Raw genomic sequence first — 56,449 nt, 5'->3', positions numbered from 1 at the left:
GCACATTTCGCCCAACGTGGTAAACAAGGCGTTAACCAAGCTTAAGAAGTCGCGCATAAATCGTGAGCCGCCTGACAAGCTGGTATCCGGGTGCGGCATAAAGGTCCGTTTCGACAACGCCCTTGCGTCACCCTGCTGCTGTCGATATAGAATTGACGTAAACGTAAAAGGTGCGAAGCCGTGCCTCTTGCGATTGACTTGTTGCAACCACGATTGGAAGCACGCCCCCGCTTCCATTCAGGCGACGCTTGGTCCGCGACCGCGACGCCACCAGGGGAAAGCCAGTGACCATGAAACTTGTTTCGCCCGGCGAGGCCGCGGCCAATACCAATGACATACCGGTCGAAGCCGGCGAGGAATTCGTCCGCATCGGCGAGATGGCCAAGAAATACGGCGTGACGTTGCGCACGCTGCGTTTCTATGAAGACAAGGGCCTGCTCAATCCGCATCGCGATGGCTCGACCCGTCTCTATACACGCCGCGACAAGGCCCGGCTGAAGCTGATCCTGCTCGGCCGCAAGGTCGGGTTCTCGCTGCGCGACGTCAAGCAGATGATGGACCTTTACGATCCGAGCGGCACCAACACCAAGCAGTTGCGGCTGGCGCTCGACAAGTCGGAGAAGCAGCTCGCCCGCCTGCAGAAGCAGCGGGCGCTGATCGACGATGCTATCGGCGAGCTGAGCAACTCGATGTCGGTCGTGCGTCAGATGCTCGTCGAGCGCGCCGCGCCGGCGCAGGCCAGCGCCGCCGGCTGATCGCCCGCTCTCCGGAAACACCCCGGACGTAGAAGCCGCGTGGCCATAGCCGCGCGGCTTTTTTGTCGCCACAATGCCTGACCGCTCACATAAATTTTTGGCTGCGACGAAGTTGACGTTTACGCAAACGTCAATATTTGCTATCGGGGCATCGACATTGGCCCGGTCTCCTGTCCAGGACAGGCAACTTGCCGGCCGGCACTATAAGGGTGGAGGAAGGCATGACGATCTACAGGGCGCCGATCCAGGATACGCTGTTCGTTCTCAACGACGTGCTGGGCTATCAGCGCTATTCCAACCTTCCGGGCTTCTCGGACGCGACGCCCGACGTGCTCGAGGCGATCCTCGCGGAGGGCGCCAAGCTTGCCGAAAACGTCATGCATCCGCTGAACCGCGTCGGCGACATGGAAGGCTGCGTGCGCCATGACGACGGCTCGGTGACGACTCCCAAGGGCTTCAAGGACGCTTACGACCAGTATCGCGAAGGCGGCTGGATGGGGCTTGCGGCACCTGCCGAGTTCGGCGGCCAGGGCCTGCCTTATGCCGTCCACACCGCCGTCTCCGAATACATGATCTCCGCCAACATGGCGCTGATGATGTATCCCGGCCTGACGCAAGGCGCGATCGCGGCCATCGTCACCCACGGCACGGACGAACAGAAGGCCACATGGCTGCCCAGGCTGATCGGAGGCACCTGGACCGGCACCATGAACCTGACCGAGCCGCATTGCGGCACCGATCTCGGCCTGTTGCGCACCAAGGCCGCTCCCAATGGTGACGGCACCTACAGGATTTCCGGCCAGAAGATCTTCATCTCCGCCGGCGAGCACGACATGTCGGACAACATCGTCCACCTGGTGCTGGCCCGCGCCGAGGGCGCGCCGGAAGGCGTGAAGGGCATTTCGCTGTTCATCGTGCCGAAGTTCAAGCTCGATGCCTCGGGAAATCCCGGCGAGCGCAACACGCTCTCCTGCGGTTCGATCGAGGAGAAGATGGGCATTCACGGCAACTCGACCTGCGTCATGAACTATGACGAGGCCGAGGGCACGCTGCTCGGCGAATTGAATGGCGGCCTGAAGGCCATGTTCACGATGATGAACGAGGCCCGCCTCGGTGTCGGCCTGCAGGGGCTTTCGGTCTCCGAGATCGCCTATCAGAATGCCGTTTCCTACGCCAGGGACCGCCTGCAGGGCCGTTCGCTGTCGGGTGCCAAGGCGCCGGACAAGAAAGCCGACCCGATCATCGTCCATCCCGACATCCGCCGCTCGCTGATGACCATGAAGGCCTTCAACGAGGCCGGCCGCGCGCTGGCGCTGTGGACGGCTATCAAGTCCGACGTCGCGCATCGCTCCGGTGACGACAAGGACCGCCAGGCGGCCGACGATTACACCGGCCTCATGACGCCGGTGGTCAAGGGCGTGCTCACCGACAAGGGTTTCGATCACGCGGTGATGGCGCAGCAGGTGTTCGGCGGCCACGGCTACATCGAAGAGCACGGCATGAGCCAGTTCGTGCGCGATGCCCGCATCGCCATGATCTATGAAGGCGCCAACGGCATCCAGGCGCTCGACCTCGTCGGCCGCAAGCTGGCGCAGAATGGCGGCCGCGCGGTGCAGGCCTTCTTCAAGGAAGTCGGCGAGTTCTGCGAGGAAAACCGCGCCGACGAGAAGATGGCGCCCTTCACCAAGTCGCTGAAGAAGGGCCTCAACGACCTGCAGGCGGCCACCATGTGGCTGGTGCAGAACGCGATGGCCAAGCCCGACAATGCCGGTGCCGCCTCCACCGACTACATGCATCTCTTCGGCCTGGTGGCGCTGGGCTACATGTGGGCGCAGATGGCGAAATCCGCACAGGCGAAGTTGGCGGATGGGGCCAACGGGGGCTCGCCCTTCTACGACACCAAGCTGGTGACCGCGCGCTTCTTCATGGAGCGCGTCATGCCGGAAACGGCAACGCGGCTTGCCCGCATTTCCAGTGGCGCGGACACGCTGATGGCGCTGCCGGCGGAAGCGTTCTAGGTTTGGCGGGCCGGCACCGCCGGCCCACAATTGTCGGAACGCGGAGGAAATCGTGGCGACAAATCCAGCCGAAATTCTTGGCCTGCCGAAGCCCGCATGGGCGGCGGACGAGGTCGGCATGCTCTACGACATGGCGTCCCGCTTCATGGCGGAGGAGATCGCGCCGCGCTACGACGAGTTCGAGAAGAACGAGATGTTTGATCGCGAGAGCTGGCTGAAGGCCGGAGCCGCTGGTCTGCTCTGCGCCTCGATGCCGGAGAAATACGGCGGCTCGGGCGGCACTTTCGCCCATGAGAGCGCCATCATCGAGGCGATCGGCCATGTCGGCGTCGACGGCTTCGGCATCGGCCTGCACAATTCGATCGTAGCACCCTACATCCTGCATTACGGCTCCGAGGAGCAGAAACAGAAATGGCTGCGCAAGCTTGCGACCGGTGAGCTGATCGGCGCCATCGCCATGACGGAGCCCGGCGCCGGCTCCGACCTGCAGGGCGTGAAGACGCGCGCCGAGAAGGACGGCAATCATTACAAGATCAGCGGCTCGAAAACCTTCATCACCAACGGCCAGCTCGCCAACCTGATCATCGTCGTCACCAAGACCGATCCGGAAAAGGGCGCCAAGGGCACCTCGCTGATCGTCGTCGAGACCGACGAGGTCGAGGGCTTCGAGCGCGGCCGCAACCTCGACAAGATAGGGCTGAAGTCGAACGACACGTCCGAGCTGTTCTTCAACGATGTGCGCGTGCCGACCTCGAACCTGCTCGGCCACGAGGAAGGCAAGGGCTTCGTCCAGCTGATGCAGCAACTGCCGCAGGAGCGGTTGCAGATCGGTACCGGGGCGATCGCCATGATCGAGCGGGCGCTGGCGCTCACGATCGACTACGTCAAGGAACGCAAGGCCTTCGGCAAGGCCGTCATCGATTTCCAGAACACCCAGTTCAAGCTGGCCGAATTGAAGACCGAGGCCACGATCGGCCGCGTCTTCTACAATGACTGCGTCGCCCGCCATATCGATGGCGGCCTCGATCCGGTCACCGCCTCGATGGCCAAATACTGGCTTTCCGACCTGCAGGGCAAAGTCGTCGACGAATGCCTTCAACTGCACGGTGGCTATGGCTACATGAATGAATATCCGATCGCCCGCATGTACCGCGACGCCCGCGTCCAGCGCATCTACGGCGGCACCAACGAAATCATGAAATTGCTGATCGGGCGCTCTCTCTAAGCGTGGCGGCCGGCAAAGCCAAGGAGCACGAAAATGACTGAGGCTTACGTCTATGACGCCGTGCGCACGCCGCGCGGCAAGGGCAAGAAGGATGGCTCGCTGCACGAGGTGCCGGCGGTCAGGCTCGCCGCCAGGACGCTCGAGGCACTGCGCGATCGCAACGGGCTCGACACCGGCACTGTCGACGACATCATCTTCGGCTGCGTCGATCCGGTCGGCGAGGCGGGCTCCGTCATTCCGCGCGCCGCGGCCTTCGAGGCCGGCTACGCGACCTCGGCGCCCGGCATGCAGATCTCGCGCTTCTGCGCCTCGGGTCTCGACGCCATCAATTTCGGCGCCGCCAAGATCGCGCAAGGGGCGGACGAGATCGTTATTGCCGGCGGCGTCGAATCCATGTCGCGCGTCGGCATGGGCATGTCCGGCGGCGCCTGGTTCATGGACCCCTCCGTCGGCCTGCCCGGCTGGTTCGTGCCGCAGGGTATCTCGGCCGATCTGATCGCCACCAAATACGGCTTTTCCCGCGACGATGTCGACGCCTATGCGGTCGAGAGCCAGAAGCGCGCCGCGAAATCCTGGGCCGATGGCCGCTTCAAGAAGTCGGTGATCCCGATCAAGGACCAGAACGGGCTCACCATTCTCGACCATGACGAGCACATGCGGCCCTCGACCGACATGCAGTCGCTGGCTTCGCTCAACCCGTCCTTCGTCATGCCCGGCGAGATGGGCGGCTTCGACGCGGTCGCCGTGCAGAAGCATCCGGAGGTCGAGGAGGTCAACCACGTCCACCACGCCGGCAATTCCTCCGGTATCGTCGATGGCGCCGCCGCCGTGCTGCTCGGCTCGAAGAAGGCCGGGAAAACCATGGGTATCAAACCCCGCGCGCGCATCCGCGCCTTCGCCAATATCGGCTCGGAACCGGTGCTGATGCTGACCGGTCCGGTCGACGTCACCGAGAAGCTGTTGAAGCGCGCCAAGATGAAGCTGTCGGACATCGACCTGTTCGAGCTCAACGAGGCCTTCGCTTCCGTCGTGCTGCGCTACATGCAGGCTTTCGAGATCCCGCACGACAAGATCAACGTCAATGGCGGCGCGATCGCCATGGGCCATCCGCTCGGCGCTACCGGCGCCATGATCCTGGGCACGGTGCTGGATGAGCTGGAACGCCGCGACCTGAACACCGCGCTGGTCACGCTCTGCATCGGCGCCGGCATGGGCACCGCCACCATCATCGAACGCGTCTGACGGGGAGAGAAGAGATGAGCTACACCAATTTCACCCTCGACATCGACGCCGGCGGCATCGCGCTGATCACCTGGAACATGCCGGACCGCTCGATGAACGTGTTCACCGAGGAGGTGATGCGCGAGTTGAACGCCATCGTCGATCATGTGGCCGGCGATGCCGCCATCAAGGGCGCGGTCATCACGTCGGGCAAGGACTCTTTCTCCGGCGGCGCCGACATCACGATGCTGCAGAAGATGCTGGCCACCTTTGCCGTCGACAAGGAGAAAGACCTCGAGAAGGCGACCAAGGCGCTGTTCGAGAATGCCGGCTACATGACCGGCCTTTTCCGCAAGATCGAGACCTGCGGCAAGCCGTTTGTCTCGGCGATCAACGGCACCTGCATGGGCGGCGCCTTCGAGATGTCGCTCGCCTGCCACGGCCGCGTCGCCGCTGATTCCGACAAGGTGAAAATGGCGCTTCCCGAGGTGAAGATCGGCATCTTCCCGGGCGCCGGCGGCACCCAGCGCGTGCCGCGGCTGACCGACCAGCAGCAGGCGCTGCAGATGCTGACCACCGGACAGAACCTGACGCCGCAGAAGGCGAAGGCGATGGGCCTGATCCACGAGATCGCCGAGCCTTCGAAACTCGTCGAGACCGCCAAGGCGATGATCAGGAACGGCCTGAAGCCGGTGGCGCCCTGGGACGAGAAGGGTTTCAAGCTGCCGGGCGGTCCGATCTATTCGGCGGCCGGCGCCAATCTCTGGCCGCCGGCGATCGCCATCCTGCGCCGCGAAACCTACGGCAATTATCCGGCCGCGGCCGCGATCCTGAAATGCGTCTATGAAGGCCTGCTGGTGCCGTTCGATACCGCGCTCAGGATCGAGCAGCGCTATTTCACCGAGATCATGCAGTCCAAGGAAGCGGCGGCGATGATCCGCTCGCTGTTCCTGTCGCTGCAGGAGTTGAACAAGGGCGCACGCCGCCCCACCGGCGTGCCGGACACCAAGTTCAAGAAGATCGGCATAATCGGCGCCGGCTTCATGGGCGCGGGTATCGCCTATGTCACCGCGCGAGCCGGGATTCCGGTGGTGCTGCTCGACCGCGATCTGCCGTCGGCCGAGAAGGGGAAGGCGCATTCCGACAGCCTGATGGCCGACCAGGTCAAGAAGGGCCGCGCCAAACCCGAAGACAAGGACAAGCTCCTGTCGCTGATCACGCCGACGGCGGACTATGCCGACCTTGCCGGCTGCGATCTCGTCGTCGAGGCGGTCTTCGAGGATTCGAACGTCAAGAAGGAAGCCACCGAGAAGGCGGAAGCGGTGCTGAAATCGTCGGCGATCTTCGCTTCCAACACCTCGACGATTCCCATCACCGCTCTGGCGAAGAACTCGTCGCGGCCGAAGAACTTCATTGGCATCCATTTCTTCTCGCCGGTCGACAAGATGATGCTGGTCGAGATCATTCTCGGCAAGAAGACCGGCGACAAGGCCTTGGCCGTCGCCTTCGACTTCGTGCGCGCCATCAAGAAGACGCCGATCGTCGTCAACGACACGCGCGGCTTCTACGTCAACCGCTGCGTGCTGCGCTACATGTCGGAAGCCTACAAGATGCTGATTGAGGGTGTGCCGGCGCCGATGATCGAGAATGCCGCCAAGGCCGCCGGCATGCCGGTCGGCCCGCTGGCGCTGACCGACGAGACGGCGGTCGACCTTGCCCAGAAGATCATGAAGCAGACCATCAGGGATCTCGGCGAGAAGGCCGTCGATCCCAGGCAGATGGCGCTGATCAACACCATGGTCGACACGCATGGCCGCTTCGGCCGCAAGAATGGCAAGGGTTTCTACGACTATCCGGCCAAGCCGGCGAAGAAGAAGCTGTGGCCGGGCCTGAAGGATCTCTATCCGCAGCTCAACCCCGACAAGGTCGACTATGAGGAGCTGAAGCAGCGCCTCTTGGTCACCATCGCGCTGGAAGCGGCGCGTGTGATGGAGGAAGGCATCGTCACGGATCCGCGCGAGGCGGATGTCGGCTCGATCCTCGCCTTCGGCTTCGCGCCCTTCACCGGCGGCGCGCTGTCCTACATCGACGGCATCGGCGCCAAGCGTTTCGTCAAGATCGCCAAGGGCCTGCAGAAGAAGTATGGCGCCGAGTTCAAGGCGTCGAAGCTTCTGCTCGACATGGCCGAGAAGGGCGAGACCTTCTACCAGCGCTTCGACCCTTACCAGAAGGGCGAGGTAAAGCAGGCGGCCTGATCAACCAGCATGTATGTCTGGGGGCGAATGGCCCGCACCATGGCCACGGCATCGAGCCGTGGCCCTTACCGGGTCGGCGATGAAAGCCGGCTGGCCTTTCGCTGCCTGCCGATCGACATCGACTTCAACCTGCATCTCAACAACGCCCGCTACATGATGTTGGCCGATCTTGCGCATGACCCCGAAATCGGAATCGATTTCGGAAAGGATCATGCGCCACTCAAAGTGCTACAGCGTCCTTTGCGCATCCAATAGGACGCGCGGCGCTGTAGGCGCATCGACATCTTCCTGCGCGTCGGCCTCATCGCGCTTGCGCGCAAGAACGGCTGGGCGCCGATGATCGGCGGGCTGCAGGTGGGCTATGTGCGCGAGATCAAGCTGCGGCGCCGCTTCGAGGTGGTCTCGTCGATCGAGACCTGGGAAGGCACGTCGGTGATCGGCAGGCATCGTTTCGTGCTCGATGGCGGCGAGACGGCGGCGCTGATCCTGACGACGGGCGGCGTCTATGACCGCGGCGGTCGCCGCTTCCTCGACATCGACGAGGTCGTCGCGGCGCTTGGCCACGCCGCCAGCCCACGCCCGCCGACCGAACCCGAGCGGGCCTTCATGCTTTCGCACCGGAATTTGCGCGAACAGGCCAAGGCGGCCTGATCACGTTTCGAAGCGAGTGAGGCTGATTTGCCGAGCCGGCGGATCACTTTCTAGCCCGGCCCGCCGCTACCGGTGGACAATGGTGCGGTCGCACGCTAGACAGGCTGAGGCATTTTTTCCTGTTTTGAGGGAGAGCGCGCGTGCTCTCACACGACCGCGTATGGGCCGCAATAGACGCTCTCGCCGAGCGCTATTCGCTGTCGGCTTCCGGCCTTGCCCGGCGCGCCGGCCTCGATTCGACGGCCTTCAACAAATCGAAGCGCCTGTCTTCCGACGGCCGGCCGCGCTGGCCCTCGACGGAATCGCTGGCCAAGATCATCGAGGCCACCGGCGCGTCGCTGGAGGAATTCACCGGACTGGTCGAAGGACGCGGCGCCGCAGCCATTGCCCAGCATCGCAGCGCGGTGCCGTTGCTCGGTTTCGCCCAGGCCGGCGCGGGGGGCTTCTTCGACGATGCCGGCTATCCGGCGGGGCAGGGCTGGGATCTGGTCGAGCTTCCGGCGCGGGCGACCGAGACGTCCTACGCGCTGCAGGTGCAAGGCGATTCCATGCTGCCGCTTTACCGCAATGGCGACGTGCTGATCGTCGAGCCCGGGGCGCCGACCCGCAAGGGCGACCGTGTCGTCGTCAAGACTACCGCCGGCGAAGTGATGGCCAAGGTGCTCGACCGGCAGACGGTGAAATCGATCGTGCTGGTCTCGCTCAATCCGGCTCACCCGGACCGCGACATCCCGACGCGCGATATCGAATGGGTGGCGCGCATCGTCTGGGCGAGCCAGTAGGTCCGGACCGGTGCGGCTTCTTCAAGCAGCTTTTGCCGTTCTGGCAATACCGGTGATGGCGGCGCTTGTCGTGACCGGCGGGCGCGCAATCAAAGGCCATGACAGCACGATCGCGGTGGATCGGATCGATCCGGACGCGCTTGCAGATCCAGGCGCTGAGACGCCGCCGGAAGAACCGGCGACCTCGGCCATTCCGGCGCCTGCCGCTCCGCAGCCAGCCGTTCATTCGAGGGCCATCGATCCCGAAACCGTGGCGCCGCCGGAACTGTCGGACCAGGAACTCGAACGGGTGGAACCGCGTGCGCCGCTCAGCGATCTGGCGCTGGCCGGGCCGCCCAAGCCGCCCAAGACGAAGATGCCAGGCGACTGGAACGGCACGAAATTGTTCCAGCCGGTCGCCACCGCCGCCGGGCTGATCGAGTCGAAGGGCTATGCCGTCGCCGTCTCCGGCGTGGATGTCGTCACGGCGGACGAAATCTGCGGCGACGAGGGCAAGAGTTGGGCCTGCGGCGCCCGTGCCAGGACGGCCTTCCGCGCTTTCCTGCGCGGCCGGGCGGTCGCCTGCACGGTGCCGCCGGAGGGCGATCGCGACACCATTTCCGCCGAATGCCATATCGGCAATCAGGATATCGGCCAGTGGCTGGTGGAAAATGGCTGGGCGCGCGCCGCGCAAGGCGGTCCCTATGTCGAGGCCGAGAACAAGGCCCGCGCCGCCAGGAAGGGTATTTTCGGCCCGGCGCCGAAGCTTGACGGCCTGCCGGCGCTGCCGGCCGCGTCAAGACCGGCGCCGGAGGCCCCGGATTCCATCCTGCCGGCGGAAGGCGGCGACCTTACGCCGCCAACTGACCAGCCAGCGCCCGCTCAATAAGCGCGCGCGTCTCGGCAATGCCATAGAGTGCTGCGAACGACCCGAAGCGCGGGCCGCGCTCCTGGCCGATCAGCACCTGGTAGATCATCTGGAAGAAGGCCACCGACACGCCGGGCCCCCCTTCCGGGCTCTGCTTGGAATGGTCCTGATAGCGCTCGATCTTGCGCGCCACGTTGAGCGCGGCATTCTGGATCGCCTCGCCGTCGGCGCCCTGCGGCAGCGCGCCGAGCGCGTCGGAGAGCTTCGCCAGCGCCTCGCGCTCCACCTCGTCGGCGGCGCGGTAGACCTTGGTCGGCTTCACGAAGTCGTCGAAATAGCGGATCGCATAGCCGGTCAGCCGGTCGAGCTCCGGATGCGTCTTCGGCGTCACGCCCGGCGCATGCCGCGAGATGAAGCCCCACAGCACCGCCTTGTCATGCGCGTTGGAGGCGCTGACCAGGTTGAGCAGCAGCGCGAACGGCACCGGCAGGTCGATGGCCGGCGGGTTGCCGTCATGCATATGCCAGACCGGGTTGCCGAGCCGTTCCTTCCAGTCCTGGCGCGGATAGGCGCCAAGGAAAGCGTAATACTCGTCCACCGCCTTCGGGATGACGTCGAAATAGAGCTTCTTCGCCTGCCGTGGCCGCTGGTACATGTAGAGGCCGAGGCTCTCCGTCGGCGCATAGGTCAGCCATTCGTCGATGGTCAGGCCATTGCCCTTCGACTTCGAGATCTTCTGGCCTTCCTCGTCGAGGAACAGTTCGTAGACGAAATGCTCCGGCGCGCGTCCGCCCAGGATGTTGCAGATGCGATCATAGATCCCGGCATTGGTCTGGTGGTCCTTGCCGAACATCTCGAAATCGACACCGAGCGCTGCCCAGCGCATGCCGAAATCCGGCTTCCACTGCAGCTTCACATGGCCGCCGGTGACAGGCAGCGTCGTCTCGGTGCCTTCGTCGTCGAAGGTGATGGTGCCGGCCTTGGCGTCGACATTTATCATCGGCACGTAGAGCACTCTGCCGCTCTTCGGCGAGATCGGCAGGAACGGGCTGTAGGTCGCCTGGCGCTCCGGCCCCAGCGTCGGCAGCATCACCGCCATGATCTCGTCATAGCGCTCCGCGGCGCGCAGCAGCACCTCGTCGAAGCGACCGGCCTTGTAATACCGCGTCGCGCTGGCGAATTCGTAGTCGAAGCCGAACGTGTCGAGGAAACGGCACAGCATCGCGTTGTTGTGGTCGGCGAAGCTCGCATAGTCGCCGCCGAACGGATTGGGCACCGCCGTCAGCGGCATATGCAAATAGGGTTCCAGCGCCGCGCGGTCCGGCACGTTCTCCGGGATCTTGCGCATGCCGTCCATGTCGTCGGAGAAGCACAAAAGCTTTGTCTTGACCTTGTCTTGCGTCAGCACCCGGAAGGCATGCCGCACCATGGTCGTGCGCGCCACTTCACCGAAGGTGCCGATATGCGGCAGGCCCGAGGGGCCGTAGCCGGTCTCGAACAGGACGGTCTCGGGAAAGTCCTTGCCCTTGTAGCGGGCGATGATTTTCTTGGCTTCCTCGAACGGCCAGGCCTTGCTCTCGGCGGCCGCGGCAAGCATCTCGGGCGTGAGATCGATGATGTTTGATCCCGTCATGTTATTGTCTTCCAGGTCAGACGCCGGCTTTGCGGCGGATAGAGTTTCAACCGGTCTCTAGGCGGGAGAGACCTGAGCGTCAACGATTTGCGGTGGTTTTCCTTGCGGCGCCATAATGGCGCTCCTACGTTCGAGCCTCACTTTCAAGTGCATGTCACCCCAAAGCGTGTCGCGGTTTTGGGGAAATGACATGCACGCTACTAGGAGTTTTGAATGCCTTTGCTGAGCCCGCACGAAGCGCTGATCCACCTGATGGTCATCACATCGGCCTCCGACCGCGACATGACCGATGTCGAGCTGGCGCGGATCGGCGACGTCGTCCGCTCCTGGCCGGTGTTCGTCGATTTCAACCAGGACAGGCTGGTTGCGGTGGCGCAGGCCTGCCAGAAGGCGCTGCATGACAAGGACGGGCTGGAAGGGGTGCTGGCGCGTGTTGCCGAGGCGCTGCCGGAGCGGTTGCGCGACACTGCCTATGCCGCTGCCTTCGAGGTTGCCGCCGTCGATCTCGAAATGCGCATGGAGGAGGTGCGCGTGCTGCAGCTCGTCCGCCTCAAGCTCGACCTCGACACGCTGACCGTCGCCGCGATTGCCCGCGCGGCGAAGGCGCGCCTGCGCACGCTCACCTGACATTGCACGGACCGAGGCCGCTGAGATTCAGGTCAGGCCGGCATCACCTGAGTCTCAGTAGCCTCAGAAGAAGCTGACGGGAAAATAGCGCAGATAGAACTCGGCGAAGGTGCCCTTGATCGAGATCTCCTGCAGCGCGTAGTCGAAGGCGGCGGCAAGCGCGGTGTCGCTCTTGCGGGTGGCGATCGCCATGCCCGAGCCCAGATATTCCGGCGCCAGATACGGACCGCCGGCGAAGCGGCAGCAGCCGGCGGCGTCCGAGCCGCCCAGCCAGAAGGAAAAGCGCATGCCGTCGCCGAAGGCGGCGTCGACCTTGCCGGCCTTGAGGTCGGCATAGAGGCCTTGCGGTGTGTCGAAGGTCACCACCTGCACGGCCTTGAAATAATCGCGCAGCATTTTCTCATGCGCCGAGCCGGCGGCGACGCCGACCCGCTTGCTGCGCAATTTGTCGAGAATCGGCTCGGCAAAGGCCTTTGCCTTCGGCATGATGAAGCGCGCCGGAAACTGCATATAGGAGCGCGAGAAGGTGTATTTCTCCCGGCTTTCCGGCGTCGCGGCGATGCCGGCGATGATCGCCTCGCCTTCGCCCTTCTGGAGCGCGTCCTCCAGCTCGTTCCACGGCAATGCCTGGACCTGGCATTTCTCGACGACGCCCAGTTCCGCGCAGATCGCCCGCGCCAGATCGATGTGGAAACCCGACAGGCGGCCCGCGCCGTCAAGGAAGTTGAAGGGCGGAAAATCGGTGGTGGTGAGGAATCTGAGTCGCGGCAGCGCCGAGAGGTCGGGCTTCGGCAGCCGCTCCTTGGCATCCCACAGCACCGGCACCTGCGGCTCCGCCGCTTGAGTCGCGCTGGCAGGCGGCAGCGCGCCGCCCACCACCGCCATCAGGGCCAGAAATATCCACCGCAAGATCACGATATGGCTCCGCGCCTGTCCGCGTTCCTTGGCTTTTCGTATGAAAATGCGGCAGGCACAACGGTTTTTGATTTCAAGCGGCCAAATTAAGCGTATGGTTTAGCGCGTTTGCAAATGACCTGCGCGCCGGAAGGGGGGAAGCTGCCGGCATAGCTGAGGAGATTGCAAAGTGGGGGGTTGATGGCGAAGGGGTGTTCGTCCATCTATCGTCGGTAAAGAAAAAGCGGAAGCAACATGGGGTAGATGTTGCGATGGGCCTGTTCGACAGAACTCTGGAATACATAGACCAGTTGCAGCAAGCTGGCACCGCGGCCGCGGTTTGCGAGAGGCTGCTCGGCGTCACCTCGAACTTCGGCCTGACCGCATTGATGGCGGGAACCGTGCCGCAGCCTGGCACGCCGCGCGGCCAGCAGAAACAGCATGTGATGCTTTGCGATTGGCCCGGCGATTGGCTGGAGCGCTATGTGGCGCGCAACTATGTCGACCACGATCCGGTCGTCAGTCACATGAAGCAGCTTCAGGCGCCGTTCCAATGGCGCGACGCTTCCAAGAACGCCGTGATCGACAAGAGCAGCGACGAAGTCATGGGCGATGCCCGCGAGTTCAAGCTGCGCGATGGCCTGGCGTTTCCGCTGGTCACGCTCGACGGCCAGATCGTCATGGTCTCGCTGGGCGGCGAATCCGTCGAACTGTCGGATGCGGAATTCGGAATGGTCTCGCTCGCGTCGACCTATGCGATCGGCCGCGCCATGCAGCTGCACACCAAGGCCGAAAGCATCATCGATCACATAGAATTGACGCCGCGTGAGCGGGAGTGCCTGCAATGGGCCGCTGTCGGCAAGTCCGAATGGGAGATATCTCAAATTTTAGGCATCTCGGAACACACTTCCGAGAAACATCTTCTTAACGCCAAGAGCAAACTGGGCGCAGCCAACCGGGTGCAGGCAGTCGCGGAGGCGATTAGGCGCGGCTATATTAGCTAGGTCGGCCGTGCCGACCTGGAAATTCTTGCCTGCGCGATCGCGCAATATTTTAAGGGACATCACGGCCGTATCTTCCTCTAAGCCCAGGAGACGGCTAATGCTTTTTGCCCTTACCACTCAGGAACTGATGGAACGTCCCGACCTGTGGGAGGCGGTCCATCGCTTGCGCTACAAGATCTTCGTCGAGGAGATGGGATGGACCGATCTTGATCGCCCGGACCACCTCGAGATCGACCAGTTCGATCATGACGAGGCCGAGCACCACCTCGTCATCCGCAATGGCGAACTGGCTGGCTACCAGCGAATGCTGCCGACCACACGGCCGCATCTTCTGACCGACGTGCTGTCGGACCTCTGCGAGGGGGCCTCCCCCTCGGGACCGAATGTCTGGGAACTGACCCGCTACGCGGTGGCTCCGGGCTTTCGCGACGGCAAACGCGGCGTCTCGACGGTCGGCACCGAATTGATCGCCGGCTTCGTCGAATGGGGCCTCAAGCGCAACGTCAACCAGGTCATCATCGAGTTCGAGCCGATGTGGGTGCTCAGAGCGCTGCAGCTGCACTTCCTGGCCAAGCCGCTCGGCTACCAGCGCACCTATGGCAACCAGCAGGTCGTGGCGACGCTGCTTACCTTCACCGAGCATACGCTCGATGTCGTGCGGGCGCGCCGCAACCACCACCTGCCGGTGCTGAACCGGGGCTATCCTGGTCTGCTGGGCCTCAAGCAGGCTTCGTGATGGAGGCGGTCATGAGTTTCCATCCCGAACCGGAACTGCGCGGCCATACGCTGGTCGTCACCGTGTCCTCGCATGACGGCCGGCCGGTGCTCGACAGGCATGCCTATGCGAGCCTTGCCAGGACCTTGCACGAGGCGGCGGTCGATGACGAGGTCCGCGTCGTCATGCTGCGCGGTCTTGCCGGATGCTTCTGCCTTGGCGGCGACTTCTCGGAGTTCCTCGACGCCACCAAGCACCGAGAGCTGATCGCCGCCGTCACTGACATGTTCCGCATGTTGGCGACCTTCCCCAAGCCGGTCCTTGCCTGTGTCGACGGCGATGCCGTCGGTGTCGGCTGCACCATCCTGTTCCACTGCGACATGGTGATCGCGTCCCGGGGCAGCACCTTCAGGGTGCCGTTTGTGGATTTCGGCCTGGTGCCGGACGCGGCGACCAGCATTCTGGCGCCCCAGAAGCTCGGCTACGCCGGCGCCTTCCGCTTCTTCTGCCTGGGCGATACGCTGGGCGTCGAGGACGCCAAGGCGCTCGGCCTTGTCGGCGAGATCGTGACGCAAGGCAGCGCCGAGGAGGCAACGCTGGCCAGGGCGAAACAGCTGGCCAAGAAGCCTGTGGCGGCACTGCTGCAGACGCGCAGCCTGCTCAAGGGCGATACGGACGTCTTGTGCGACCGCATCGACCACGAGATCACGCTGTTCCAGCAGGCGCTTCAGGATGACACCACGCTGAAGCGGCTGCAGCGCATCGCTCGCCTGGCCGCCTGAGCGCCTGGCTTAAACCTCAGCGCCGCGCAAGCCGAAAGGCGCGCGGCGCTGCAATTGATCCGGAACTGCATTACGGCACAGGTTGCGCAGGCCAGCGCTTCCTGGTGCAGGGCAACACAAGAGCAATTCCAGGAAAAGTGTGAGCGGTTTTCCGTCCGGAATTGCGTAAAAACAAAGAGATAGGGCGTTTCGCCGGTCCCGTGAAACGGTGAAACGCACTAGTCCTTCAGGAATTCCGGTCCCTCGCCGATGATCTTCTTGTCGGGCTTGCCGACAGCGTCGAGGTCGCGGCCGTCATAGGGCAGGGAGAGCAGGATACGCTGGATCACCGCGAGCCGGGCGCGGCGCTTGTCGTTGGCCCGCACGACGATCCAGGGCGAGAACTCCTTGTGCGTGCGCTCGATCATCTGGTCGCGTGCCTTGGTGTAGTCGTCCCACTTGCCGACGCCGGCGATGTCGATCGGCGAGAACTTCCAATTCTTCAACGGTGACCAGCGGCGGTCGTGGAACCGTTCGAGCTGCGTCTCGCGGCCGATGTTCAGCCAGAATTTGAAGAAATGGATGTTCTCGTTGCAGATCATCCGTTCGAAATGCGGTGTCTCATCGAGGAATTTCTCGTGCTGCTCCGGGGTGCAGAACCCCATGACCGGCTCGACGCCGGCACGGTTGTACCAGGAGCGGTCGAAGGTGACGAACTCGCCCGAAGTCGGGAAATGGTCGACATAGCGCTGGTAATACCATTGCCCCGCCTCGGTCGGCGTCGGCTTGGTCAGGGCGACGTTGCGCGCCGTGCGCGGGTTCATATATTGCCGCAGCACGAAGATCGTACCGCCCTTGCCGGCCGCGTCTCTGCCCTCGAAAAGCGCCATCACCCGCTTGCCTGTGGCCTGCAGCCAGGCCTGCGCCTTGACCAGTTCGATCTGCAGCCCCTCGAGCTCCTTTTCGTACTCCTCGCCTTTCATCTTCTTATCGTAAGGATAGCCGCCGGCGGTGAGCTTGTTGTCCTCGATCCAGTCCGGCAGCACCGGATCGTCGATGTCGAACTCGCGCTCCTTGCCGCCGATCTTGATCTTGATCGGTGCCGTGGCCGGCACCGCTTCAGCCGTTTCCTTGGCCTTTTTCATCCAGACGAACCTTCCCAGTTTGCGGACTCATGCTATGGAGCCTGTGTGCAGCGCAACGCGCATTCGGACGCAAAAACGCTGTAGCATTTTGATTTTGCGCATGAACCTTCGCGAAAATCGATCCTGATTTTCAGGGTCCCATGCGTCAGGCCGGTCCAGCGAGTTGCTGGCCGTTCGAACGGGATGCGCGGTGGCGCGGGCCTATGGCAGAGACGGGCGCGGGACAAGACAACAAGAGGCAAGCCTTGGCGGCGCGGCTGTCACGCAACCGCTGGCTGCTTGGCGCGGGTGTTCTCGCGGTCCTTGCCGTTTATTTCTTCGCCGGCGCCTCCTTCTATGTGCTGGTGCTGGCCCTGGCCGCGCTGGCGACCGCGGCGATGTTGCCCGCGGATGCCGAACGCCAGCCGGCCGATACGGGAGCAGCGATCGAGGCAAGCGGGCTGCAGCGGCTCTCCGGCGAGTATCTGGCGGCCGCGGTCGCCGATCCGCTCATCATCTTCGATCATTCAGCGGCCATGGTTCACGCCAATGCCGCCGCCTTCGCCGCCTTCGGCGGGCTGGCGCCCGGGATGTCGCTGGCTTTGAAGTTTCGCGCGCCGGAAATGCAGGCGCTGCTCGACGGCATCCTGTCAGGGCAGGTCGCCGCCGATGCGGTCGACTATACCGAGAAGCTGCCTGTGGAACGGACATATCGGGTCAGCGCATCCACGGTCGGCCATGCCACTGGCCTTTACGTGCTGGTGTTCAAGGACCAGAGCGAGACGCGGCGCATCGATCGCATGCGGGCCGATTTCATCGCCAATGCCAGCCATGAGCTGCGCACGCCGCTCGCCTCGATCGCCGGCTTCATCGAGACGCTGCGCGGGCCGGCCCGCAACGATCCGGCGGCGCGCGACCAGTTCCTGCAGATCATGCAGAACCAGACCGGCCGCATGGCCCGCCTGATCGACGATCTGCTTTCGCTGTCGCGGTTGGAGATGAAACCCTATCTGAGGCCGGGCACGGAGGTCGATCTTCGCCAGACGATCGACAGCGTCATCGATTCCCTCGCGCCGCTGGCCCGCGAGAACGGCATCGTCATCGAGCGGGAGTTCGCCGATGGGCCGCTCGTCGTTCCCGGCGACCGCGACGAACTGTTCCAGGTTTTCGAGAATCTCCTCGAGAACGCCTGCAAATACGGCCAGTCAGGCGGGCACGTCACCGTATCGATTGCCGGCGCTGAGGACGAGGAGCAGCCGGGCTTCGACGTCACGATAAGGGACTATGGTCCAGGCATTGCCGAAGAACACATCCCGCGCATCACCGAGCGCTTCTACCGCGTCGATGTCGAAAACAGCCGCACCCAGAAAGGCACCGGGCTTGGCCTTTCGATCGTCAAGCATATATTGACCCGTCATAACGCAAGATTGTCCATCAAGTCGGAAGTCGGCAAGGGCGCGGCGTTCACGGTTCATTTGCCGGCTCGCTGATCGTGTACAGGTTGCCAACCGGGATTTTCTTCTTTCTGTCATGCGGTTCGCGTATCAGCGACGGATTGAGGGAACGCACCAGCCGGTAAAAACCGGGAAGGCATATCCATGCAGTCCGTCCATATCGTCAGTGCCTATGATGAAGAGCTGAAGTTCCTGTCGAAGCGCATCGCCGCGATGGGCGGGCATGCCGAGCGCATGGTCGAACAGGCGGTCGCGGCGTTGGTGAATGTCGACCATGGCCTCGCCCAGAAGGTCATCCAGGACGATCTCGTCCTCGACGAGGGCCAGCGCGAGATCGACGACAAGGCCATCATCATCATCGCCAGGCGCCAGCCGATGGCGACCGACCTTCGCGAGATCGTCGGCGCGATCCGCATCTCGGCCGACATCGAGCGCGTCGGCGACTTGGGTAAGAACGTCGCCAAGCGCGTCGCTTCGGTCGACGGCCGCCAGCCGAACAGCCTTTTTCGCGGCCTGGAGGCGCTTGCCAACCTTGCGCTGACGCAGCTCAAGGAAGTGCTCGACGTCTATGCCTCGCGCTCGGTCGAGAGGATCGGCTTGGTGCGCGACCGCGACGACCAGATCGACGCCATGTACACCTCGCTGTTCCGCGAGCTTTTGACCTACATGATGGAAGATCCGCGCAACATCACGCCCTGCACGCATCTTCTGTTCTGCGCCAAGAACATCGAGCGCATCGGCGACCATGCCACCAACATCGCCGAGACGATCTATTACATCGTCACCGGCGATCAGATGCCGGCCGACCGGCCGAAAGGCGACAAGACCGACAAGGTCGTGCTTCCCGGCGCGGTGCCGGCTAAGTGAACGGGTGCCTCTCGAACGGCTTCCTGATTTAGGCTAAGCTCCTCCAGGCACGGCGATTTGTCAGTCGCAGTCTCGGGAGGTTTGCGATGGAACAAGTTCGGAACCTGACCCCGGCCCCAACGTCGGGCATCATTGCATCCAGCGTCTATTCGGGCGGCAAGCGCGTCGCCGATATCGCCGTCGAGCAGGCCGGCGAATGGGCGGCAAGACCCGGCCATGTCGTCTGGATCGGCCTGCTCGAGCCCGACCGCAACCTGCTGCTCAGGGTGCAGGCGCAGTTCCACCTGCATGACCTGGCGATCGAGGACGCCGAGCATCCGCATGCGCGCCCGAAGATCGAGCAATATGGCGACGCCCTCTTCATCGTCGCCCGCACCGCGCAATTGATCGACGGCCGCGTCACGTTCGGCGAGACGCATCTGTTCGTCGGCACCGGCTACATTGTCAGCGTCCGGCACGGCCCGTCGACCTCTTACGCCGCCGTGCGCCAGCACTGGGAGAGCTGCCCGCATTCGCTCGCCAAAGGCGAGGATTTCGTCCTCTACGCCATCCTCGATTTCATCGTCGACAATTATATGCCGGTGTTGGAGCAGATCGAGGACGAGGTCGAGGCGATCGAGGACAGGGTGCTTTTGAAGCCGATGACCGGCACCGATATCGAGCGGCTCTACATGCTGCGCCGCGATCTCTTGCGCCTGCGCAATGCGGCGCTGCCGCTGGTCGAGGTCTGCCGTCGGCTGACCAGCGCCGAGCTGCCGCAGATCCATGCCGCCATGCATCCGTTGTTCCGCGACGTGACCGACCACATCCGCACCGTGCAGGAAAAGATCGATAGCCTGCGCGAGGTTTTGGCCTTCGCTTTCGAAGCCAGCCTGCTCGTCGGACAGAGCCAGGAAACCGCTATCTCCAAGAAGCTCGCCTCATGGGCCGCCATCCTGGCGGTGCCCACGGCTTTCGCCGGCATCTACGGCATGAACTTCTCCGACATGCCGGAACTGAAGATGGAATATGGCTATCCCATCATCCTGCTGGTGATGGCCTCGATCTGCTCATTCCTGTACTGGCGGTTCAAGAAGAACGGGTGGCTGTGAGCGGCAGCGAATAGGGAGTAGCGAATAGGGAACAACGAAAAAACGGCTTGCTCCCAGTCACAGAAGCCAAGCCGTTCTATTCGCTATTCGCTATTCGCTATTCGCTCAGCGCGCCCTACGGCGCTCCCCCGCCGGCTGGAACGCAACACGGGAGTGGTACTTGCAGTACGGTCCCGTTTCGGCGGCGTCGTTGCCGCAGAAGTTGAAGTCTTCCGAGAGCGGATCGCCGTTCGGCCATTTGCAGGTGCGTTCGGTCAGCTCGACGAGCTGCAGATGCCGCGAGATCGGCACGACCACGTTCTCGACCGGGCGGATATAGTGGCGCGCGACCGGCTCGGCGTCGAACTGCACCTGCAGCGCGGTGGCGCCGATGGTGGCCGTCACATGACGCGTGGCGCTTGCGGCGCGGGTCACCGATTTCTGCATCGAGGCGCCTTGCGTCGCCTTTTTCTGGCGCGCCGGGGCGGCCGTCGCGCGGCCGCGGCCCGACAGCTTCAGGCGATGCACCTTGCCGATGACGGCATTGCGGCTCACTCCGCCAAGCTGTGCGGCAATCTGGCTGGCGCTCAGACCCTCCGACCACAATTTCCTGAGAAGTTCTACCCGCTCGTCAGTCCAGTTCATGAGACCGCGCTCCTGCTGAAGCGTGCGGCAGCCAGAATCCTTTCCCGAGCCGGCTCTCGCCGGGCAAACGACACCACATGTACCGGGTGATTTAGATCCGCCGCACGAAATATAGTTATTTCTCGACTACAATTACCTTATGCGCTGACTCGGTGACAAGAGTCCCCAGGGCAACACCGATTCGGTTTTTGCGGTTTTCCCCAACTTGCCTGACCACTGATGGGCCGGCATGTCGCCAGGAGTTGCCACGCGCTTGTGCGTGACGTTTTCGTTGACTTCATGGCCGAAAAACATGATAAGCCGCAAAGGCCGCCGCATTGGCGGCTTTTTTGATTTCCGGTTCCGGAGACGCATATAATGAGCGGTTCGGCGCTTTACGAGACCTTTGCTCGCGCACCCCTGGCTTTCGACCGCGGGGAGGGGACCTGGCTGGTCACCGACAAGGGCGAGCGATATCTCGACTTCGCGGGCGGCATCGCCGTGAATTCGTTGGGCCACAGCCATCCGCATCTGGTCGCGGCGCTCACCGAGCAGGCCGCCAAGCTGTGGCACGTCTCCAACCTCTATGAGATCCCGGAACAGCGCCGGCTGGGCGAGCGGCTGGCCGAAGCGACCTTTGCCGACAAGGTGTTCTTCACCAATTCCGGTGCCGAGGCGCTGGAATGCGCCATCAAGACGGCCAGGCGCTATCATTTCGTCAAGGGCCAGCCTGAGCGTTTCCGCATCATCACCTTCGAGGGCGCCTTCCACGGCCGCACGCTGGCGACGATCGCCGCCGGCGGCCAGTACAAATATCTCGAAGGCTTCGGCCCGAAGGTCGAAGGCTTCGACCAGGTGGCTTTCGACGACATCGACGCCGCTGAAAAGGCGATAACGCCGGAGACGGCGGCGATCCTGATTGAGCCGGTCCAGGGCGAGGGCGGTATCCGTCCGGTACCGACGCAATCGCTGAAGCGGCTGCGGCAACTCTGCGACAAGCATGGCCTGCTGTTGATCTTCGATGAGGTCCAGTGCGGCATCGGCCGCACCGGCAAGCTGTTCGCGCATGAGTGGACGGGCGTCACGCCCGATTTGATGGCGATCGCCAAGGGCATAGGCGGCGGCTTCCCGATGGGTGCCTGCCTTGCCACGGACGAGGCGGCGACCGGCATGACGGCCGGCGTGCACGGCACCACCTTCGGCGGCAATCCGCTGGCGATGGCGGTCGGCAACGCCGTGCTCGACGTCGTGCTGGCCGACGGCTTCCTCGAGGACGTGCAGCGCAAGGCGTTGCTTTTGAAACAGGGTCTGGCCGCGGTCGCGGACGAATTTCCCGATGTCGTCGAGGGCATCAGGGGAATCGGCCTGATGCTCGGCCTGAAATGCGCCATGCCCAACACCAAGGTGAACATGGCGCTGCGCGATCAGCACCTGCTTGCCGTGCCGGCGGGCGACAACGTCATTCGCCTCCTGCCGCCGCTCACCGTCACCGACGAGGAGATCGGCGAGGCGCTGAAGCGCATTCGCGGCGGCGCCAAGGGCCTGGCCGATGCGATTGCGGCCGAAGCCGCGAAATAACTTCTGGAACCTGCCGATGAGTGTTCGCCACTTCACCGATCTATCCGCCGTTTCCGCGGGCGACCTGCGCGTCATGCTCGACGACGCGGTGGCGCGAAAGACCAGGCTCAAGGCTGGCGAGCGTTCAAAACCGCTTGATGGCAAGGTGCTGGCCATGATCTTCGACAAGCCGTCGACGCGCACGCGCGTGTCGTTCGATGTCGGCATGCGCCAGCTCGGCGGCGAGACGATCATGCTGACCGGCACCGAGATGCAGCTCGGCCGTTCGGAGACCATCGCCGACACGGCAAAGGTGCTGTCGCGCTACGTCGACGCCATCATGATCCGCACCACCTCGCATGACCGGCTGCTGGAGCTCACCGAGAATGCCACCGTTCCGGTCATCAACGGGCTGACCGACGACACGCATCCCTGCCAGCTCATGGCCGACATCATGACCTATGAGGAGCATCGCGGTCCGGTGGCCGGCAAGACCTTCGCCTGGACCGGCGACGGCAACAATGTGCTGCATTCGCTGCTCGAAGCCTCGGCACGGTTCCGCTTCAATCTCAATGTCGCGGTGCCGGAGGGCAGCGAGCCTTTCGAGAAATATGTCGACTGGTCGAAAGCCAATGGCGGCAAGGTCCGGTTTTCCCGGTCCGCCGAGGAGGCCGTCGACCATGCCGACTGCGTCGTCACCGACAGCTGGGTCTCGATGGGCCAGGAGCATCGCGCCCGCGGCCACAACGTCTTCCTGCCCTATCAGGTGAATGCTGCGCTGATGGCGAAGGCCAAGCCCGATGCGTTGTTCATGCATTGCCTGCCGGCGCATCGCGGCGAGGAGGTCACCGACGAGGTGATCGACGGGCCGCATTCGGTGGTCTTCGACGAGGCCGAGAACCGGCTGCACGCCCAGAAGGCGGTGCTGGCCTGGTGCCTGGGCGCTTGAGAAGGGCCGACCTGACCGCTTCCGGCCCGATCGGGGTCAACTTGATCTGGGGATATGTGATGCCTATTTGCGGGCCATCACGTAAATTGAACGCGCTTCGACGCATGCGGCTCATCGGGTTGCATGGCTGCGCCCCGGAGTTTTGTCATGTTGGAAACCCTTACCTTGGCTGAGCATAGACCCCAACTCGGTGAATTCGGCTTCGCCGGCGACGATCACGTCGTACCTTACGAGGTCGCGCCGCTCGATGTGCGCGGCCGCACCGTGCAGCTCGGGCCGATGCTCGACGCTATCTTGAGCCGCCACGATTATCCCGAGCCGGTCGCCCGTCTTTTGGCGGAAGCCTGTGTGCTCACCGTGCTGCTCGGCACCTCGCTGAAGTTTGAAGGCAAGTTCATCCTGCAGACCCGTACCGACGGTCCGGTGGACATGCTGGTGGCTGATTTCTCGACCCCGCATGCGCTGCGCGCGTATGCGCGCTTCGACGCCGACCGGCTGCAGGCGCTGATCGCCGCCGGCGAGACCTCGCAGCAGACGCTGCTCGGCAACGGCGTCCTGGCGCTGACCATCGACCAGGGCGCGCATACGCAGCGCTACCAGGGCATCGTCCAGCTCGACGACACCTCGCTCGAGGATGCCGCGCGCACCTACTTCCGGCAGTCGGAGCAGATCCCGACCGAGATCAAGATGTCGGTCGCCAAGCTGGTCACGCCCGGCCCGGGCGGCGCGCGAGAGCAGTGGCGTGCCGGCGGCATCCTGGCGCAGTTCCTGCCGCAATCGCCGGAGCGCATGCGCGTTCCCGATATTTCCGGCGGCGACGGCGATCCGCGTGACGTCGCGGACCATCCGGCCGACAATTCCTGGCAGGAGTTGCTGGCGCTGCTAGGCACCATCGAGCCGACCGAGCTGATCGACCCGACGGTGGGCGCCGAACGCCTGCTCTACCGGCTGTTCCACGAACATGGCGTGCGCGTCTTCCGCGGCGTTCCGGTCGCCGACCAGTGCTCCTGCTCGCGCGAGAAGATCCACGGCATCCTCGAAGGCTTTTCGGCGCAGGAGATCGAGGACTCGACCGAGGACGGCGGCATCCACGTCGCTTGCGAGTTCTGCTCGACGCAGTACGACTTCGACCCGGCCGAATTCGTGAAGTAAGCCTTCCTTCTCCCCGTTTCACGGGGAGAAGGTGCCCGAAGGGCGGATGAGGGGCAGGGCCGTCATTGGTGAAGATGGTCACCGAGGCCGTCGTCTAAAGAAAATCTCGAACCTCGGCGCCGCCCCTCATTGCCCTGCCGGGCATTTCTCCATGTATACGGGGAGAAAGAAGCTAGTTCACCGTGCGCCTCGTCCCCGGCATATCGAGCGAGAAGGCCGGAATGGCGATATCGAACGTCTCGCCGCGGCCGTTGCGCATCGTGTAATGGCCGACCATGATGCCCGACGGCGTCGAGAGCGGGCAGCCCGAGGTATACTGATAGCTGTCGCCGGGATTGAGCTCCGGCTGGTCGCCGACGACGCCGGCGCCGCGCACCTCCTCGACCCGGCCCCGACCGTCGGTGATATGCCAGTAGCGCGACAGAAGCTGCACGAAATCGTCGGAGCGGTTGTCGATCGTCACCTGGTAGCCCCAGACATAGCGGTTCTCGGACGGATCGGATCGGTCCTCCAGGTAGAAGGGCCTGACCAGCACTTCGATGTTGCGCGTCACTGCGCGATACATGGGCCACTCCGGTTGCCGCCGCGGAATATATGTCACGCTCCGCTCTTAGTAGACGTAGCGCCGACCATCCTGCCAGCCTTGTAAGCGCAGGTGCCGAAAAACAATGTCATTTAAGTGACATACGACAATGTTGGTGTGCACAAACCGCGCCGGGCGACTCGGGCGCTCTGTCGACTGATGAAACGGCCGCATGCGGCCTTTCGGGAGTGACCAGATCTCGATGGAACTGACTATCGCAGCCGGCCTGGCTTCGTCAGCCCTTCTCCTTTCCAATCTCGCCAGCATCGTGCTCGCCTCCTCGCGGCTCGAACGGCGGCGTGTCATAGCGCCGCCCGCTGGCGCGCAGCCGGTCTCGATCATCGTGCCGGCGCGCGGCGTCGAGCCGTTCACGCAGGAGACCTTGCAGCGCGCCTTCTCGCTCGACTGGCCGCGCTATGAGCTGATCTTCTGCGTCGCGCATGCCGAAGACCCGGTGGTCAGGCTGATCGATGCGGCGATGGCGCGCTACCCGGAGGTTCCGGCGCGGCTGCTGATCGGCGACGACCGCATCAGCGCCAATCCCAAGCTCAACAACTGCGTCAAGGGCTGGCAGGCGGCCAGGCACGATTGGGTCATCCTTGCCGATTCCAACGTGCTGATGCCGAGGGACTACGTCCAGCAGCTGATGGCGGCATGGCGCGCGGACACCGGCCTCGTCTGCTCGACGCCGATCGGCTCGCGGCCGGACGGGTTTTGGGCCGAGGTCGAATGCGCTTTCCTCAACACGCTGCAAGCGCGCTGGCAGTATGCCGGCGAGGCGCTCGGCCTCGGCTTCGCCCAGGGCAAGAGCATGCTGTGGAACAAGCCGATGCTGGACGCCAATGGCGGCATCCAGGCTTTGGCCGCCGAGATCGCCGAGGATGCGGCAGCCACCAAGCTGGTCAACAGCCTGGGGCTCAACGTCAATCTCGTCGCTTCGCCTTTCGAGCAGCCGCTCGGCCAGCGCCGGTTCGCCGAGATCTGGTCGCGCCAGACGCGGTGGGCGCGGCTGCGCCGGGTCACGTTCCTGCTGTTCTTCGCGCCCGAGATCCTCACCGGCGCCGCGATGGCGCTGCTACTGGCGCTGATTGCCGCTGCAAGCGCCGGTGTCAGCCTGCCTTCAACGGCCTTGTGCGTGCTGGCGATAGCCTACCTGCCGGAATGCCTGCTGGCTTCGGCCAAGGGCTGGTACCTGTCGCCGCGCACCGTCACCGCGATGATCGTGCGCGACGCGATGCTGCCCGCCATCTGGGCGCGCGCCTGGTTCGGCGGCGCCGTCGAATGGCGCGGCAACGCCATGACCATCCGCACCAAGGCGGCGACCGAACTGGAAGAGCTCGCCTGAGCCGATTGCCGCTTAGGCGCGCTTAATCTAGCGCGAGGTGGGCTGTTACTTCGCCGCCTTCAGCGCCTGCTCGATGTCCTCCAGCAGATCGTCGGTGTCCTCCAGGCCAACCGAAAGCCTGAGCGTGCCTGGCCCGATGCCTAGCTCTGCCCGCGCGTCGTCGCTCAGGTTCTTGTGCGTGGTCGTCGCCGGGTGGGTGATCAGGCTCTTGGCGTCGCCGAGATTGTTCGAGATCAGCACGATATCGAGTGCGTTCTGGAAGGCGAAGGCCGCCTGTTTGCCGCCCTTGACGTCGAGGCAGATCAACGTCGAGCCGCCCGACATCTGCTTCCTGACGATGTCGGCCTGCGGATGGTCGGCCCGGCCCGGATAGATGACGCGGGCTATCTCCGATCGGCCGGCGAGGAAATCGGCGATCTTGCCGGCGCTCTCGGTCTGCTGGCGCACGCGCAGCGGCAGGGTCTCCAGCCCTTTCAACAGCGTCCAGGCGTTGAAGGGCGACAGGCTCGGGCCGGTGTGGCGGAAATAGTCGTGCAGGTTCTCGTCGATCCATTTCTTGTCGGACAGGATGACGCCGCCGAGGCAGCGGCCCTGGCCGTCTATGTGCTTCGTCGCCGAATAGACGACGATATGGGCGCCGAGCTGCAACGGCTTTTGCTGCAGCGGCGTGGCAAAGACATTGTCGACGATCAGCCTGGCGCCGATCGAATTGGCGAGCTTGGCGACCGCGGCGATGTCGACCACTTCCAGCGTCGGATTGGTCGGGCTCTCGAGGAAGAGCAGCTTGGTATTCGGCCTTACCGCCTTTTCCCAATTGGCGATGTCGGTGCCGTCGACCAGCGTTGCTTGGATGCCGTAGCGCGGCGCCAGCGTCTCGACCACCCAGCGACAGGAACCGAACAGCGCGCGGGCCGCGACGATATGGTCGCCGGCCTTGGCGCTGCAAAGCAGCGCCGCCGTTACAGCCGCCATGCCGGAGGCCGTGGCGCGGGCATCCTCGGCGCCTTCCAAAGCGCACATGCGCTTTTCGAACATGTCGACGGTCGGATTGGCGTAGCGCGAATAGATGAAGCCCGGCTCCTCACCCTTGAAGCGGGCCTCCGCCGCCTGGGCCGTCTCGTAGACATAGCCCTGCGTGAGATACATCGCCTCGGCGGTCTCGCCGAATTGGGAACGCAATGTCCCGCCATGCACGAGTGCCGTCTGAGGTTTCCAGTTACGCTTCTTGGTGCTCATAGCCCTGCTTCCAGACACAAAAAAACCGGCCGCGAAGTCGCAACCGGTCCATATAGCCTTGCGGCTCGACGGTCCTTTAGCGACTTGTTTAACGTGGCTGCAAGCCGACCGGCCAAATCACCACGGGATAACGACCCTTTAGACCCGCGCCGCGCTTGCGTCAATTGCCGGCTTCATTAAGAGGTTTGTACCAGCCGGGCGGCAAGAGCCTGCTTAGGTCCTCGCCCGGCCTTGTGAACGGAGCCAGCCTTTGCGGCAGACAGGCATTCTTCCGGATCAGGACATCGCGGCGCTGTTCGACGCGAAGGCGCTGAAGTCGCCGCGCTTGCTGGACACCGACCAGATCCAGCCGGCCAGCCTCGATCTCAGGCTCGGCGACAAGGCCTATCGCGTGCGCGCCTCCTTCCTGCCGGGACCCGATCATCTGGTCGCCGACAAGCTCGAACGGCTGAAGCTGCACGAGATCGACCTCACCGGGGGCGCGGTGCTGGAGACGGGCTGCGTCTACATCGTGCCGCTGATCGAAGGCCTGGCGTTGCCCTCGAATGTGTCTGCTTCCGCCAATCCGAAGAGCTCGACCGGGCGCCTCGACATCTTCACTCGGGTGATGACCGATCGCGGCCACGAGTTCGACAAGATTGCCGCCGGCTATCACGGCCCGCTCTATCTCGAAGTCAGTCCGCGCACCTTCCCGATCGTCGTGCGGGCCGGCTCGCGGCTGTCGCAGATCCGCTTCCGCACCGGCAACGCGGTGCTCTCGGAGAACGAGTTGCGCGACCTTCATCGCGCCGAGATGCTGGTCGCCACCGAGCCGCCCAATATTTCGGGCGGCGGCATTGCGCTTTCCATCGACCTCGACGGCGACAAGGACGGCCTCGTCGGCTACCGCGGCAAGCATCACACCGGGCTTGTCGATGTCGACAAGCGCGCCGCGCAGGATGTCGTCGATTTCTGGGAGCCGATCTACAAGAGCGGCGCTGGCGAACTGGTGCTCGATCCGGACGAATTCTACATCCTGGTCTCGCGCGAAGCCGTGCATGTGCCGCCGCTCTACGCCGCCGAGATGACGCCTTTCGATCCGCTGGTCGGCGAGTTCCGCGTCCACTATGCCGGCTTCTTCGATCCGGGCTTTGGCCACTCCGCCGCCGGCGGCAGCGGCAGCCGCGCCGTGCTCGAAGTGCGCAGCCACGAGGTGCCTTTCATCCTCGACCACGGCCAGATCGTCGGCCGTCTCGTCTACGAGCATATGCTGAAGCGGCCGCAGGCGCTTTACGGCACCGATCTCGGCTCGAACTATCAGGCGCAGGGCCTGAAGCTCTCCAAGCATTTCAAAGCAGCCCGCTGAAGCTGCCGATCTCCCCCACAAGGGGGGAGATCACCCAATCATAACGCCTTCACCGCCACCTTCACCGGCTTTTCGATCTCCAGTGGATTGCGCAGCGGCAGGCCGAAATCCGGCGCCTCGATCTCGAACGTATCGCCGGCCTCCGTCTGGACGCCGTCGGCGAAGGAGAGCGTCGCGGTGCCGAACATGTGCACATGCACGTCGCCCGGCTGGCGGAAGGCCGAATATTTGAAATGGTGGTGCTCGAGATTGGCGATGGTGTGCGACATGTTCGCTTCGCCCGACAGGAACGGCTTTTCCCACAGAAGCTTGCCGTCACGCCAGATGCGCGATGCGCCGCGGATGTCGGCCGGCAGGTCGCCGATCAGGATTTCGGGGCCGAACGAGGCGTTGCGGAGCTTGGAATGGGCGAGGAACAGATAGTTCACCCGCTCCGTCACATGGTCGGAGAACTCGTTCGACAGCGTGAAGCCGACGCGGAACGGCGCGCCGTCGTCGCCGATCACATAGATGCCGGCGATCTCCGGCTCCTCGCCGCCATCCTGCGCGAAGGCGGGCGACACCAAAGGCGCGCCGGGGGCCACCGCCATCGTGCCGTTGCCCTTGTAGAACCATTCCGGCTGCACGCCGACCTGGCCCTTGGCCGGCTTGCCGCCTTCGAGCCCCATGCGGAACATCTTCATGGAATCGGTGAGGTGCTCCTCGCCGTCATTGAGCTTCTTGTGCATGGAATCCCGCGTCGCCGCCGAGCCGAGATGCGTCAGCCCCGTGCCGGTGAGATGCAGATGCGCGGGATCTGGATGGTTGATCGGCGAGACCAGCCTGCCCCTCTTGTAGGCGGCATCGAGATCAACCGTCTCGCCATAGCCCTTGCGTTCGATCAGCGCCTCGAGGCCTGTGCCGGTGCGGGCGGCCTCCATCGCCAGCGAATAGACGCTGCGCGCGCCGTTGATGACCCTGGTTTTGCCGCCGCCGTTGCGGGCGACGACGCGGATCGTCTCGGCGTCGTCGAGGATCTGGGAGATCAGCATGTTTGAATCCTCTCTCATTTTGTCGGCCGCCTGTGGGCAAGCCTTACCCTGCGCGGCATGGAGAAATCCCCGCCACGGTTGAAATTCTTCGTCCGGATTGCGCTCGCGAGCACGGTCCTTGCCTGGACTTCCCGGCGCCGGCGGGTTTGCCGGCAGCCCCGCGATCTGGAACCCGTATGCCTCCTGAACTTTGTTCCGGCCCTTAAGCCCTGTTTTGATGCATGTCGTTTCCCCAAAACCGCTAAGCGCTTTTGGGCGACATGCACTAAGCCTTGTTCTTGTTGTAGACGTCGAAGATCACGGCGCCGAGCAGCACCAGGCCCTTGACCACCTGCTGCCAGTCGACATTGACGCCCATGATCGACATGCCGTTGTTCATCACGCCCATGATGAAGCCGCCGACCACCGCGCCGATCACCTGGCCGACGCCGCCCATTGCCGAGGCGCCGCCGATGAAGACGGCCGCGATGACGTCGAGCTCTGAGCCGAGACCCGCCGCCGGCACGGCCTGGCCGAGGCGCGCCGCGATGATCAGGCCGCCGAGCGCCGACAGCACGCCCATGTTGATGAACACCATCAGCGTCAACCGTTCGGTGTTGATGCCCGAGAGCTGCGCGGCCTTGGCGTTGCCGCCCATGGCGTAGATGCGGCGGCCGATGGTCATGCGCTTGGTGACGAAGACGAACAGCGAGATAAGCACGCCCATCACCAGCAGCACCACCGGGAAGCCCCTGTAGCTGGCGAACTGGAAGACCAGGAACAGCGCCAGCGCGCCGCCCACCAGCGTCTTGACGACGAACAGCGGGAAGGGCTCCGCCTCATAGCCGTGGCGCTCGCGCTTGCGCCGCGTCCTGAAGCCGAAATAGGCGTAGGCGAGCACCCCGACCAGGCCGAGCACGACCGTCGTCATATGCAGGGTGAGGCCGCTGCCGAGGATGGTCTTGCCGGCCGCGTTCACCGTCGGCGGGATCAACGTCAGCGGGCCGATGACGTCCGGGATGAAGCCGGAGCTCAGCGCCTTGAAGCTGTCCGGCAGCGGGCCGACCGACGAGCCGCCGCCAAGCAGTGCCTGGCAGATGCCGCGGAAGATCAGCATGCCGGCCAGCGTCACGATGAAGCTCGGTATCTTGTGATAGGCGATCCAGTAGCCTTGCGCCGCGCCGATAAGCGCGCCGACGACCAGGCAGACGATCGAGACCACCAGCGGATTCGAGAATATGCCGAGCGGCCAGATGACCATCATCATAGCCGCGAGCGCGCCGATGAAGCCGGCGACCGATCCCACGCTGAGGTCGATATAGCCGGAGACGATCACCAGGAGCATGCCGAGCGCCATCACGATGATGAACGAGTTCTGCTGCACCAGGTTCGAGAGGTTGACCGGTTTGAACAGCGTTCCCGACGTCGTGTACTGGAAGAACAGCATGATGACGATCAGCGCGATGATCAGGCCGTACTCGCGCAAATTCGTCGTCAGCGCCGAGACCGCGACGCGCGGACCCTGCTGCTTGACGTCTTCGGCGATGCCGCTCTGCGGCGCGGGAGAGGTCTCTGTGCTCATGATGCTTTTCCTTCTCCCCGAACGATGGCGCGCATGATCTTCTCCTGGCTGGCGTCGCTCGCCGCCATTTCGCCGACGATGCGCCCTTCGTTCATCACATAGATGCGGTCGGTGATGCCGAGCAATTCCGGCATTTCCGACGAGATGACGATGACCGCTTTGCCTTCGGCGGCAAGGCGGGCGATGATCGTATAGATTTCGTATTTGGCGCCGACGTCAATGCCGCGGGTCGGCTCGTCGAGGATCAGGACTTCGGGATCGGCGAACAGCCATTTCGACAGCACCACCTTCTGCTGGTTGCCGCCCGAGAGATTGCCGGTCAGCTGGTAGACACTGGAGGCGCGGATGTTGGTCTTCTTGCGATAGTCGTTGGCCACGCTCATCTCGCGCATGTCGTCGATGACGCCGCGGCTGGAAACACCGGACAAGTTGGCCAGGGTCACATTGTGCTTGATGTGGTCGATCAGGTTGAGGCCATAGGTCTTGCGGTCCTCGGTGACATAGGCGATGCGGTTTTCCACCGCCTTGCTCACCGATGAGAGGTCGATCGGCTTGCCTTCAAGCAAGACCTCGCCGGTGATGTGCCGGCCGTAGGTGCGGCCGAACAGGCTCATCGCAAATTCGGTACGACCGGCGCCCATCAGTCCGGCGATGCCGACCACCTCGCCCTTGCGCACATTGAGATTGATGTTCTTGATCACCTGCCGCCCGGCATGGATCGGGTGGTAGACGGACCAGTTCTTCACTTCGAAGACGACCTCGCCGATCTTCGGCTCGCGCGGCGGGTAGCGGTCGTCGAGCGAGCGGCCGACCATCGAGGTGATGATGCGGTCTTCCGAGATGTCTTTTCGCGGCAAGGTTTCGATGGTGCGTCCGTCGCGGATCACCGTCACCTTGTCGGCGACACGGTTCACCTCATTCAACTTGTGCGAGATCAGGATCGAGGTCATGCCCTGGCGCTTGAACTCGAGCAGGAGGTCGAGCAGCGCCTGGCTGTCCTTTTCGCTGAGTGAAGCCGTCGGCTCGTCGAGGATCAGGAGTTTCACTTCCTTGCTCAGCGCCTTGGCGATCTCGACCAGCTGCTGCTTGCCGACGCCGATATTGGTGATCAGCGTCTTGGGGTCTTCGTTGAGCCCGACCTTCTTGAGCAGGGCAGCCGTTCGCGTCTCGTTGGCGTCCCAGTCAATGACGCCGTAGGTGGCGTGCTCATTGCCGAGGAAGATGTTTTCCGCGATCGACAGCATCGGCACCAGCGCGAGCTCCTGGTGGATGATGACGATGCCGATATGCTCGCTGTCGTGGATGCCTTTGAAATTGCATTCCTGGCCGCGAAAAACGATCTGGCCGTCATAGGTGCCGGATGGATAGACGCCCGACAACACCTTCATCAGCGTCGACTTGCCGGCGCCGTTCTCGCCGACGACGGCGTGAATCTCACCTTCCTCGACGCTGAGATTGACGTTCGACAACGCCTTCACGCCGGGGAACGTCTTGGTGATGTCGCGCATCTCCAAAATCGTCGAGGCCATCAGGATCTGCTCCCTGGCGCATGGCTCCCAAATCGGCATCGATCGTGGAAAGGCCCATGCGCGAAATCAACATACTGCAGTCTGGTTCGCGCCGCGACGGCGCATCGCTGCAGAAGCCGGCAAAAACAATACCGGGCTCGCTTGTGAACGAAAAGGGGTCCTGCGGTCGCGCAGGACCCCTTCCTGTGGGCTGGATTACTTCAGCTCGTCGGCCTTGATGTAGCCGGAGTCGACGACCAGCTTCTGATAGTTCGACTTGTCGACCTCAACCGGCGTCAGGAGGATCGAGGGAACGACCTTGACGTCGTTGTTGTAGGTCTTGGTGTCGAGGCCCTCAGGCTTGCCGCCGGAGAGCACCTTGTCGACCAACTCCACGGTCGACTTGGCCAGCTCGCGGGTGTCCTTGAACACCGTCGAATACTGCTCGCCCGAGATGATCAGCTTGACCGAGGCGGTTTCGGCGTCCTGGCCGGTCACGATCGGCCAGGGCTGGGCGTCGGTGCCGTAGCCGACGGCGCGAAGCGAGGCGGTGATGCCGCGCGACAGGCCGTCATAGGGCGACAGAACGCCATCGACGCGGCTGCCGTCCGAGTAGTTGGCCGAAAGCAAATTGTCCATACGCGCCTGCGCGGTGGCGGCGAGCCAGCGCAGCGTGCCGACCTTGTCCATGCCCATCTGGCCGGACTTGATCTTGATCGAGCCGTCATCGATCAGCGGCTGCAGGACCGACATGGCGCCATTGTAGAAGAAGAAGGCGTTGTTGTCGTCCGGCGAGCCGCCGAACAGCTCGACGTTCCACGGCTTGGTGTTCGGGAAGCGCTCCTTGAGGCCCTTGACCAGCGAATTCGCCTGGATCACGCCGACGCCGAAATTGTCGAAGGTGGTGTAGTAGTCGACATTCTTGGTCTTCTTGATCAGGCGGTCATAGGCGACGACGACGACGCCGGCATCGTTGGCTTTCTGCAGCGCGTCGGCCATGGTGGTGCCGTCGATCGAAGCGATGATCAGCGCCTTCGGGCCCTTGGTGATTTCGTTTTCCAGCTGGCTGAGCTGGTTCGGGATGTCGTCCTGCGCATATTGCAGGTCGACGGTGTAGCCGAGCTTCTCGAGCTGAGACTTGACGGCGTCGCCGTCGTTGATCCAGCGCTGCGAGGTCTTGGTCGGCATCAGCACGCCTATGAGGCCCTTGTCGGCGGCGTGCGCCGAATAGCTCATGGCGGCAATGCCAAGGGCCGCCACGGCGGCCAGCGTCTTGATGATCTTCACGATTACTCTCCCTGGTTGATGGACGCGACACCTCGGGGCTTCGCGGGCCGCGCGGTCGGACAGGAGCGCTGGCGCGCCTCCGCCGACTTTATCGATCTCCGGTATCCTCCCAATCGGTCCCGCGACGCAGTTTCAATCGATACGAATTTGCTCGTTGCCGACTGCTGCGCCTCGGAACGCGGGAAGGGTGGGTCCCTTTGACATAACTGTCAAATGCGATCTTTGCTGGTTGCTATATCGAAGCTGATATAGCTTAAGGGACTGACAGCAACCCGGACAAGAGATCAAAAATAATGGCGGCATTGCGCGATCCCGATGCGATTTCAGGGAGTTACGAGAAGTTGCCGGGAGACGGCGAGACGCTGCTGCGCAGCGGCCTCAGTCTTCGCCATATGCGTATGATCGCCGCGCTGGACGATCACGGACGGGTAAGCGCCGCCGCCCAGGTCATGAACATCTCCCAGCCGGCCGCCTCGCGAATGATCGCCGAGATGGAGGCGGTGCTCGACGTGAAGTTGTGCGAGCGGCTGCCGCGCGGCGTGACGCTGACCCCTTACGGCCAGGCGCTCGCCCGGCGCGCCCGCTCGATTCTGCTCGAGATGCGGGAGGCCGATCGCGAGATTTCCGAGCTCAAGGCCGGCAAGGGTGGCTCGGTCTTCCTGGGCGCCGTGACGGCGCCGGCGATCGAATTGGCCGTGCCGGCGATCCGCGAGATCCGCCGCATCTATCCGCGCATCGAGATCACCATGCAGGTCGAGACCTCGAACGTGCTCGCCCGCGAGCTGATCGCGTCGCGCCACGATTTCATCATCGCCCGCATCCCCGACGACCTCAATCCGCGGCTCTTCGAATCGCGCGTCATCGGCGTCGAGAAGGCCTGCCTCATCGTGCGCCGCGGCCACCCCTTGGCGAGCGGCAGGATGGTGCGGCTGGAGGAGACGGCAAGCTATGACTGGGTGTTCCAGTCTGGCGGCTCGCCGCTGCGCCAGGCGATGGAAAGCAACTTTTTGAACCGCGACATCCCTTTGCCCGACCGCATCCTCAACACCTCCTCGCTGCTGCTCACCTTGGTGATGGTGGCGCAGTCGGATGCCATCGCACCTGTCTCGATCCAGGTCGCCAAGTTCATTCAAGGCGGCGATGGGCTCGCCGGCGCGATCGACGTCGTGCAGACCGAATTCGACATCGAAGTCCGGCCCTACAGCCTGATCACGGTCAAGAACCGCGTGCTCTCGCCCGCCGCGAAGATGCTGCACGACTTCATCTTGCGCGAAGTTGGGTAATGGAACGAGAATGCTACTTGTACGTTCAAACCGATCGGTCGCTCGCTGGAGCCCGTTGCGGGTAAGGGAAGAGCCGCCGATGCTCAACAGCTCGGGAGGTTTTGATGGAACGTCGATTGTTTCTGACTGGAATGCTTGGCGTTGCGGGGGCGGCGGCACTGGCAAGCCTGGCCGGACCTGGCAAGGCCGTTGCCGGTATTCCCGCCGACAACGGAATTCTGGACGAGCTCGACAAGCCGGACAATGCAGTCTTCGAAGGTGACGATCAGCCCGAGGTGGAGCTGGTTTCCCACCACCGTCACTATCACGGAGATTGGCGCTGGCGCCACCGCGGGCGTCGCCGTCGGCGCGGGTGGAGGCATGTCTGCCGCCGTGTCTGGCGTCATGGCCGCTGGCGCCGTCGCTGCTGGCGCGAGCGCTACTGGATCAACATCTGGCTGTAGTTCAGGCGCGCAATCGCCTTTGAGGGGATGGGTCTTGCACGATTATGCGCGACCCATCCCTGACAGTTATCGGCTGTTACCTGTTTCGCCGCCGTATTTCTCGGTTTTTCTCGGCTCAGCTTCGGAAACGATGCCCGTTCTTTCGATGTCGCATGGAGCTGTTGATTATTTACGCCGCCCGATACTTCGAGACGAATTCGGAGACCGAGGCGTGGAAATCGGGCATCGCCGCTTCGATTTGATTGTCGTTCCAATCCCACCAGCGGATGGCCAGAAGTCCTTCAACGATTTTCGGCTCAAATCGATGCCGGATTAACTTCGCAGGGTTACCTGCAACCACGGCATATGGCTCGACGTCCTTTGAGACCACTGCGCCGGCGCCAACGACTGCGCCGTCACCTATCTTTACACCCGACAAAACAATGGCGCGTGAACCGATCCATACGTCATTGCCTATCGTGATCGGCCCCTTTGCGATGTCCCGTGTGGGCGGTCCGAACTGGTCAGAGCCTGGAAAGGGATAGCTGGACACCAAAGACATCGGATGCTCGCCCGCAGCGATAAAAAGTACACCGGCAGCGATCGAGCAATAATTTCCAATGCTGACAGGCGCCTCAGCAGTCGCCTGGAAAATGTTTCCGAAGTCCACGCCATAGGTCCTTCGGCCTATAGTGACATGCCTGCCAGGGTACGGTTTTCGCAACCCCAGTCTTGTCCGAAGCTCTCTAAACATCGCCATGATGCGTCGATAGCGTGAACTGATCGACCAGTACAGTAACCCTGACCGTCTGGAGCAGTCGAATTATGCAGGCAGAGCCATCAAGGTATCCAGGATCCTGCGTCGCTTGAGTTCAAGCAACTGCCGGCGGCGCGCTGGCGCCATATCAATGTCGGTCGTGAAGCGGCTCTCATGAAGCCAGTTGTCGATGCGCTCGAAAAGCGCTTCGTCCATTGCCGTGTCGGCGGCGACGGCGATACGCTCATAGTCGGCCTTGCACAGGTCTTCGTTGCTGAGTTGACGGTATAGACGGCGCCAGTTCAGGCCGCCGGTATCAAACCCATCAAGCCAATCCCTGCCGAAGTTGAGCCGGTCTGTCGACAATCTGTCCATGTTGAAGAAGGCAAAGCCTGGCCATAGATACCAGCGCGCGCCCGGCGCGGTCCGAACCAATCCCGCGACGCTGGCCTGATCCAGCATGCGAAACGGGTCTGTCCTTTCGGTGGGGAAAATATCGTGATCCAGAAAACCGACCATCGAAGGCCGGTTTACAAGGACGATGTTCTTCCAAGCCCAATTCAGCGCATAGCCGTGCGATTTGCCTCCATCGATCTCTCGTACGATCCATGGGTTTGCCGGCACTGCCGCGAAAGCAACATTGGCCTTCGCGCAGATATCGCGAATAGCATCTCTTGCCGACAGGTCAGTTGAGTTGTCGGCAACCACATGGATCGCTTCCGGAACGTATCTTGCGACAAGTTTGGTTTGCCAATCGATCACTTGGGCATCGTTGAAACTGATCGTGACCAAGACTCTTCGGTTGCGGATAGTGGTAAGAGGCACCGGGCCAGCATTCCTGGCCAGCGCGATCCGCTCCCGAACCTGATAACGCGCATGATTCTTGCGGTCGACCAACGGTCGTAGTCTGAACCATTCCCGAATAGTGTATTTCGACAGGGCGCGCGGCATGCTTCGCTTTTATACTTCCGCGCAACAACCGCAAGCTGCTCCAACCGGCTCAGAGTTTCACTGCAAGTTGGAGCGGGTAGCGGGAATCGAACCCGCGCGTTCAGCTTGGGAAGCTGACAGGCTACCATTACATCATACCCGCGCGAGCCCTCGTTACCATGATGGCCGGGCCTCAAGCAATCGGCAAAGCGGAACCACTTACGACGGCAAGGTGGGCAGTTCCATGCGCACCCAGGCACCTGCCGATGCGCCGCTCAGTATCCTGACGCTACCGCCATGCAGCTCCGCGATCCGCCGGGCAAGGTTGAGGCCGAGGCCGGCGCCGCGCGACTGCGGCTGCAGCCGGTAGAAGGGCTGGAATACATTCTCCCGCTCTGCCGGCGGGATGCCCGGGCCTGCGTCGCGCACCTCCACGCCGCCGTTTTTATCGACCGCGACGGTGATCATGCCGGCCCCGCCGCCATGGTCGATGGCATTGCGCAATAAATTGGCCAGGGCGCGTTCGATCTGCGAGCTGTTCCCCCGGACATGAACCTTCTCTTGGGGCGCCGGCTCGAAGGCAAGGTCGTAGCCGGCCTCGATCGCGAGCGGCGCGAAATCGGCGGCGACCCGGCGGCCGAGTTCGACCAGATCGACGATCTGGCGCTCGTCGGCCGGGCGTTCCAGCATCTGATGATCGAGCAATTGCTGGGCAAGGTGCGACAGCCGCTCGATGTCCTGCAGCAGGCGCTCGCTTTGCGGCTCCTTCGTCAACAGTTCCGCCCGCGTGCGCAGGATAGCTATCGGCGTGCGCAATTCATGCGCGGCGTCCGTCAGGAAGCGGTTGTGCTGGTCATAGCCATGGGCAAGGCGCGCCAACGTCTGGTTGAAGGCCCGCACCAGCGGCGCGATCTCCTGCGGCACGCGCTGCACCGGCAATTGCAGGCCGCGCGTGTTGATGTCGATACGGGCAGCCTGCTCGGCGGTGTCGACGAGTCCGGCGAACGACCTGCGCACCACGGCCGGTGTCGTCACCAAAGTTGTGATGCCCATGACCACGATGATGGGCAAAAGCAACATGGCGATGATCAGCGCCAGCGCGGGCAGGGCTCGCTCCCAGTTCCGGCTGCCGTCGGGATTGTGAGCGACGTCGATCGTCGCCGATATATTGATATCGAGCCCGTCGGTCTCGCCGCGCGATGACCGTGTCGAGGTGATGACCTGCACCAGACCGGCCTTGGTGGCGACGTTTTCGACATAGGCTTCGGGCCGAGAATCGTCCTTGGCGAATTCAAGGGTCGCGCGGTCTACTCCATCCAGCAGATCGCCTGGCGTCTTGGTATAGACATCGGGAACGGCGCCTGCACGGAGGCTTTGGCCCTTGCTGTCGCGGATAATGTACCAGAGGTGGGGGAACCTCTCGCGGAATTGGCGAAGCTCTGCCGTTTCGCGCACCACCAGGCCACCCTCATCGTTGCGCTCGACAGCATTCTTCAACGCCGCGACGGCCGCCTCATTGTCGACCAGCCAGTGCGGATTGGAAATCCATAGCGCCGCAGCGCAAAGCGCGATGAAGATCGCAAGCATCGCCGCCTGCAGCAGGATCAACCGCCGCACCAGCACCCATTGCAGCGAACGTGTCCGCCGCTGCTTCACGGCAAGGTCCTGAGAAGATAGCCGATGTTGCGGATGGCGCGGATCTCGACCCCCGCGGCGGCCTCTTCCAGCTTGCGGCGCAGCCTGGAAATATGCGCGTCGAGCGCGTTCGAACCGATCTCGTCATCCAGCGAATAAACGGCCTCTTCCAGCGTCCGGCGCATCACCGCCCGGCCCGGCCGCCGGATCAGCGTTTCCAACACCAGCCGCTCGCGCCGGGGCAAGTCGAGAGCCTTGTCGTCCACCAGCGCTTCGCGGTCGCGAAAATCATAAATCAGGCGGCCGACCTCGATGCGGTCGGCGCGCAAGGTGAACTGGCGGCGGTGCAGCGCGCGCAGCCGCGCCACCAGCTCCTCGGTGGCGAAGGGTTTCACCATATAGTCGTCGGCGCCGGCGTTGAGCCCGACGACACGGTCGTTGATGCCGGCCAGCGCCGTCAGCGCGATCACCGGCGTATCGACATTCATCGCGCGCAGGCGCGGAATGAGATCGAGGCCCTCGCCATCCGGCAGACGGCGGTCGAGCACGATCGCATCATGCGTTCCGACCTTGGCCATGATCTCGGCGTCGGCCAGCGTCGCGGTGCGGTCGACGATGAAATCCTGTCGCTCCAGCGCCGTCTTGAGCACCGACGCCATCTCCGGCTCGTCCTCGATCAGCAGGATACGCATGTCCAGTCTCCGTCAGCGCGGCGGCAGCACCGCACGCGGCCATGGGGTGGGCTAGGGCCTTGAGCGTCGGTGGGCAAGAGCCAGCCAGCCGTTTGCGATCGCGTTACTCGCACTCCAGCTTCGGCTTGCGGAAATTCGTGATGAACCAGCGACCACCCGAGGAGCGCGCGTAGAAGGTGTAAAAGCATTCCTGACGCTCGACATAGCCGGGCGTCTCGGTCTCCTCATATTCGGTGCCGTGCTTGGTATGTCGGACCTCGCCGCTCGATGAGCTGGAGACCACGTTGGTAGAGACCTTGCGCCACTGATAGGCGCGCTCGCCCGGGCCGAGCTCGACGACGGTTGTCGGTGGGCCGTAATCGAGGACGACCGACTCGACTGGCTGTCCGACATAGTTCTTCATGATGTCGGAGGCGCAGGCCGACATGCCGATGAGGGCCGCGGCGAAGAAGGCCTTCAGCGCCAGGTTGAGGCCTCTGCTTGTCATGAACATGATCTGATTCCTGGGATAGTGATGCGCTCCGGCAGCTAGGCCACGAAAATTGCATCGACATTACGCGGGCGTCCGTTGGCTCCGGCCGCTTCTGCGATGGCGGAGAAAGGCAGTTTCCCGCGGTGGAGATCGGCGGGGATCGGGCCGCCGCGGAAAACTGGTCTCCGGCGTTCCCAGGCCCTAGAAGCGGTAGTTGATGCCGGCCTTCAGTTCCTGGCTGCCTATATCGGTCTTCGCTTTGCCGAAGGCCGATCTCGTTTCCACGTCGGGCGTGCGGATATAGTCGTATTCGATCTTGGCGGAGAGGCCGCCGGCGAAGGCCTGCTCGACGCCGGCACCGACCAGATAGCCGAGCTTGCGGCTGTCGGTGTCGCGTACGCCGCCTGCCTTGTCGAATGTCGTCATGGCCAGGCCGGCGGTGCCGAAGACCAATGTCTGGTCGAAGGCAAGGCCAGCCTTGGCCTTGGCGGCGGCGCGCCATTTCTCCTTGATCTTGCCGCCCTCGACATTGTGTTCGGCGCCGCCGAGATAAGAGCCTTCGAGCTCGGCGCCGAAGACGGCGGGCCCTGTCTGTATGTTGTAGCCGGCCTGCACGCCGCCGCTCCAGCCATTCCGGCCGGCGAACGGGTTGGGCATCTTGGTGAAGGCGGTTCCGCCATGGACGCCGACATAGGCGCCGCTCCACTGGAAAGCCGGCGGATCGTTGTAGGCGGGCGACAGGTCGGCGGCCATCGCCGCTCCACCGAGACAGGCGGCGAAAGCCGCCGCCAGGGCAATCTTGGTTCGATAAAACCTGCTCAATACTCCAAACGCATGCGCAGGACAGGGCCATGCGCGGATTGACCAGTGGAGCTGGCTCCTGGGATAGCCGCTCCGGTTCGCTTGTCTTTCGCGGGCAATGGAATCCCATGCCGCAAGGCGCCTGCCTTGCGACCCGAACTTCCGGTGCGACACGCTGCTCGAAAGACGGGACCTATCTGTCAGGTGAAAATTGCACGCACATTGCGCGGGCCGGATAAGTGAAGATTTTTCTGTTTATTTTCAGCAATTTGCTGAATGTTTGTTTACGCAAAATTAAGCACTGCCTGGCGGCCGCGCAGCTTGCTGGCGGACGACCGAGTGCGTATCTCTGGTAGCGCGCTGCCGAATCAGGCGGCTCGAACCGGAGAATGGCCTTGTCCGCACTGACGCGCTTTCTTGGCGACACGCCGCTCAGGGTGTTCCTGAAGCTGCTCGTGGTCTCCTTCCTCGTCGGCCTCGTCATGCATGCCTTCGGCTGGTCGCCGATGGACGTCTTCTATGGCATCCGCCAGTTCTTCGTCGATTTGTGGAATCTCGGCTTCCACGCCATCGACCGCTTCCTCGGCTATATCCTGCTCGGCGCGGCGATCGTCGTGCCGGTGTTCATCCTGCTTCGGATCGCCAGCTACAGGAAATAGCCCGGCCTGGCATCACGCGTATCGGGATGCGACCTCGAACAGGATGGCGTGGCGCGCCGCCAGCGCCGGCACGTCGGTCGAATAGCCGCCGCCGATGACGCCGCAAAGCGGCACGCCGTGGCCGCGAAAATGGCCGATGACCATGTCTTCGCGGGCGGTGAGGCCGTCGTCGCTCAGCGCCAGCCGGCCGAGCCTGTCCTCGGCATGAACGTCCACGCCGGCGTTGTAGAAGACGAGGTCCCAGCGCCTTTTCCCGGATAGTTCCGGCAGGATGGCGGCGAGCCGCTCGAGATAGGCGTCGTCGCCGGTGCCGTCCGGCAAGGCGACGTCGAGGTCGGAGGCGATCTTGCGCGCCGGGTAATTGCGCTCGCCATGCATGGAAAAAGTGAAGGCGCGCGGTTCGTCCTTGAGGATGTCGGCCGTGCCGTCGCCCTGGTGCACGTCGAGATCGATAGCCAGGACATTTTCGACGGCGCCTTCGGCCAGCAGCGCCAGCGAGGCGACGGCGACATCGTTGAAGGTGCAGAAGCCGGCGCCCTGCGCGCGCCTGGCATGATGGCTGCCGCCGGCGGCGTTGCAGGCAATGCCGTGTTTCAGCGCCAGCCTGGCGGCCAGCACCGTGCCCGCCGTAGCGAGCTGTGCCCTCAGCGACACGCGCGGACCGATAGGAAAGCCGATCTCGCGCTCTATCTTCTCCGGCACCCGGCAGGCGATCACCTGGTCGACATAGTCGGCCGCGTGCGCAAGCTTCAGCCCTGCTGCCGGTGCTGGTTCCGGCATCGAGAGCGCTTCCGGCATGGCCAGCCCGCGCATACGCAAGGCCGCCATCAAAAGCGGATATTTGCTCATCGGAAAGCGGTGGTTGACGGCGAAGCCGGCGTCATAGTCTGGGTGATGGACGATCTGCAGCGGCATGGATCGGGAGGTCTGAGCCAAGTCTGAAATTCGGTTGGCAGTCCGGCGGATGGCGGTTGCGTGACGCCGGCAAACTGGGGCACATCGGGTCCACGATCAAGCCGCAATCAGCCAGGCAGCAATGGACGCAACCCAAACCGGCGCCAGATCCTTCGCCGTCACCAACCGCTCAGTGCTGGCGATCGCCGTGCCGATGACGCTTGCCTATCTGACGACGCCGCTGCTCGGCATCGTCGACACGGCGGTGGTCGGCCAGTTCGGCGACGCGGCCTTGCTCGGCGGCCTGGCGGCGGGATCGCTGGTCTTCGACGTCGTCTTCACCACCTTCAACTTCCTGCGCTCCGGCACCACCGGCCTCGTCGCCCAGGCCTTCGGGCGCGGCGATCCGTTGGAGGAACAGGCGGTGCTCTGGCGCGCCGTGCTGATCGCGGTCGTCGCGGGCGTCATACTGGCCGCCCTTTCGCCGCTCTTTGCCGTGGCCGGCCAGTGGTTCATGGGCGCCGAGCCGCGCGTCAGCGCGGCGATGTCGGTCTATATCCGCATCAGGTTGCTCGCCGCGCCCTTCTCGCTGATCAACTACGCCATACTGGGCTACGTGCTGGGGCGCGGCGAAGGCGGGGTCGGGCTGATGCTGCAGGCCGTGCTCAACGGCATCAACATCGTGCTCTGCTTCCTGCTCGGCCTCGAGCTCGGCTGGGGCGTGGCCGGCGTCGCCTGGGCAACCGTCACCGGCGAGTTCCTGGCCATGCTGCTTGGCCTTGCCATCGTGCTCGCCCGCTTCCGCAAGCTGGAGCGGCCGTCGCGCCGCCGTATCCTCGATTTGCCGGCCTACCGGCGGATGCTGTCGCTCAACCGCGACATCATGATCCGTTCCTTCTCGTTGCTTGCCGCGTTCGCGCTGTTCACCCGGCAGGGCGCGCAGTTCGGCACGGTGACGCTCGCCGCCAACGCCGTGCTGATGAATTTCTTCCTCATCGCCGGCTATTTCCTCGACGGCTTCGCCACGGCGGCCGAGCAATTGGCAGGCCGCGCCATCGGCGCGCATGCGCCGGCTCCGTTCCGGCAGGCCGTGCGGCTGACGCTGATCTGGGGCTTTGGCCTCGCCGGCGCTGCCACGCTCATCCTGCTGACGGCGGGCGCAAACCTTGTGGCATTGGTGACGACGTCTCAAGAAGTCCGCACGATCGCCGACGCCTATCTACCCTGGGCGGCCTTCACCGCGCTGACCGGCGTGCTCGCCTTCCAGATGGACGGCGTCTTCATCGGCGCCACCTGGTCGCGCGACATGCGCAACATGATGCTGTTGTCGTTCCTCGTCTTCAGCGCCGCGCTCATCACGCTTGCGCCGGCCTTCGGCAACAACGGCCTGTGGGCATCGCTGCATGTCTTCCTGCTGGTGCGGGGAGTGAGCTTGCTTGCAGTGCTCAGGCTCAGGGTGCGCACGGCATTTTAGCGCCCATTGTTCGGCTCCGGTCGAGCGCCAGCTTTTCTCAGCTCCAGAGGTCGGTCGAGAGGTACTTCAGCCCGGAGTCGCAAATCACGACAGCGATCGTCTTGCCTGATTGATCGCCGCGCAGGAGACGCAGCGCGGCAGCCACATTCGCCCCGGAGGAAAAGCCGCCGAAGATACCTTCGCTGCGCGCGAGCAAGCGCGTCGCCTCTCGCGCTTCGTCGCCGGACACCTGGAGATAACCATCGACCGGCGCGTTGTTCAGGAATGCCAGGTCCGGCATGGCGTAGCCGCCGCCTTGAATGGGGTGTTCGGGCTGGGTGACCGTCTCTCCGGCTGCCGCCGCGGCGCCCTCAGGCTCGACGATGAAGCACTTGATCAGGGGATTGCGCTCCTTGAGCGCCCTCGCCACCCCGGCATATGTGCCGCCCGAGCCGATGAAGTCGACGAACGCGTCGACGGCGCCATGGCTGGCGTCCCAGATTTCCGGCCCGGTACCGTGATAATGCGCAAGCCAGTTGCCGTCGCGATGGAACTGGTCGGCGCGGTACGCGCCTCGTTGCGCCGTGACTGCTCTGGCCACCTGCTCGACGAGCGCCAGATCGCCACCCGAGACCTGTCCCGGCACCGACCCCGGCAACTGGTCTACGAGGATAACTTCCGCGCCGAGCGCCGTCATCATGCGTGCACGCTCTTCGGAGTTGCCCTTCGACATCACCGCGACGAAGGGGTAACCCCTGACGGCGCAGATGATCGCGAGCCCCGTTCCCATGTTTCCGGAGGTAAGCTCGACCACCGTTTGCCCCGGCTTGATGGCGCCGGACCTTTCGGCCTCCTCGACTATTCCAAGCGCCGCACGGTCCTTCTTGGAAAAGCCCGGATTGAGATATTCCAGCTTGGCGAGGATTGCGCCGTCGACGCCTGCCTGCGCCGTCAGCCTGTCGAGCCGGACCAATGGTGTTCCACCGATCGAGTCCACGACAGAGTTCAGAACCTCGGCCATCGTCTGTCCTCCCGGTTTGGCGGAAACTCGTCAGAGTCGTTCGGACCAGCTTGCGCAGCCGGTATCGCGCAACTCTCCGATGGATTTGAGACGCTCCTTCTCCACAAAGCGCGCCATGCCGGCAACGATGCGCCCCGGCAGCGTTGGTCCAGCGTAGATCATCCCGGTGTAGAGCTGGACGAGGTCGGCGCCGGCGCGGATCTTTTCCAATGCCGCCTCGGTGGAATCGACGCCGCCGACACCGATGATCGCGATCTGCGGGCCAAGCAGCCTGCGCATCCGGGCCAGAACCGCGGTCGAACGCTCGAACAATGGTTTCCCAGAGAGCCCGCCGGTTTCATTCGCGACGCCGCCGCTCCGCAACCCGGTCCGCGCCAGCGTCGTGTTGGAAACGATGACGCCATCGACTTCCTTCTCGGCGACCTCGGCGGCGATGTCTTCCAGCTCCGCCTCGACGAGATCCGGCGCGATCTTGAGGAAGACGGGCGGTTGCGCAAGAGCGGTGGCGCGCGCGGCCATCACCCGCGACAGCAATTCGCCGAGCTGCTCGCGCGCCTGCATGTTGCGCAGGCCCGGCGTGTTTGGCGAGGAGATGTTGACGGTCAGATAGCTCGCATAGGGCGCGAAGCGGGCGACGCCGCGCTCATAGTCGGCGATGCGGTCGGCGCTGTCCTTGTTGGCGCCGATATTGACGCCGACGATACCCGGCCGCCCCTTGCGCGCGGCAAGCCGCTTTTCCGCCGCCGCGTGACCCTCATTGTTGAAGCCCAGCCGGTTGATCACCGCCTCGTCCGCCATCAGCCGGAAGATGCGCGGCTTCGGATTGCCCGATTGCGGCTGCGGCGTGATGGTGCCGACCTCGGCAAAGCCGAAGCCGAGCCCCAGCAGCGCGTCCGGAACCTCGGCGTTCTTGTCGTAGCCGGCGGCCATGCCCAGCGGATTCGGGAAGTCGAGGCTGCAGAGGCGGGTTTTGAGACGCGCGTCGCGCGTCGTGGTCGCGCCGACCGGAAGCCCGCAGCGCAAAGCCGCGATCGACATGCCGTGCGCGGTTTCCGGATCGAAGGAGAAAAGCAGCTTCTGGCCGATCCGGTCGAGCACGCTCATTCGCCCTCCAGCGCCGGGAATTCGTGGCCGTTCGCGCCGAGCGGCAGCGGCTTGACCCAGAGGGCGGCATCGAGAGCGAGCGGAGCGTAAAGATGCGGGAACAGGGCGCCGCCGCGCGACACCTCGTATTTCAGCGCGTCGCCCAGCTTAGCCCCGTCGATGGCGATAAGCAGCAGATCGCTCTGGCCGGCGAAATGCCTGGCCGCGGTCTCGCGCACCTGGCCGGCGGTGGAGAAATGGATGAAGCCGTCGGCGATGTCGATCGGCGCGCCGATGAAGCGCCCGTTCCTCTCGGCTTCGCGCCAAAGCGCCTCGGGGGCGATCTTGTAGATAATCTGAGACATTGTCGCGCTATAGTCCGAACCGAAGGTGCGGGGAAGGCTCAAGCTCGACTCTTCCCCATTTCCGGCGCAAACCTGTGATAGCCCGCCTTCACTGGCTCATGGAGGACACTATGCGTCTGCAGCACATCCTGATCCCCGCGGCGCTCTGCTCGCTGGTTGCCGCTTCCGCCTATTCCGAGGAGACCGACCACTACCGTCTGGAGAAGTCCGCCGACGGTTATGTCCGCATGGACACAAGGACCGGCGCCATGTCGATCTGCGAGGAGCGCTCAGGCCAGCTCGTCTGCAAGATGGCGGCCGACGAGCGGGCCGCCTACCAGGACGAGATCGACCGGCTGGACAATTCGGTCAAGGCGCTCGACGCGCGCGTCGCCAAGCTCGAGAATTCGCTCTCGGCCCGGCTGGAATCGCAACTGCCGAGCCAGGAGGACTTCAACAAGACGATGGGCTATATGGAGCAGTTCTTCCGGACCTTCAAGGACATCGTCAAGGACATGGACAAGGAAGACGGCGACAGCGGCAAGCTGAACCAGAAGACCTGAACCGAGGGCGCAATTCCAGGAAAAGTGCATAGCGGTTTTCCGTCCGGAATTGCGCAAAACAAGAGCCGAACCGTTGGGGAAAACCCCGCGCGCGGCCTTTGCCGCTTGAAAACGCGCCGCGTCACCGCATAATCATTCCGGTCCCCGCAAGAAGCACACAATGATGATGGGATCGGGGGAGGAATATTTGCCGTCGGGCCACACTTTCGTCATTGCCGACGACCATCCGCTTTTTCGCGGCGCGCTGAAGGAGGCGCTGGCCGGCGTCGGCGACGTTGCCGCCATCCATGAGGCAGGGGATTTCGAAAGCGCCAAGGCGTTGGTGCTCGCGAACGAGGATGTCGACATGGTGCTGCTCGACCTGTCGATGCCGGGCGCCAGCGGCCTCTCCGGCCTGATCTCGCTGCGCGGTATCCATCCGGCGGTGCCGCTGGTGGTGGTGTCGGCGCATGACGATCCCGTCACCATCCGCCGCGCGCTCGATCTCGGAGCGTCCGGCTTCATCTCCAAATCGGCCAGCATGGAAGAAATCCGCGCCGCCGTGCAGGCGGTGCTTGCCGGCGATATCGCCGCGCCCGCCGGCATCGAGCTCGGCGTCGAGCGCGATCCGGAGATCTCCGACCTGATCAAGCGCCTGCAGGCGCTGACGCCGCAGCAGACGCGCGTGCTCGGCATGCTGGCGGAGGGCTTGCTCAACAAGCAGATCGCCTATGAGCTCGGCGTCTCCGAGGCCACCATCAAGGCGCATGTCTCGGCCATCCTGCAGAAGCTCGGTGTCGACAGCCGCACCCAGGCGGTGATCCAGCTGTCGAAGATCGGCGGCGACCCGCTGCAGCCGGTCGGCTGACCGTCCGTTTCAGTCCGGGCGCTGAACCGCTTCCTGCCGCGCCGGTCGTGCCCCGAAGATCGCAAAGCCGATCGCCGCCATGATCCATACGGCGACGCCGCCATAGAGCATCACCCAGCCAAAGCCGCTCGCCAGCGCGCCATGCGCGACGTCGTCCGGCAGGCTCGGCACCGGATTGCCGACCGCGATCGCCTCGGCGAACCGACGGAGTCTTGCGCTGTCGAGCTCGGGCAGCGCGGCCATGAGATGGAAGAGTACGCCGTTCGCCAGGATGAAGCCCATCACCGCGATGTTCACCGCAAGCGAGATCATGCGCGCGCTCATGTCGATGCCGGACGCCATCCCGGCGCGGTTGCGCGAAACCGAGCCGGTGGTCGTGTTGGTGACCGGCGTGTTGGTGATGCCGAGCCCAGCGCCCGCGATCAGGCAGCCCGGCAGCATGGTCTGCCAGCTGGCATGGGCCGCGGCGCTGCCCCATTTCATCAGGAAGAAACCGATGCCGATGATCGCGAGCCCCGCCGGGATGACGACGCCGGGCCGGTAGCGCAGCGACAGCCGCTCGGCCAAAGGCGGCATGACCAGCGTCGGCAGCGTGTAGGCGAGCAAGGCAAGGCCGGTGGCGAAGCTGTCGAGGCCGAGGCCTGTACGGAACCAGATCGGCAGATAGATCATGAACGGCCAGTAGCTGATATTCATCGCCGTCGAGCCGACGATCGCGCCGGAAAACGGGCGGATGCGAAACACCGAAAAGTCGAACATCGGCCGCTTGCTGAGCCTTTCGGCGACGAGGAACGCCACGAAGCTCGCGATCGACAGGCCAAGGATCGCCAGGGCGGCGGGGCTGGCAAATCCGAGCTCCGGTCCCTGCGTGATGTAGAAGACGAGGCAGAAGACGGAAGGCGACAAGGTCAGGATGCCGGCGAGATCCAGCCTGCCCGCTTGCGGATCCATCGATTCATGGACGCCTCCCAAGGCAAGCACGAAGGCGACGATCGCAACCGCCACATGGATGAGGAACACCCACTGCCAGCTCGACACGGCGACGATGCCGCCGCCGATGATCGGACCGAAGCCGAGGCCGATGCCGAAGACGACGCCCCACCAGCCCCAGGCCACGGCGCGCTCGCGCCCGTCCTGGAACTCATGCGACAGCACGGCGAGCTGGCAGATCAGCATCGCGCCGCCGCTCAACCCCTGCAGGAAGCGCGCGGCGATCAGCGTCGAGACGTTGCCCGCCAGGCCGCAGATCAGCGAGGCAAGCCCGAAGGCGGCGATCGAGACCAGGAAGACGCGCTTGCGCCCATAACGATCGGCAATGGTGCCGACCGCCATCAGCACGCTCGTGACGGCGATCGTATAGGCGTTCATCACCCATTGCAGTTGCCTGAAGTCCGCCTTGAGCACCTGCTCCAGCGTCGGCAGGATGGTGGGAACGCTCGATATCTCCAGCCCGAACATCAGGCAGGCAAGACATGCGGCGAACAGAACGACGATGCCCCGGCGGGTGAGGACAGGAGTCATGGTCAAACCTCTCGAATTTCTTGGGGCAGGGCGAAACCGGATGGTTTGCCGCTGTACGCCCAACGCAAGTTAAGGCAGGCTTGATCATTTTAGAATTGCATGGTTGGCTATTTCAGAGACAACAAAACAGGATAGCTGACATGACGCTGGACGTAGATGCGGTAAGAGCCTTCGTTACTGTCGCCGACCTACGCAGCTTCACCCGCGCCGCCGACGCCATTGGCAGCACCCAGGGCGCGATCAGCGTCAAGCTGAAGCGGCTGGAAGACCGGATCGGCGAAAGACTGATCGAGCGGACGCCGCGGCTGGTGCGGCTTTCAACGCGCGGTGCCGTCTTCCTGGAGCCGGCGCGCGAGCTGCTTGCCGCGCACGACCGCGCTGTCGCCAGTCTTACGGCTGTTCGCCGCCATTTTCGGCTCGGCATCGCCACCCATGTCGGCGGCGCCGAGGTGCCGACCTTGCTGGCGCGGCTCAGTGCGCATGACCCGGCGCTGACCATCGAGGTCAGGCTTGACGACACACGCGACCTGCTCGCCGCCTTCGATCGCGGCGATCTCGATGCGGCGATCGTGCGGCGTGGGGACGGCCGCCGTGACGGCGAGGTGCTGGCGCCCGAGCATTTCGGCTGGTACGCGACGCCGGACTTCGTCTACCGCGCTGGCGAGCCGCTGCGGCTGGCCGCCTCCTCGCCCTCCTGCAGCATCCGCGACGTCGTCACCGGCGCGCTCGACGCGGTCGGTATACCGTGGACACAAGTCTTCCTGGGCTGCGGCTCCTTCGCGGTTGCGGAGGCCGTGTCGGCGGGCCTTGCCGCCGGCGCCTTCTCGTCTCGCCTGGTTCCGCCCGGCACGATCGAGATCAGCCGCAAATTCGGCCTGCCGCCGCTGCCGGCATCGGAGATCGTGCTGTTGTCCACGCTCTCCGACGCCCAGTCGCGCGATGCGTTGCGCACCCTTGCCATGGCGTTTCGCGAGCACCGTCCGCCTGCTAGTGGCGCGAGGCCTCGGTTCCGCAATTCGCAAATGGCCGACAGCTCCATCTGAAGCTGCCGGTCCGAGAAGCGCTCGCCGACATGTTCTGCGCTTATCTGAGAGGTCTCGGACGTAGAGGTTGAAGCACCGGCCAGCGACTACTCCGCCGCCGGCGCCAGCGGCCTGACACGCGCCATCATCGAGCGCAGCACCGCTGGCTTCAGCGGCTTGTTGACGACGGGAATGTCGAGCCGGCCGGCAGCCGCGCGCACTTCGCTGGAGCGGTCGGCGGTGACCAGCACACAGGGCAGGTCCTGTCCGTAGGCGGCGCGCAGCGTGGCGACGGCATCGAGCCCGGTGCTGCCGTCGAGATGATAGTCGGCAAGCACCAGGTCCGGCTTTGGTGCGCCGGGTTTCACGAGATCGCCTGAACCAGAAGCCGTCTCGACATGGCATCCCCAGCCTTCGAGCAGCAGCCGCATGCCGTCGAGGATGCGCGCGTCATTGTCGATGCACAGCACATTGAGCCCGGCAAGCGTCGAGGCGGAGCGGGCCGGCGCCTTGCCGGCCTCGCGCGGCGGCGCCGCCACCGCCGCGACCGGCAGGATCACGGAAAAGCGCGTGCCCTTGCCGGGGTTGGAGAAGATCTGGATCTCGAGCCTCAGCACCCTGGCGATACGGTCGACGATGGAGAGACCCAGGCCAAGGCCTTCGGCCTCGCGCACGCCCTCGTCGAGGCGCGTAAACTCGTGAAAGACCGTGTTGAGCTTGTCGCCGGCAATGCCGATGCCGGTGTCGATCACCTGGATCTCGGCCAGCTCGCCGCGCCGCCGCACGCCAACCAGGATGCGGCCCTGGCGCGTGTATTTGATGGCGTTGGAAACGAGGTTCTGGATCAGCCGGCGCAGCAGGTTGCGGTCGGTCATGACGCCGAGCGAGGAGGGGATGATCGTGAGTTCGAGCTTCTTTTCAGCGGCCAAAGGGCGAAAATCGTTGCCGATCTGGCCGAGCAGTCCGCCGAGGTTGAAGGCGGCGTTCTCGGGCTTCATGGCGCCGGCGTCGAGCCGCGAGATATCGAGCACCGCGCCGAGGATGGTCTCGACCGATTCCAGGGAGGATTCGATGTTGACGGCGGCCTTCCCGGCCGGTCCCTTGCCGGCCTTCTCGATCAGCGACGAGCAATAGAGCCGCGCCGCGTTGAGCGGCTGCAGGATGTCGTGGCCGGCGGCGGCGAGGAAGCGCGTCTTGCCGAGATTGGCTTCCTCGGCCAGCATCTGCGCCTGCGCCAGTTCCTCGTTGACGCGGGTGAGCTCGATGGTGCGGGTCTTGACCCGCTGCTCCAGCGATTCATTGGCCCGCTTCAGCGCCAGGTCCTGCTCGACGCGGCCGGAAATGTCGGCATAGGTGGCGACGATGCCGCCATCGGGCATCGGGTTGGAGCGCAGCTCCAGGATGCGGCCGCTGGTCTTGAGCTCCATCTGCCACGGGCCGGCGAAGCTGGTCAGCCGGTTGAGCGTCGTCACGCGCTGGTCGGCGGGGATATCGCCGCGCTCGGCGAGATGGCGCAGGATCCGGTCGAGCGAGACGCCGACCTGGCCCATCTCGTCCGGCAGGTCGAACAGCAGCCGGTATTGCCGGTTCCAGCAGATCAGCCGGAAATCGCGGTCGAAGACAGTGATGCCTTGCTCCATCTGGTCGAGCGCGATCTGTAAGAGGTCGCGATTGTGTTGCAGCGCCTCGGTGGCGTCGTCGAGCAGCTTGAAGGCATCCTTGGAATCGCGATCGTTGCGGCGGAAGAGCAGCGACAGGATCAGCCGCGCCGAGGAAGAGCCGACGGCGCTCGCCAGCAGCTGCTCCGAGAAGCGGATGACATCCATGCTGGCCTGTTCGGTGCCGTGCAGGGAGACTTTCGCGTCCCTCTCGAAGGATTGGAACGAGCGCTCCGTGCGCTCGACGCCGAGATAGCGCGAGATCGTATCCTTCAGGTCGTTGACGGTGACGGCGGTGCGGAAGCGCCTGAGGCTCGGCATCGGGCCGGCCTCGCGCGGCACGAAGATCGCCGCCTGGATCCGCTCCAGCGGTACCGATGCTCGCGACAGAGATCCAAGCACGAAGAACAGGGCGTTGACCGAGAGGCTCCACAGCACGCCATGGTTCAGCGGCTCGCCGACGGTGCCGAACAGCGCCTGCGGCCTCAGCGCCTCGAAGCCGAACAGCCCATGGGCGACGATGCCGGAAGCGGGACCGACCAACGAGGGGAGTAGCAGCGTGTAGCTCCAGACGGCGATGCCGGCGACCATGCCGAGTGCTGCGCCCCGGCCATTGGCGCGGCGCCAGATCAGGCCGCCGATCAGCGCCGGCGCGAATTGCGCGATCGCGGCAAACGACATCAGGCCGATCGACGACAGCCGCGCGCTGTTGGTGCTCTCGCGATAATAGAGGAAGGCGATGAACAGCATGATGAAGATCGAGGCGCGGCGCACGTTGAGGATGAGCGTCGACCAGTCCTCGTTCTCCGAGGAACTGGTCTTGAGCACGCGCCGCACGAACAGCGGGATGACGAGATCGTTGGAGATCATGATCGACAGCGCGACGCTCTCGACGATCACCATGGCGGTCGCCGCCGACAGGCCGCCGACGAAGGCGACCATCGCCAGCAGGTCATGCCCGCTGAGCAGCGGCAGCGACAGCACGTAAAGGTCGCTGCTGGTCTTGGTGCCGACCAGCGACAAGCCGGCAAAGGCGATCGGCAGCACGAAGAGGTTGATCGCCACGAGATAGAGCGGGAACACCCAGGTCGCCGTGCGCAGTTCCGCCTCGCTGCGGTTCTCGACGATCGTGACGTAGAACTGCCGCGGCAGCATCAGCACGGCAAAGCCGCTGAGGCCAGTCAGCACCAGCCAGGTGGCCAGGGAGGTGCTGTAGCTCATGGCCTGGCGCACCTGGCCGTTTCCGGCGAGCTTGGCGAACATGTCGCCGGGGCCGCCGAAGATCAGGAACGTCACCATCAGGCCGATGGCGAGAAAGGCGGCGAGCTTGACCACGGTCTCGACCGCCACCGCGAGCACCAGCCCGTCCTGATGTTCGGTGGCGTCGGCATGGCGGGTGCCGAACAGCACCGCGAACAGCGCCAAAAGCATCGCCACCACCAGCGAGATATCGCTGACGAAGGGATCGAAGGAGGGCGGCGAGCCGGTATAGTGCTCGACCATCAGGCTGACGGAGCCCGAGATCGCCTTGAGCTGCAACGCGATGTAGGGCACCGCGCCGACGGTTGCGATCAGCGTCGCGATCGCCGCGACTGTGAAGCTCTTGCCGTAGCGGGCGCCGAGGAAGTCGGCGATCGAGGTGATCTTCTCGCTTTTTGCCAGCCGGATCATGCGGTTGAGCAGCGGGAAGCCGAACACGAAGACCAGCACCGGACCGGTATAGATGCCGAGGAATTCGAGGCCGCGCTCGGAGGAAAGGCCGACCGAGCCGAAAAAGGTCCAGGAAGTGCAGTAGATGGCCAGGCTGAGCGCATAGATGAAAGGCCGTGCCCGGCCCAGGCCGATGGTAGCCGAACGCCGGTCGCCGACGCTGGCGATGGCGAAAAGCAGCGTCACATAGGCGATCGCGATGATGACGACGAACCAGCCTTGCACGGTCCGCACTTCCTCCCTGGAGCATGATGCCGAAAAGTGGGAAGCGGTTTTCGGGCGACATCATGCTCTATTCTTGATTCAAAGTCGGTCTCCACCCTGGCCTGGGCTAGACGCAATCACAGCTTGGAGCCCAAGTCCATCGCGGCTTTCGGCGCATATGTGCTTGATGACGCTATGTAAACACAAACCGGTGCCTTGGCTCATTTTCTGGTTTTGCAACCGGGGGTTTTTGTTATTGTGAACCTTGGGTCGGCGTCGAAGGACACTGGAGAGGCGGCAGCGCGGCCCGTGATGCAAGGAGGGTCGAATGCTGAAAGAATTCCAGGAATTCATCTCCAAGGGCAATGTGATGGACTTGGCCGTCGGCGTCATCATCGGCGCCGCTTTCGGCAAGATCGTCGAATCGCTTGTCAATGACATCATCATGCCGATCGTCGGCGCGATCTTCGGCGGGCTGGACTTCAACAACTACTTCTTCGGACTGTCCTCGAACGTCCATTCGGCCACGCTGGCCGATGCCAAGAAAGAGGGCGCGGTCTTTGCCTATGGCAGCTTCATCACCGTGGTGCTGAACTTCCTGATCCTGGCCTTTATCATCTTCCTGATGGTCAAGGCCGTGAACAATATGCGCAGGCGGCTTGAGCGCGAAAAGCCGGCCCCTGCCGCCGCGCCGCCGCCTGCCGATGTGCAGCTTCTGACCGAAATCCGCGACCTGCTCGCCAAGAGATAACGCAGAGCGGGCGCTCTGGACCAAAACCCCGGCCGCCCGCGGCCGGGGTTTTCCGTTTGGCGATCTGGTAAGAGCGCTCACGAGACGAATATGGATTTTGCCCATGACCCTTATCGAGACCTTGCGCACCGAGGCCCGAGCTGCCCCTGAAAGCGGCATTGTCGCCGTCGTCAATCATGGCCGCCTGCGCGAAGGCCTGATCCCGCTCTGGGCCGGTGAGGGCGATCTGCCGACGCCGGCCTTCATCAGCGATGCCGCCGCCAAGGGACTGGCCGACGGCGAGACTTTCTACACCTGGCAGAGGGGCATTCCCGCGCTCAGGCAGGCGCTCGCCCGCTACTACGCCAGGCACTTCGGCAAGACCTTCGCCGAGGAAGAATTCATCGTCACCGGATCCGGCATGCATGCCATCCAGCTGGCTATCGACGCGATCGCCGGCAGCGGCGATGAGGTTATCTACCTCTCGCCCGCCTGGCCGAACTTCGCCGCGGCCGCCGGCGTGGCGGGCGCCGTGCCGGTGCCGGTCACCCTCGACCAGTCCGGCAATGGCTGGTCCTGCGACGTGGACAAGATCGCCGCCGCGATCACGTCACGCACGAAGCTGTTGTTCATCAACACGCCGTCCAACCCCACCGGCTGGACCGCCGATCGGGAGACGCTCCAGGCGATCCTCGATCTCGCCCGCCAAAAGGGCCTGTGGATCATTGCCGACGAAATCTATTCGCTGTTCCACTACGGCCATGGCCGCGCGCCGTCCTTCCTCGACATTGCCACGCCCGAGGACCGCATTCTGTTCGTCAACAGCTTTTCCAAGAACTGGGCGATGACCGGCTGGCGCGTCGGCTGGATCAAGACCCATCCCGCCTTGCAGCAGGTGTTCGAAAACCTGATCCAGTACTCGAACTCCGGCGTCGCCCAGTTCATGCAGCGCGGCGCGGTTGCCGCCCTCGACGAGGGTGACGGCTTCATCGCCGAACAGGTGGAGCGCGCGCATGCCGCCCGCGACCTCGTCTGCGGCATCCTGGGCGAAACCGGCAAGGCGCGTTTCACCGTGCCGCAGGGCGCCTTCTATCTGTTCTTCAGGGTCGACGGCCTCACCGATTCCCGAAAAGCCGCCTTCGACATCGTCGACAACGCCAATGTCGGCCTGGCGCCCGGCACCGCCTTCGGTCCCGGCGGCGAAGCCTTTCTCAGACTATGCTTCCACCGCCGCCTCGATCAGCTCGAGGAAGCGGCGCATCGCCTGGCGAAATGGATGAAGACGGTGTAGCCGAGCCGTCGACGAAGCCCGAATTGAAACTCGCTCCGGTGAGTCAAAGTTGCAGCGGATGGCTGCCGGAGTAGAGTTTGAAACGGCTTCAGCCGCCTGACTTCGGCACCAGCAGCGGAATGATCCGGTCGGTCTTGGCGACGGCGGGACGGCCGGAGCCGGCATAGGGAATGCCCAACGCATCCCAGGTCTCGACCAGCGCGTCCTGCAATTCGGCGATCAGCGCATCCGAATGGAACGGCGTCGGCGTGATGCGCAGCCGCTCGGTGCCGCGCGGCACCGTCGGGTAGTTGATCGGCTGGATGTAGATGCCGTGCACGCCAAGCAGGCGGTCGCTCGCCATCTTGCAAAGCTCGGGGTCGCCGACCAGCACCGG

51 protein-coding genes, 1 tRNA gene, 1 pseudogene and 1 riboswitch are annotated in these 56,449 nt (G+C 63.9%); of the genes and pseudogenes, 29 read left to right on the top strand and 24 right to left on the bottom strand.

What is annotated here, in order from left to right; all coding sequences use genetic code 11:
- Positions 1-290: 290 nt before the first annotated feature.
- The 8 genes and pseudogenes from AC0YKC_RS02295 (at position 291) to AC0YKC_RS02260 (ending at position 9,775) form a co-directional block, all read left to right on the top strand.
- Positions 291-755 carry a MerR family transcriptional regulator gene (locus AC0YKC_RS02295; protein WP_320297805.1) on the top strand — a complete coding sequence of 155 codons (465 nt, stop codon included), beginning with the start codon at positions 291-293 and terminating at the stop codon, positions 753-755.
- Between the two features lie 221 nt (positions 756-976).
- Positions 977-2,773, top strand: coding sequence for an acyl-CoA dehydrogenase (locus AC0YKC_RS02290; protein WP_488509710.1), 1,797 nt, complete (start codon positions 977-979; stop codon positions 2,771-2,773).
- 52 nt (positions 2,774-2,825) lie between these two features.
- Entirely contained in the window at positions 2,826-3,998 is a 1,173-nt protein-coding gene (locus tag AC0YKC_RS02285) for an acyl-CoA dehydrogenase family protein (RefSeq protein WP_488509708.1), read from the top strand.
- Between the two features lie 33 nt (positions 3,999-4,031).
- Positions 4,032-5,240, top strand: a complete 1,209-nt coding sequence (locus tag AC0YKC_RS02280) for an acetyl-CoA C-acetyltransferase (protein ID WP_488509706.1) — start codon at positions 4,032-4,034, stop codon at positions 5,238-5,240.
- Between the two features lie 14 nt (positions 5,241-5,254).
- Positions 5,255-7,474, top strand: a complete 2,220-nt coding sequence (locus AC0YKC_RS02275) for a 3-hydroxyacyl-CoA dehydrogenase NAD-binding domain-containing protein (RefSeq protein ID WP_488509703.1) — start codon at positions 5,255-5,257, stop codon at positions 7,472-7,474.
- A gap of 9 nt (positions 7,475-7,483) precedes the next feature.
- Positions 7,484-8,125 (top strand): annotated as a pseudogene (locus tag AC0YKC_RS02270) (thioesterase family protein).
- A gap of 140 nt (positions 8,126-8,265) precedes the next feature.
- A complete protein-coding gene (locus tag AC0YKC_RS02265; protein WP_488509701.1) occupies positions 8,266-8,907 on the top strand; it encodes a S24 family peptidase in 642 nt (213 codons plus the stop codon).
- 10 nt (positions 8,908-8,917) lie between these two features.
- Positions 8,918-9,775 (top strand): thermonuclease family protein, encoded by an 858-nt coding sequence (locus AC0YKC_RS02260; protein ID WP_488509699.1) that lies wholly within the window; start codon positions 8,918-8,920, stop codon positions 9,773-9,775.
- Here the strand turns inward: AC0YKC_RS02260 and AC0YKC_RS02255 are convergent.
- Positions 9,738-11,387, bottom strand: a complete 1,650-nt coding sequence (locus AC0YKC_RS02255; RefSeq protein WP_488509696.1) for a lysine--tRNA ligase — start codon at positions 11,385-11,387, stop codon at positions 9,738-9,740. The genes AC0YKC_RS02260 and AC0YKC_RS02255 overlap by 38 nt on opposite strands.
- A gap of 213 nt (positions 11,388-11,600) precedes the next feature.
- On the opposite strand from AC0YKC_RS02255, the gene AC0YKC_RS02250 reads away from it, so the two are divergent.
- Positions 11,601-12,014, top strand: coding sequence for a tellurite resistance TerB family protein (locus AC0YKC_RS02250; RefSeq protein ID WP_488509693.1), 414 nt, complete (start codon positions 11,601-11,603; stop codon positions 12,012-12,014).
- A gap of 63 nt (positions 12,015-12,077) precedes the next feature.
- On the opposite strand, the gene AC0YKC_RS02245 is transcribed toward AC0YKC_RS02250, so the two are convergent.
- Positions 12,078-12,899: an ABC transporter substrate-binding protein gene (locus AC0YKC_RS02245; RefSeq protein ID WP_488510307.1), complete on the bottom strand. Its 822-nt coding sequence runs from the start codon at positions 12,897-12,899 to the stop codon at positions 12,078-12,080.
- A 281-nt stretch (positions 12,900-13,180) separates the two neighbouring features.
- On the opposite strand from AC0YKC_RS02245, the gene AC0YKC_RS02240 reads away from it, so the two are divergent.
- The 3 genes from AC0YKC_RS02240 to AC0YKC_RS02230 all read left to right on the top strand — a co-directional run bounded on the left by AC0YKC_RS02240 (position 13,181) and on the right by AC0YKC_RS02230 (position 15,409).
- The gene (locus AC0YKC_RS02240) at positions 13,181-13,912 is read left to right on the top strand and encodes a helix-turn-helix transcriptional regulator (RefSeq protein ID WP_320297803.1); all 732 of its coding nucleotides are present in this window, start codon (positions 13,181-13,183) and stop codon (positions 13,910-13,912) included.
- A gap of 97 nt (positions 13,913-14,009) precedes the next feature.
- On the top strand, positions 14,010-14,648 hold the full coding sequence (locus tag AC0YKC_RS02235; protein ID WP_320297680.1) for an acyl-homoserine-lactone synthase: 639 nt from the start codon (positions 14,010-14,012) through the stop codon (positions 14,646-14,648).
- Positions 14,649-14,659: 11 nt separating this feature from the next.
- Positions 14,660-15,409: an enoyl-CoA hydratase-related protein gene (locus AC0YKC_RS02230; RefSeq protein ID WP_434725176.1), complete on the top strand. Its 750-nt coding sequence runs from the start codon at positions 14,660-14,662 to the stop codon at positions 15,407-15,409.
- A gap of 218 nt (positions 15,410-15,627) precedes the next feature.
- Here the strand turns inward: AC0YKC_RS02230 and ppk2 are convergent, their stop codons facing one another.
- Positions 15,628-16,533 (bottom strand): polyphosphate kinase 2, encoded by a 906-nt coding sequence (gene ppk2 / locus AC0YKC_RS02225; protein WP_320297678.1) that lies wholly within the window; start codon positions 16,531-16,533, stop codon positions 15,628-15,630.
- 203 nt (positions 16,534-16,736) lie between these two features.
- On the opposite strand from ppk2, the gene AC0YKC_RS02220 reads away from it, so the two are divergent.
- From AC0YKC_RS02220 to AC0YKC_RS02210, 3 genes are all read left to right on the top strand, one after another.
- Entirely contained in the window at positions 16,737-18,002 is a 1,266-nt protein-coding gene (locus AC0YKC_RS02220; protein WP_320297677.1) for an ATP-binding protein, read from the top strand.
- 108 nt (positions 18,003-18,110) lie between these two features.
- Positions 18,111-18,833, top strand: a complete 723-nt coding sequence (gene phoU, locus AC0YKC_RS02215) for a phosphate signaling complex protein PhoU (protein WP_434725178.1) — start codon at positions 18,111-18,113, stop codon at positions 18,831-18,833.
- Positions 18,834-18,919: 86 nt separating this feature from the next.
- The gene (locus tag AC0YKC_RS02210; protein ID WP_488509690.1) at positions 18,920-19,924 is read left to right on the top strand and encodes a magnesium and cobalt transport protein CorA; all 1,005 of its coding nucleotides are present in this window, start codon (positions 18,920-18,922) and stop codon (positions 19,922-19,924) included.
- 105 nt (positions 19,925-20,029) lie between these two features.
- On the opposite strand, the gene AC0YKC_RS02205 is transcribed toward AC0YKC_RS02210, so the two are convergent.
- On the bottom strand, positions 20,030-20,548 hold the full coding sequence (locus AC0YKC_RS02205) for a GcrA family cell cycle regulator (protein ID WP_320297674.1): 519 nt from the start codon (positions 20,546-20,548) through the stop codon (positions 20,030-20,032).
- Between the two features lie 357 nt (positions 20,549-20,905).
- Between AC0YKC_RS02205 and AC0YKC_RS02200 the strand changes: the two genes are divergently transcribed.
- From AC0YKC_RS02200 to AC0YKC_RS02190, 3 genes are all read left to right on the top strand, one after another.
- Positions 20,906-22,105, top strand: coding sequence for an acetylornithine transaminase (locus AC0YKC_RS02200; RefSeq protein WP_488509687.1), 1,200 nt, complete (start codon positions 20,906-20,908; stop codon positions 22,103-22,105).
- A gap of 16 nt (positions 22,106-22,121) precedes the next feature.
- The gene (gene argF / locus AC0YKC_RS02195; protein WP_434725180.1) at positions 22,122-23,033 is read left to right on the top strand and encodes an ornithine carbamoyltransferase; all 912 of its coding nucleotides are present in this window, start codon (positions 22,122-22,124) and stop codon (positions 23,031-23,033) included.
- Positions 23,034-23,156: 123 nt separating this feature from the next.
- A complete protein-coding gene (locus AC0YKC_RS02190) occupies positions 23,157-24,185 on the top strand; it encodes an Hsp33 family molecular chaperone (protein WP_488509684.1) in 1,029 nt (342 codons plus the stop codon).
- A gap of 172 nt (positions 24,186-24,357) precedes the next feature.
- On the opposite strand, the gene apaG is transcribed toward AC0YKC_RS02190, so the two are convergent.
- On the bottom strand, positions 24,358-24,750 hold the full coding sequence (gene apaG / locus AC0YKC_RS02185; RefSeq protein WP_320297670.1) for a Co2+/Mg2+ efflux protein ApaG: 393 nt from the start codon (positions 24,748-24,750) through the stop codon (positions 24,358-24,360).
- Positions 24,751-24,970: 220 nt separating this feature from the next.
- Between apaG and AC0YKC_RS02180 the strand changes: the two genes are divergently transcribed.
- Positions 24,971-26,113, top strand: a complete 1,143-nt coding sequence (locus tag AC0YKC_RS02180; RefSeq protein ID WP_488509681.1) for a ceramide glucosyltransferase — start codon at positions 24,971-24,973, stop codon at positions 26,111-26,113.
- A 45-nt stretch (positions 26,114-26,158) separates the two neighbouring features.
- Here the strand turns inward: AC0YKC_RS02180 and AC0YKC_RS02175 are convergent, their stop codons facing one another.
- On the bottom strand, positions 26,159-27,349 hold the full coding sequence (locus AC0YKC_RS02175) for an O-succinylhomoserine sulfhydrylase (protein ID WP_488509679.1): 1,191 nt from the start codon (positions 27,347-27,349) through the stop codon (positions 26,159-26,161).
- A gap of 56 nt (positions 27,350-27,405) precedes the next feature.
- Positions 27,406-27,483: riboswitch (SAM riboswitch) on the bottom strand.
- A gap of 116 nt (positions 27,484-27,599) precedes the next feature.
- Between AC0YKC_RS02175 and AC0YKC_RS02170 the strand changes: the two genes are divergently transcribed.
- A complete protein-coding gene (locus AC0YKC_RS02170) occupies positions 27,600-28,694 on the top strand; it encodes a 2'-deoxycytidine 5'-triphosphate deaminase (protein ID WP_488509677.1) in 1,095 nt (364 codons plus the stop codon).
- 38 nt (positions 28,695-28,732) lie between these two features.
- Here AC0YKC_RS02170 and araD1 read toward each other — a convergent pair whose 3' ends face one another.
- The 4 genes from araD1 to chvE all read right to left on the bottom strand — a co-directional run bounded on the left by araD1 (position 28,733) and on the right by chvE (position 34,081).
- Entirely contained in the window at positions 28,733-29,725 is a 993-nt protein-coding gene (gene araD1, locus AC0YKC_RS02165; protein WP_320297802.1) for an AraD1 family protein, read from the bottom strand.
- A 265-nt stretch (positions 29,726-29,990) separates the two neighbouring features.
- Positions 29,991-31,286, bottom strand: a complete 1,296-nt coding sequence (gene mmsB, locus AC0YKC_RS02160) for a multiple monosaccharide ABC transporter permease (protein WP_488509673.1) — start codon at positions 31,284-31,286, stop codon at positions 29,991-29,993.
- The gene (gene mmsA, locus AC0YKC_RS02155; protein ID WP_488509671.1) at positions 31,283-32,815 is read right to left on the bottom strand and encodes a multiple monosaccharide ABC transporter ATP-binding protein; all 1,533 of its coding nucleotides are present in this window, start codon (positions 32,813-32,815) and stop codon (positions 31,283-31,285) included. The genes mmsB and mmsA overlap by 4 nt, the downstream gene beginning before the upstream one ends.
- 195 nt (positions 32,816-33,010) lie before the next feature.
- The gene (gene chvE, locus AC0YKC_RS02150) at positions 33,011-34,081 is read right to left on the bottom strand and encodes a multiple monosaccharide ABC transporter substrate-binding protein (protein ID WP_320297664.1); all 1,071 of its coding nucleotides are present in this window, start codon (positions 34,079-34,081) and stop codon (positions 33,011-33,013) included.
- 293 nt (positions 34,082-34,374) lie between these two features.
- Here chvE and AC0YKC_RS02145 point away from each other — a divergent pair, with 293 nt between their 5' ends.
- Together AC0YKC_RS02145 and AC0YKC_RS02140 are read left to right on the top strand one after the other, a co-directional pair.
- On the top strand, positions 34,375-35,364 hold the full coding sequence (locus AC0YKC_RS02145) for a LysR family transcriptional regulator (protein WP_434725188.1): 990 nt from the start codon (positions 34,375-34,377) through the stop codon (positions 35,362-35,364).
- Between the two features lie 104 nt (positions 35,365-35,468).
- The gene (locus AC0YKC_RS02140) at positions 35,469-35,807 is read left to right on the top strand and encodes a protamine-2 (modular protein) (RefSeq protein WP_488509668.1); all 339 of its coding nucleotides are present in this window, start codon (positions 35,469-35,471) and stop codon (positions 35,805-35,807) included.
- A 169-nt stretch (positions 35,808-35,976) separates the two neighbouring features.
- Here the strand turns inward: AC0YKC_RS02140 and AC0YKC_RS02135 are convergent, their stop codons facing one another.
- From AC0YKC_RS02135 to AC0YKC_RS02105, 7 genes are all read right to left on the bottom strand, one after another.
- Positions 35,977-36,456 carry a CatB-related O-acetyltransferase gene (locus AC0YKC_RS02135; RefSeq protein WP_488509666.1) on the bottom strand — a complete coding sequence of 160 codons (480 nt, stop codon included), beginning with the start codon at positions 36,454-36,456 and terminating at the stop codon, positions 35,977-35,979.
- A gap of 153 nt (positions 36,457-36,609) precedes the next feature.
- The gene (locus tag AC0YKC_RS02130; RefSeq protein WP_488509664.1) at positions 36,610-37,494 is read right to left on the bottom strand and encodes a hypothetical protein; all 885 of its coding nucleotides are present in this window, start codon (positions 37,492-37,494) and stop codon (positions 36,610-36,612) included.
- A gap of 68 nt (positions 37,495-37,562) precedes the next feature.
- Positions 37,563-37,636: transfer RNA gene (locus AC0YKC_RS02125), tRNA-Gly, on the bottom strand.
- A 56-nt stretch (positions 37,637-37,692) separates the two neighbouring features.
- Positions 37,693-39,129 (bottom strand): sensor histidine kinase, encoded by a 1,437-nt coding sequence (locus AC0YKC_RS02120; protein WP_488509662.1) that lies wholly within the window; start codon positions 39,127-39,129, stop codon positions 37,693-37,695.
- A complete protein-coding gene (locus AC0YKC_RS02115; RefSeq protein WP_488509660.1) occupies positions 39,126-39,800 on the bottom strand; it encodes a response regulator transcription factor in 675 nt (224 codons plus the stop codon). Before AC0YKC_RS02115 ends, AC0YKC_RS02120 begins: the two co-directional genes overlap by 4 nt.
- Before the next feature lie 103 nt (positions 39,801-39,903).
- On the bottom strand, positions 39,904-40,287 hold the full coding sequence (locus AC0YKC_RS02110; protein ID WP_488510306.1) for a hypothetical protein: 384 nt from the start codon (positions 40,285-40,287) through the stop codon (positions 39,904-39,906).
- Between the two features lie 186 nt (positions 40,288-40,473).
- The gene (locus AC0YKC_RS02105; protein WP_488509658.1) at positions 40,474-41,094 is read right to left on the bottom strand and encodes an outer membrane protein; all 621 of its coding nucleotides are present in this window, start codon (positions 41,092-41,094) and stop codon (positions 40,474-40,476) included.
- Positions 41,095-41,462: 368 nt separating this feature from the next.
- Here AC0YKC_RS02105 and AC0YKC_RS02100 point away from each other — a divergent pair, with 368 nt between their 5' ends.
- Positions 41,463-41,732: a DUF6460 domain-containing protein gene (locus tag AC0YKC_RS02100; protein ID WP_181166832.1), complete on the top strand. Its 270-nt coding sequence runs from the start codon at positions 41,463-41,465 to the stop codon at positions 41,730-41,732.
- Positions 41,733-41,744: 12 nt separating this feature from the next.
- On the opposite strand, the gene AC0YKC_RS02095 is transcribed toward AC0YKC_RS02100, so the two are convergent.
- Positions 41,745-42,647, bottom strand: coding sequence for a histone deacetylase family protein (locus AC0YKC_RS02095; protein WP_488510305.1), 903 nt, complete (start codon positions 42,645-42,647; stop codon positions 41,745-41,747).
- Between the two features lie 121 nt (positions 42,648-42,768).
- On the opposite strand from AC0YKC_RS02095, the gene AC0YKC_RS02090 reads away from it, so the two are divergent.
- Entirely contained in the window at positions 42,769-44,100 is a 1,332-nt protein-coding gene (locus AC0YKC_RS02090; RefSeq protein ID WP_488509655.1) for an MATE family efflux transporter, read from the top strand.
- 37 nt (positions 44,101-44,137) lie between these two features.
- On the opposite strand, the gene AC0YKC_RS02085 is transcribed toward AC0YKC_RS02090, so the two are convergent.
- The 3 genes from AC0YKC_RS02085 to AC0YKC_RS02075 are packed head-to-tail and all read right to left on the bottom strand — an operon-like array spanning position 44,138 to position 46,548.
- Positions 44,138-45,100 (bottom strand): PLP-dependent cysteine synthase family protein, encoded by a 963-nt coding sequence (locus AC0YKC_RS02085; protein ID WP_488509653.1) that lies wholly within the window; start codon positions 45,098-45,100, stop codon positions 44,138-44,140.
- Positions 45,101-45,130: 30 nt separating this feature from the next.
- Entirely contained in the window at positions 45,131-46,204 is a 1,074-nt protein-coding gene (locus AC0YKC_RS02080) for a quinone-dependent dihydroorotate dehydrogenase (RefSeq protein ID WP_488509651.1), read from the bottom strand.
- Positions 46,201-46,548 (bottom strand): DUF952 domain-containing protein, encoded by a 348-nt coding sequence (locus AC0YKC_RS02075; protein WP_320297653.1) that lies wholly within the window; start codon positions 46,546-46,548, stop codon positions 46,201-46,203. The genes AC0YKC_RS02080 and AC0YKC_RS02075 overlap by 4 nt, the downstream gene beginning before the upstream one ends.
- Positions 46,549-46,658: 110 nt before the next feature.
- On the opposite strand from AC0YKC_RS02075, the gene AC0YKC_RS02070 reads away from it, so the two are divergent.
- Both AC0YKC_RS02070 and AC0YKC_RS02065 read left to right on the top strand, forming a co-directional pair.
- Positions 46,659-47,090 carry a hypothetical protein gene (locus AC0YKC_RS02070; protein ID WP_488509648.1) on the top strand — a complete coding sequence of 144 codons (432 nt, stop codon included), beginning with the start codon at positions 46,659-46,661 and terminating at the stop codon, positions 47,088-47,090.
- 187 nt (positions 47,091-47,277) lie between these two features.
- The gene (locus AC0YKC_RS02065; protein ID WP_320297799.1) at positions 47,278-47,937 is read left to right on the top strand and encodes a response regulator transcription factor; all 660 of its coding nucleotides are present in this window, start codon (positions 47,278-47,280) and stop codon (positions 47,935-47,937) included.
- Positions 47,938-47,946: 9 nt separating this feature from the next.
- Here the strand turns inward: AC0YKC_RS02065 and AC0YKC_RS02060 are convergent, their stop codons facing one another.
- Positions 47,947-49,458 carry an MFS transporter gene (locus AC0YKC_RS02060; protein WP_488509646.1) on the bottom strand — a complete coding sequence of 504 codons (1,512 nt, stop codon included), beginning with the start codon at positions 49,456-49,458 and terminating at the stop codon, positions 47,947-47,949.
- 140 nt (positions 49,459-49,598) lie between these two features.
- Between AC0YKC_RS02060 and AC0YKC_RS02055 the strand changes: the two genes are divergently transcribed.
- The gene (locus AC0YKC_RS02055; RefSeq protein ID WP_488509644.1) at positions 49,599-50,501 is read left to right on the top strand and encodes a LysR substrate-binding domain-containing protein; all 903 of its coding nucleotides are present in this window, start codon (positions 49,599-49,601) and stop codon (positions 50,499-50,501) included.
- 86 nt (positions 50,502-50,587) lie between these two features.
- Here the strand turns inward: AC0YKC_RS02055 and AC0YKC_RS02050 are convergent, their stop codons facing one another.
- The gene (locus AC0YKC_RS02050) at positions 50,588-54,073 is read right to left on the bottom strand and encodes a PAS domain-containing hybrid sensor histidine kinase/response regulator (RefSeq protein WP_488509640.1); all 3,486 of its coding nucleotides are present in this window, start codon (positions 54,071-54,073) and stop codon (positions 50,588-50,590) included.
- A gap of 307 nt (positions 54,074-54,380) precedes the next feature.
- Here AC0YKC_RS02050 and mscL point away from each other — a divergent pair, with 307 nt between their 5' ends.
- Together mscL and AC0YKC_RS02040 are read left to right on the top strand one after the other, a co-directional pair.
- On the top strand, positions 54,381-54,803 hold the full coding sequence (gene mscL / locus AC0YKC_RS02045) for a large conductance mechanosensitive channel protein MscL (protein WP_320297648.1): 423 nt from the start codon (positions 54,381-54,383) through the stop codon (positions 54,801-54,803).
- A 103-nt stretch (positions 54,804-54,906) separates the two neighbouring features.
- Positions 54,907-56,073: a pyridoxal phosphate-dependent aminotransferase gene (locus AC0YKC_RS02040; protein WP_488509637.1), complete on the top strand. Its 1,167-nt coding sequence runs from the start codon at positions 54,907-54,909 to the stop codon at positions 56,071-56,073.
- Between the two features lie 88 nt (positions 56,074-56,161).
- On the opposite strand, the gene AC0YKC_RS02035 is transcribed toward AC0YKC_RS02040, so the two are convergent.
- Positions 56,162-56,449: aminotransferase class I/II-fold pyridoxal phosphate-dependent enzyme (locus AC0YKC_RS02035; RefSeq protein ID WP_488509634.1), on the bottom strand; the 288-nt coding region annotated here is incomplete at its 5' end.

The organism is Mesorhizobium sp. CNPSo 4661, from assembly GCF_057784215.1.
Note: the sequence above shows the minus strand (reverse complement) of the source record. Positions and strands in the feature narration are given on the sequence as shown.

What these genes read in the sequence shown, in the direction of transcription:
- AC0YKC_RS02095 (WP_488510305.1), bottom strand. Translation starts at nt 42,647, where the DNA reads ATGCCGCTGCAGATCGTCCATCACCCAGACTATGACGCCGGCTTCGCC.
- AC0YKC_RS02060 (WP_488509646.1), bottom strand. Translation starts at nt 49,458, where the DNA reads ATGACTCCTGTCCTCACCCGCCGGGGCATCGTCGTTCTGTTCGCCGCA.
- AC0YKC_RS02090 (WP_488509655.1), top strand. Translation starts at nt 42,769, where the DNA reads ATGGACGCAACCCAAACCGGCGCCAGATCCTTCGCCGTCACCAACCGC.
- phoU (WP_434725178.1), top strand. Translation starts at nt 18,111, where the DNA reads ATGCAGTCCGTCCATATCGTCAGTGCCTATGATGAAGAGCTGAAGTTC.
- AC0YKC_RS02235 (WP_320297680.1), top strand. Translation starts at nt 14,010, where the DNA reads ATGCTTTTTGCCCTTACCACTCAGGAACTGATGGAACGTCCCGACCTG.
- apaG (WP_320297670.1), bottom strand. Translation starts at nt 24,750, where the DNA reads ATGTATCGCGCAGTGACGCGCAACATCGAAGTGCTGGTCAGGCCCTTC.
- AC0YKC_RS02295 (WP_320297805.1), top strand. Translation starts at nt 291, where the DNA reads ATGAAACTTGTTTCGCCCGGCGAGGCCGCGGCCAATACCAATGACATA.
- AC0YKC_RS02280 (WP_488509706.1), top strand. Translation starts at nt 4,032, where the DNA reads ATGACTGAGGCTTACGTCTATGACGCCGTGCGCACGCCGCGCGGCAAG.
- AC0YKC_RS02205 (WP_320297674.1), bottom strand. Translation starts at nt 20,548, where the DNA reads ATGAACTGGACTGACGAGCGGGTAGAACTTCTCAGGAAATTGTGGTCG.
- mmsB (WP_488509673.1), bottom strand. Translation starts at nt 31,286, where the DNA reads ATGAGCACAGAGACCTCTCCCGCGCCGCAGAGCGGCATCGCCGAAGAC.
- AC0YKC_RS02190 (WP_488509684.1), top strand. Translation starts at nt 23,157, where the DNA reads ATGGCTGCGCCCCGGAGTTTTGTCATGTTGGAAACCCTTACCTTGGCT.
- AC0YKC_RS02070 (WP_488509648.1), top strand. Translation starts at nt 46,659, where the DNA reads ATGCGTCTGCAGCACATCCTGATCCCCGCGGCGCTCTGCTCGCTGGTT.
- AC0YKC_RS02055 (WP_488509644.1), top strand. Translation starts at nt 49,599, where the DNA reads ATGACGCTGGACGTAGATGCGGTAAGAGCCTTCGTTACTGTCGCCGAC.
- AC0YKC_RS02255 (WP_488509696.1), bottom strand. Translation starts at nt 11,387, where the DNA reads ATGACGGGATCAAACATCATCGATCTCACGCCCGAGATGCTTGCCGCG.
- AC0YKC_RS02230 (WP_434725176.1), top strand. Translation starts at nt 14,660, where the DNA reads ATGAGTTTCCATCCCGAACCGGAACTGCGCGGCCATACGCTGGTCGTC.
- AC0YKC_RS02080 (WP_488509651.1), bottom strand. Translation starts at nt 46,204, where the DNA reads ATGAGCGTGCTCGACCGGATCGGCCAGAAGCTGCTTTTCTCCTTCGAT.
- AC0YKC_RS02240 (WP_320297803.1), top strand. Translation starts at nt 13,181, where the DNA reads ATGGGCCTGTTCGACAGAACTCTGGAATACATAGACCAGTTGCAGCAA.
- AC0YKC_RS02180 (WP_488509681.1), top strand. Translation starts at nt 24,971, where the DNA reads ATGGAACTGACTATCGCAGCCGGCCTGGCTTCGTCAGCCCTTCTCCTT.
- AC0YKC_RS02210 (WP_488509690.1), top strand. Translation starts at nt 18,920, where the DNA reads ATGGAACAAGTTCGGAACCTGACCCCGGCCCCAACGTCGGGCATCATT.
- AC0YKC_RS02140 (WP_488509668.1), top strand. Translation starts at nt 35,469, where the DNA reads ATGGAACGTCGATTGTTTCTGACTGGAATGCTTGGCGTTGCGGGGGCG.
- AC0YKC_RS02085 (WP_488509653.1), bottom strand. Translation starts at nt 45,100, where the DNA reads ATGGCCGAGGTTCTGAACTCTGTCGTGGACTCGATCGGTGGAACACCA.
- AC0YKC_RS02110 (WP_488510306.1), bottom strand. Translation starts at nt 40,287, where the DNA reads ATGACAAGCAGAGGCCTCAACCTGGCGCTGAAGGCCTTCTTCGCCGCG.
- AC0YKC_RS02115 (WP_488509660.1), bottom strand. Translation starts at nt 39,800, where the DNA reads ATGCGTATCCTGCTGATCGAGGACGAGCCGGAGATGGCGTCGGTGCTC.
- mmsA (WP_488509671.1), bottom strand. Translation starts at nt 32,815, where the DNA reads ATGGCCTCGACGATTTTGGAGATGCGCGACATCACCAAGACGTTCCCC.
- AC0YKC_RS02145 (WP_434725188.1), top strand. Translation starts at nt 34,375, where the DNA reads ATGGCGGCATTGCGCGATCCCGATGCGATTTCAGGGAGTTACGAGAAG.
- AC0YKC_RS02250 (WP_488509693.1), top strand. Translation starts at nt 11,601, where the DNA reads ATGCCTTTGCTGAGCCCGCACGAAGCGCTGATCCACCTGATGGTCATC.
- araD1 (WP_320297802.1), bottom strand. Translation starts at nt 29,725, where the DNA reads ATGCTGATCTCCCAGATCCTCGACGACGCCGAGACGATCCGCGTCGTC.
- AC0YKC_RS02275 (WP_488509703.1), top strand. Translation starts at nt 5,255, where the DNA reads ATGAGCTACACCAATTTCACCCTCGACATCGACGCCGGCGGCATCGCG.
- AC0YKC_RS02175 (WP_488509679.1), bottom strand. Translation starts at nt 27,349, where the DNA reads ATGAGCACCAAGAAGCGTAACTGGAAACCTCAGACGGCACTCGTGCAT.
- AC0YKC_RS02100 (WP_181166832.1), top strand. Translation starts at nt 41,463, where the DNA reads ATGGCCTTGTCCGCACTGACGCGCTTTCTTGGCGACACGCCGCTCAGG.
- AC0YKC_RS02130 (WP_488509664.1), bottom strand. Translation starts at nt 37,494, where the DNA reads ATGCCGCGCGCCCTGTCGAAATACACTATTCGGGAATGGTTCAGACTA.
- AC0YKC_RS02075 (WP_320297653.1), bottom strand. Translation starts at nt 46,548, where the DNA reads ATGTCTCAGATTATCTACAAGATCGCCCCCGAGGCGCTTTGGCGCGAA.
- argF (WP_434725180.1), top strand. Translation starts at nt 22,122, where the DNA reads ATGAGTGTTCGCCACTTCACCGATCTATCCGCCGTTTCCGCGGGCGAC.
- AC0YKC_RS02200 (WP_488509687.1), top strand. Translation starts at nt 20,906, where the DNA reads ATGAGCGGTTCGGCGCTTTACGAGACCTTTGCTCGCGCACCCCTGGCT.
- AC0YKC_RS02220 (WP_320297677.1), top strand. Translation starts at nt 16,737, where the DNA reads ATGGCAGAGACGGGCGCGGGACAAGACAACAAGAGGCAAGCCTTGGCG.
- AC0YKC_RS02290 (WP_488509710.1), top strand. Translation starts at nt 977, where the DNA reads ATGACGATCTACAGGGCGCCGATCCAGGATACGCTGTTCGTTCTCAAC.
- AC0YKC_RS02245 (WP_488510307.1), bottom strand. Translation starts at nt 12,899, where the DNA reads ATGGCGGTGGTGGGCGGCGCGCTGCCGCCTGCCAGCGCGACTCAAGCG.
- AC0YKC_RS02040 (WP_488509637.1), top strand. Translation starts at nt 54,907, where the DNA reads ATGACCCTTATCGAGACCTTGCGCACCGAGGCCCGAGCTGCCCCTGAA.
- ppk2 (WP_320297678.1), bottom strand. Translation starts at nt 16,533, where the DNA reads ATGAAAAAGGCCAAGGAAACGGCTGAAGCGGTGCCGGCCACGGCACCG.
- mscL (WP_320297648.1), top strand. Translation starts at nt 54,381, where the DNA reads ATGCTGAAAGAATTCCAGGAATTCATCTCCAAGGGCAATGTGATGGAC.